The organism is Arthrobacter mobilis, from assembly GCF_012395835.1.
Taxonomy (GTDB): Bacteria; Actinomycetota; Actinomycetes; order Actinomycetales; family Micrococcaceae; genus Crystallibacter; species Crystallibacter mobilis.
On sequence record NZ_JAAZSQ010000017.1, the window covers coordinates 52,430 to 95,321 of the forward strand.

Consider the following 42,892-nt stretch of genomic DNA (forward strand, 5'->3'; position numbering starts at 1 on the left):
CAGATCGATGCCCGCAGATCGAGCAGGGGCTCCGTGGCGCGCCGCATGTGCGCCGCGCCCCCATGCCGGCCGCAGTTCCGGGGATCATTGCCTCAGGGTTAATGCCGAGGTCCAGCCCCGTATCAGGGTCTGGGAGGGTCCGACAACGGATCCGGAGGTCTGCGCCATGACCCGATAGCCCAAACGATATCGAACCGACCAGCCGCGCGGGAGCCTGTCGTAAGCAGAATCGAGATGGTCACAACCAGGCCCAGTAGGGTGCAAAGCCAGAACGCGGCCCGATGGCCCAGGCCTGTCAGGACGGTCCCTACCGAAAGACCGGCGAGGGCGCCGAAGACGACGATACCTCACCTCAGTCGCTGGCTCGGACACGTCCTCGAGAATCGGGATCCCCAGTGGAATCGCTGCGATGGCAACGCCTTGCGGGCCAAGGATCCCGCCCCAGCCAGTCCCGGACCAGGCACCATCATTGGAGATAGAGGTACGCCCTGCGAGGTCATTCCTAACGTGGATGCGGCTGACGGAAGGCGGTACGCAGTGAGCTTGGATCAGCAGGACATCGACGTATTCATCGATCTGGAGATGGGAAATCGGACCGTTCTGCCGTCGCCCTTGATCAGACCGGAAAGTTACTCTAGGACTGATCCCTGCCCGACGACGAAGCGAAGCTCTGCAGGATCCTGACCGATCTAGGGTGTCCACGGCAGGTCCTGCTCGTCGGACCGAGGCCTTGGCCGCATTCTTCTCGGGGTCACCGGCCTCGACATTTTTGCCCACGGCATGCGCCTCGACGGTTGGGGGGCTGCGTCAGGTAGGCACTGCGAACCATCTCTGCGGCAACGCAGGTCTGAGTCATTCCGAGGAGCCCGGCGCGATCGTTGACCAGTACGGCAGGGCGCTCAGGTTGCACCTCGATGTCGCCTTGATTCTGCCGTCGGTACCCCTGGGGGCCCGCCGCAATTGCAGTGCTACTTGGTGAACTCATGGCTGGCTTCACCCAACGCGGCTCCTGGCTCCGGGCGCCGTCAGCGGGAGACCGGTTTCCTGCAGCGGCTGCGCCGAATCCGCCAGGACCTCGGGGGCGATCTGAGCACGCTGCTTGATTAGAGCGCTTCCCTTCGCGAAATCCACGGGATTGTTGACGGAGTCGATGGCCACGAGCCGGCCCGCCGAGAGGTAAAGGACGGAGAAGACTCCGCTGCCAGGATCGCCGCGGACGACCATCTGGTCGTGCCCGGCAATAAGGCCTGCTGTCTTGAGCTTGATGTGGTACTGGTCGGACCAGAACTTCGGTACCTCGCCGCTAGCGGCAGGCCTACCCAGTAGATCCGAGGCTACAACCTTCGCCTGTTCGTTTGCGTTCTGCACCGATTCCAAACGCATCCTCCGGTCCGGGGCGTAAGGATTGAGCTGGCTGGTGCAGTCTCCGATCGCGGAGACCGCGGGCAGGCTGGTCCGGCACAGCTCGTCCACCTCGATGCCATTGCTGCAGCTCGCCCCCGCCGCGGCTAGGATGTCAATGTTGGGGACAAGACCGATCCCGACGACCACGACGTCGGCGGGCACCTCGCCATCGCCGAGGACAACCGACGCCACGCGTCCGTCCCGCTCGGTGAACTCCTTCACGGTTGCACCCAACCGGATGTCGACCCCGGCCTCCCGGTGCACCCGATGGAAGTACTCGGAGATCTCCGCGGAGGTAACGCGCTCCAGCACCCGGCCGGCTGCCTCGATGACCGTCACGTCAAGCCCGAGGCCGCGGAACGCGGCGGCCGTCTCAAGCCCTATGTAGCCGCCGCCGACGAACACCGCCCGGGAGGCTCTCGGCAGCTCCTGCTTGAGCGCCAAGACGTCGTCCAGCGTGCGGACTTGGTGCACCCCCGGCAGCGTGGCTCCAGGGAGCGGCAGAGAGCGGGCCCGGCCACCGGCCGCCCACACCAGGCGACCGTACGTGAGCTCCCTGCCCGAGGCGGTGACGACCGTCTGTTCGTCCGGCCGCACCTCCAAAACCTCGACCCCAAGTTGAAGGTCCACCGGTGAAGCTGCCCAGTACTCGGCCGTCCGCAGGGGGAGGGACTCCAGAGGCTCGGCGTCGAGAAGAAATCCCTTGGACAGCGGAGGCCGCTTGTACGGCAGGATTGTCTCGTTACTGAGCAGTGCGACGGACCCCTGGTACCCGCCCTTGGACAGGTATGCGGCTAGGTTAACCCCTGCGTGGCCGGCCCCGACGATTACGACGTCGTGGTGCTCGTTCATGTATCCATCCTTAGCTGCGCTGCCTGGAAATTCGTGTTGAGTGCGATTGCCTCTACTCGCTCGGAACGGTCACGGACAGGCCGTCCAGCTCGGGGCCCACCCGGATCTGACAGCCGAGCCTGCTGGTCGGCTTGACTCCGTCAATAAGCACTTCAAGCATCTCGGCCTCGTCGGTCGTGCGCGGTGGAGGTACGCAACCAGCAGTATCGGCGACATACACATGGCAAGTGCCACAAGCCATTTCACCTCCACATTCGCCCTCGATGCCCGGGATGTCATGGTTGACCGCCACGGTCATGAGACTTTGTCCAACGTCACCCTCGACGTCGTGCTCGATGCCGTGGGGATCAACGAAAGTAATCGTCGGCATTGCTTATTCCCCTCTAAGTTGTTTTTCGCATTGCGGATCTTGAGTGTGCTGTAGCGGGTGGAACACCAAGATCATCGGGCTAGCATTGACCCGTCAGGCGCCTGGTGTGGATTTCAGGAAGGCCAGCGCAGCTCGAGCGAGGTGAGTCCGGCAACGTGACCGACAGCGATCTGCAGCTGATCAGTCGACTGCAGCGAAAAGTCGGGGATTCTCTTCATCCACTCTTCCAGAAACACCTTCAGCTCGCGTCGCGCAAGATGCTGTCCGGGGCACACATGATTCCCCTTGCCGAACGCGATGTGTTTTGACGACTCACGTTCGAAGTCCACGGTGAACGGGTCTGAGGTGATTGACGCATCGGTGCCGTACAACACCGTCGAGCCGAGGATCATATCGCCCGCACGAAGCTGAGCGCCGCTCATCTCTGTGTCCTGGATGACTCTGCGCCCGTTCGCAACGATACTGTGGCGACGCATCAATTCCTCGACTGCCGGCTTCACAAGCTCGGGATTCTCGATGAGCTGCTTGCGATGCCCTGGATTGCGAGCAAGGAAGAGCGCAAAGAACCCCAACATATTGACCACGGTGTCGAGCCCCCCGAGGAGCACATTCATGGCCAGCATAAGCGCTTCGGTTTCGGTGATCTCGCGACCATTCACATCGGCGGTGACGATCGCCGACAGCAGATCGTCACCGGGATCTTGCCGGCGCTGCTCCATCCAGCCCAGCAGGTAGCCTTCAAGTGCTTTCTGCGAGTTCAGTCGCTGCTCAGGGTCGCTGGACCGAGTGATCTGTTCCCCGAAGCCCCTCAACATCTCTCGATCATCTTGAGGCAGACCCATGAGATCGAGGAAGACGGCCACAGGCAGAATGGCCGCGAATTCGCTGACGAACTCGCATTCACCGCGCGCGAGGAACCCCTCAATCAGCGAGATCGTGAGCGCACGCGCCCTGTCCTCTACCGGTTGGAGGTTCTTCGATGCAAGGAACGGAATAATGATCTTGCGAAAGTCCAGCTGCTCGGGAGGGTCCATCTCAATGGGGATCAGCTGTGCCGTGCGATTGACATTCGCCGGGATGTAGATGTCGATTGCCGAGAACCTGGTGTAATCAGATAGCACTGTAGCCACGTCTTCTCCACCGAGAGGGACCCAGTGTCCGCCGTTTCGCGGGGTCCAGAAGATCCCGCCAGGAGCCTTTTCGCGAAGCCGCTCCCATTCAAGTTGTAGGTCATCAAATTTGGTACCGAAGTTGAACCAGTCGAAATCGATGACGAGTTCGGTAGGGACATGCGCCGGTCGGGAGAGATCTTTCGTTGCAGTCATCAGTCCTGCCTTCCTGCTGATTATTGGGGGACGTGGCTTGCCGCTACCTCAGACCCTGCGGCCGGACGCGCAAGCGGGGGTCGTCATCGCTTTCTTCTTGCAGATGTACTGGGGAAGAATTGTGGGACGCGGTGGTTAGAATTCTGTGACGCCAGCGTCGGGTGCCAACTCGTGCGCGGTCATGTACTTGGACTCGTCCGAAGCCAGGAACAGGACCGTGTCGGAGATGTCTTCGGACTCCGTATGGTCCACGGGCAGGAGATTGGTGAACATGCCGCCCAGCCGCGGGTCGTTCTCGATCGCAGGGTTGAGGGCGGCCAGCAGCCCCTCGCTCATCATCGCAGTGTTGACCCCCGTGGGATGGACACTGTTGACCCGGATGTGGTGCTTGGCGAGCTCCGCGGCGAAGGCCTTCGCCATCCCGCGGACGGCGAACTTGCTGGTGGTGTATGGCACCATGAACGGTTGGACTTTCAGCCCCGCAGCGGAGCTGATAATGATGACCGAACCGCCTCCGGCCTCCACCAAATATGGCGCACCCACCATAACGGTGTTCCACGCGCCCCGGACGTTGATTTCGATCGTCTCGTCGAACACCTGCGGGGTGACCGCGTTCCAAGCCGCCGGAATGCAGACGCCGGCATTGGCCACGATGATGTCGAGGTGTCCCAGCTCGGCCACAGCCCGGTCGACCGTCCAGCGCAGGGCGTCGAGATCGCGGACGTCGACTTCGGTGGCGATTATCCTGCGATCAAGCGCCTCAACTAGCGCCACCGTCTCCTTCAAGTCCTCGGAGGTGGCGGGGGAGTAAGGTACATCGGGTATCTCCGAGCAGATATCGACGGCGATGATATCGGCCCCCTCTTTCGCCAAGCGGACCGCATGCGAACGGCCCTGCCCCCGTGCCGCTCCGGTGATGAAAGCTACTTTTCCTGCAACTCGACCTGTCATTGCATGCCTTCACTCTCTGCTCTCGACAGCTGTGTCGTAAGGATTTCAAACATATCCATGTTTATAGTGATGAAGGTCACCGTAGCGAAGACGGTAAGAGGGGTCAAGGCCGAGGCCTCAAGCTGGCCCCAGCGAACTCTGCATCTGCGCCCCTTGGCGGACGAGGATGGTACTCGGACCTGGCCCGCCGGTCCTGTCGATGGACTAGTTCACTGCCAAGCTTCCGGAGGGGATGTGCTCATCCCTGCCGGAAACTGCATTTGGCCCGGCGAGTCGACGCTCGCCACGTCGAGGCACCGGGAGCCTTACGGCATGGAAGCCGGTCGGTTCGGGATGGTGCTGTAAGCCAAGCTTGCTCACCCGGGACGCTAACTGAATAATGATTATAACTAAAGGAAGGAAAAGTGATGTCTGTTACCGCTATTGCAACCCTCACCTTCAAGCCGGAGTGTCTGGAAGAGGCACAGGAAGCCGTGGGGCGCACCCTCAAATTCACGCGGACCTTTGACGGATGCCTCGGAGTAGATGTCCTAATTGACCGCGTCGACGAGACGCGCTGGCTGCTGGTTGAGTCTTGGGAATCGGCTGAGCACAATGCGGCTTATCTGTCCTACCGGTCCTCACAGGGCGTCAAGTCCGAACTCGCACCCTTCCTCGCAGGTCCGCCGTCTGTAGCGAAGTACGACCTGTCGCACGTTTGAGCGTGATCACTGGTTAATCTCTTAGTACGACAGTCGCCGGAGGCGTGCCTAAGCTCACGATCCAGTCGACGATCATGGCTGGATCCATCGGCCTGAACAGCCATGTCTACTAGGACTTCGGGTCCCTGCGCCTTAACTTGGTCGAACTCATGACGACCTTTGTTTAAGGGCGTCGTGAGCGACGCTTCTTTGGGGAGAACGGCACCTCCCGCTCCTGAACTCGTCCCGACCGGCAGATGTCGTGACGTTTCGCCCCAAAGCTGCCGGGCCCCAGTGCTGCCGTCAGCCGGCGTCCAAGCCCAGATAGCGATAGGCGATTGCGCGGCGCGACGATCTTGTCAATGTCGGCAAGCTTCAGCGCTTGGGCGCGTTTGACCTTCGGATTTTCGCCGGTAACTTCTCGCTGGCCCCGCGCCCGTGGGCTGCGGCTGCGGCCGACACTTCCGCGGTGAACCGCCGTCTCATGCCCGGTTGGCGCAGGGAGCAACCCGGACGCCGGGGCGGAACGGCTTGAACCGGCCGTCGAACTTGATCAAGGCCCTCCCCGGAGGGCCCCTTCGGGCCGTTGTCGAAGCCGTCCACGCCGGGTCTGTCACTCCCCTAGGCCCGGGCCGTTCCGGCGGGACAGCCCGGTGCTTGCCCGCCTGCCGGGCGGAGTCCTCCCCTTCCGCTCCGCCGGGCTCCGGTGAGCCGGCGGCGGGGGCCCGGGTGTTACCGGTGCCGGCCGGGTCCGGCGTGGTGGTTCCGGTCGGGCCGGACCCGTCTGGCCCGAGGGGGCTCCGGGCCTGGAGCGTGGCGACGTGGGCGGCGGCCACCGGGTCCCAGGGTGCCCAGGCGGCGGCGGTGTCGCGGGCCTGCCGGATCATGGCCGGGGTGGCGGTGTCCCACCAGTCTTCCCTCGTCAGGGGTGCCAGTTCGGCGCGGCCGGCGGCCCGGGCGGTCTCGAAGCGCTCCCGCAGTTCACGCACTCGGAGCTCTTCCATCCGCCGTGTTTCGCGCAGGGCCCGCTCACCGGTCCGGGCCAGCTGTTCGCCCAATCCGGCGGCGGCCAGAAGCCCGGCGCGCAGGCTGACCTCCACCATCTCGTCGATGCCGTCGGATTCATTCACCCGCTGCCTCCTATGGGTTAGCGTTCGATGCCGGGCCGGCACTGCGGCGGGCCTGGCCTGGTGGGCGGCCCGGGGAGAGCCGGGGAATCGGACCGGATCAGGCGGGCCGGCGGCACGGATCCGACCCGGGCATTTCCTGCCGCCCGGCCCGCAGGGCCCCGGTCTCGTTCCCGCCCGGTGCTTCCTGTCCGGCACCCGGTGCCGCGAAGGCCGGGACGGCGGCGCGGACCGCTTCGGTGGCCCCGGCAATGGCTTTCTAAGGTTCCAGAGGCGGTGCAGGTCGCCGGCGGCGGCATGCAAGTCGTGGAGGGCCTTGGCCGTGTTGGCCAGTTGGCGGAACATCAGCATCCAGCCGGACCGGTCGGTGACCGGCGGCCAGCAGGGCCCCGACGCCGCAGGCCGACGGCACGTCCGCACGCCGTGGTGCAGGGCTGCGCAGCTGGGCGGCCCCAGCCAGTTCCCGAGCGACCGCGGCCAGCGGCCCGGGCACGGGTTCCAGGCGGCGGGACCAGGTGGCGAAGGCCGCGGCAGTGTCGCCGGCGGCCTGGGCCCACGTGGCCCGGTCACCGGCAGGCACCGCATCCAGTGCCTGGCGCAGTGCCGCGGCCTCGTGCGCATACTCTGTCCACATCCGCGCGGCCACAGCGTGGTTTCCCGGCCCGGGGCGGTGGGGCGCCGGTTGCGGGCGGCCGCGGTCCATTCGGCCACCGCCGCGGCCGCGGCCTGCGGGGTGTCGGCCCAGTGTGCCCTTAGCCGGGGCAGGGCCAGGTCCCGGGCCAGGGTGTTGCCGCCTAACCACACCGGCCGCCCTCCAGCCGCGGACGTTCGGCCATCGAGTAGCCGGTGACCACGTCGGTGCGCCCGGCCGCGAACCTGGCGCGCAGCAGCAGGTGATCGGCGCGGGCACGACGGATGAATTCGGCCTCGTCCGCGGCCGCCGCGACACAGGCCCGCACCGTATTGGCCAGGGTGTGGCGTTCAATGTCGGGCCGGCCCTGCCGGGCGACCCTGGCCTGCTCGACAGGGGTGTAGCCACGCCCGGCATACGCCGGGTCAAGTCCGGTCAGCCCGTACGTCTGCTCGAGGGCCCGGCAAATTTGTTGGGAGCGATACTTGGACATCCACGCGTTCCACTTGGTGCCGTCCTCGCGGACATGGAGGCGACCAAGTGGATGTGGTCGTTGCCGTTCCGGCTCCTCCCGTGCCGTACCGCGGCCCACCGGCACGGGGCGTTGCCATGATCCCCGGTGAATCCCATCGCTGGGACGAACTCTTCAGCAATCTCTGCCCACTGCTGGTCAGTCAGCTGCCCGTCATCGGCCGGCAGGCTCAGCGAGCCATAGAACACGTGCCCGCCGGCCGCCGCCGTGCCATGGAACTTCCGCGGCCGGTCCAGATGGGCCGCGACCGCCAGGGCTGCATCCCGCTCCAGCTCATCATCGTCGTGCCAGGCCACCACCGCCGGGTCTCCGGCCACCAGATGCGGATCCTCGTGTTCGTTCGCCCGCCCCGGCCCGGCCAAGTACACCCACAGCCCAGCCATCCTGTCCCCCTGGGTGATGTTCGGAATCACCGCTGCCCCGGCCTCGCCAGTCCGGCCAGCCTGCTCCGCCCGGAACGCCGGGATGAAAGACCTTGGTTCGGCAGCCTCGGAGGCATCCGGCAGTGGGTCGAGTCCGTCTTCGACACCCTCAAGGGACAGCTCGGAATGGACCAGCACGCGGCACGGACCCTGGCGGGGTTTACGCCCGGACCGGCTCCTGACTGCCTGCCTCGGCCGCCGCTGTCTGGCACAACTGGCGCATCGGAACAACCCGTAAGCGGGCCCTGGGCGCTTGGGACCATCAGGAATAGATCATCTGGCCGGCGGCCAGGAGGGCGGCTCTGACCTATCCCGCCGCGTCTTCGGTGAAGCAGGGGGTGAATGACGCCGGCTTGTTTCTGCGCACATGCACTCCTTCCGGCCTAGACGGAATCCAGGCTCCGGGGCCACGGATAGAGGCTGCCCAGCTTGTCCGAGTGTTCGTGGCTTCCGCCGGCGTGGGCTATCGCGGCGAGGACGAGGTCCAGGTTCTCCCGGTCCATCCCGGGGATGGTGTCGCTGAGCACGACGGGCACGTTGTCAGCCAGCGAGGCGGCCAGCATCAGGAATCTGCGTTCGCCGCCGGAGCTGCCGCCGATGCATTCCGGGATCACTTCGAAGTCGATCCATGGCTTCCCGTCGGAGCCATCCTTCCGGATCCAGGGCCGGCCGACCGCAGCGTACCGTCCGCCGAACGCGCGGATCAGCAGCTCAGTGGCCGCCTCAATGGTGTGCATGCCCTTAGCCCAGGCCCGGAGGTCATCTTCGTGTGCCATTGTCTTCCCTTGTCTTAGAGGATCCTGCGCCGGTCCCGGCAAGCGTACCTGTCGGAACCGACAGCCTTTCAGGCCTTAGTCCCTGAGGGGACTTTCCAGAGCGCGGTCTCGGGTATCTCTGCTTCCAGGTTGACGCGGTTCGTGCCGACTCTCGGGTTGATCGTGGTGGAGTTATAGCGCAGCGACACCCCCATTTCTTCGGCGTCGGGCGCGATGACGCAGGTTCCCTTGCTGAGCGGTTCGGCGACATTTTCGGCCACCTGCCGCCGCAGGAGGCCCGGAAGAAAAGGGCTTCGCCGTCCTGCCATTCGTTGCCAGGCGTGGCGTTGGACGCTTCCTTGATCTTGGCCTCGGCACGCGTTTCGGGCATTCGCGCAGGTCCACAGTAAGTGGGCATGTGGTGGGTCAATGACCGTCGACTGCTGCCCTTGAACAAATTGTTAGTCATGCCCGGCCAGTTACCAGGTCTTGCTGCCACCTGCTGCCTCCCCCGAGCGGACAGGTGTCAGCGCCTATGCCGATCGGGCCCAAGGGCCGGCGCGCCTGCGGCGGGCGCCCGGCGGCGGCCGGGTGCTGGCGCGATACAGGGCCGGGAGGTAATTTCAGAGCCTACTGGGGAGGGGAACGGATGGTCTCGCTGCACGATCGGAGCGAGGCGGAGCGTACCGCCGAGAGGCTCAAGTCGCCAACCAGGGAGTCCGGGTTGCTACTGGGTCGAGCCGTCGCGGTACCGCACTCTACGGGAGGTCCATGCACCTCCAAGAGCGAAGCAGACTTCGATAAACGCGGGTACCGCCGCGCGCAGATCAGGTCGACACGGTGCGAGGGATACAGCGCAATCAGGACCAAGGCTGACTTCACTATCCACGTCGCGTTCACGTTCGAGCTGTATCGCGAGGCTGAGACGGAGCACCTCGACCCCGGGGGCCTCTCTCCCCTGCTGGGCGGACCCCTGTGACACGGCCGTGACGGACATCCTAAGCGCAGACCGCGTGCAGCTTTAGACCTCCGCAGCAGGACCCGGCCGGTGTGCTCGACCAGCGCGGCCCCGACTGGCCCGTCGTGGCAACTCCCGACAGGACGTATGTCTCGGGGAGAGGGCCCGAAAGAACCACATTGGCCATCATCGCGCGTCGTATGGCGTGGGTCGGAAGCGCCATCCTTGAGAAGTTCAGGCGCCGAACCTCGGCAGGCAGGGGATGCGCTCTGCTATCCAAAGCGATGTCAGCCGCAGAAAAAGCGCCGCGATTGCTCGGGTATGCTGGCTCTGCCTGCATCAGTGGAGAGCGACCTCCCGCAGGTGGTGAAGACCGAACGGACACGGTAAGCCAAGAGTGCCGGGCTGCTGCCGCAGCAGTCCTGAGGGTGGAAACCCCTGCGGGGGTACACGAAGAAGAAAAGAGATTAAGGAAGAGCTGACCCGGCGCCCCGAGCATTCACAGGAATGAGCGGCATGGAACGCAGATACGCGGAGTCTGCAACAAACCACCGGATCACGAAAGGGCTCTTTATATGAATACTGTCACCACCCGCAACGCCCAGACCGCAGCTGACAGCCGATACGAACGGCTGAAGGGCCTCACCCCCGAGGTCATGAGACGTGCGTCGACGTGGACCTTCGTCAGAGCAATGCACGCGTTCCTCGATCAGATCGAGGACGGGTTCCTGGACGGAAGCCATCCGGATGTGCTCGCTGCCAATGACGCCTTCTGGGATACCTGGAACGGTCTCCCTGACGAGGTGCAGGTGAATGTTCTCTGCGAACTCGGTCTTCGGGAGGCTTTCGGGGACGATACCCATTGCACCGGTCCCGAAGAGACGACCGTCGACGACGTGGACAGGGAGGCCTTTGAGGCTTGGCGACGCGTGCCGTGCGCCGATGAGCAGGCGTATTTCGACGCACGGCGTCGAAAAGTGCGGGTAAAAAATGCGGGTTCTTACCGAAGCTCCCGTGCAGGCAGCAGGCATGCTGATCACTCCCTGCTTCCCAATGCTGGCAAGGCAAAATGCACGCTCGGCACCGGACGCAACAGTATTAAAGGGGCTGGTCACAGCAGCTATCAGGAAACCTGTGCTGTCGCTGGTGCCGATAAGCCGGCCCGGGACGGGTGGGCTTTCTCGCTGAAGCCGGCCTCCTCGTTCTTCGATCACGACGACGCAGACGCCGAGCCCGGTGACGCCATTGGGCCGGGGCTGTGCGAGGAGTCCAAACAGCGCATCGTGAAGCAGTTCTCCTCCGAGGCCATCAAGGCAATGGAAAATCGGTACCGGGGCCTCGACCTGAGCCCGATCATCGAAGCCCAGTGCCTGCTCACCCTCCTGTACAGCGATGCCCTGGCCGACACCCTGACCAACGACATGATCGCCCGCCACCTTCAGACGCTGGCGGAAATGCACAAGGCCGCCTGGCACGAGCCCCTCAGGGCCGTGTGGAAGAAGGAATTTGCCCCCGCCCAACACGGGAAGATAAAGGGCCGGGTGGGACCCCGCAACAGCATCGATTACGGCGTCGCCCACCTTCACCTCTGGATCGCCCAACCACCTGCCGGGCGGTCGGCGTATGGACGCCGCTCCCCCTACCACAGCGAATTCAGCGGCTGGCCCTATCACACGTGGCTCGCAAAAGTCTGGCGGAGGATCACCGGGCAGGACAACGCTCGGGAAAAGCTGACCCGGCTTCCCTCAGCAGAGGAGGTCAGGAAGCACTGGTGCGCTGACCCGGCGGACGCCGTCAACAAAATGGTCCGCTACTTCAAGAAAACCGGAAAGGGAACCATCCGGAAGCGCTTCCAAAACCGCGTCCCGGACAACTGGCTGGCCCGCGGAGAGCACGGCACGAAGTTTTACGGATATTTGGGTTTATCACGCCCGAATGCCCTCCAGAACGACGCACGAGCAGCCGCATGAACGACCTGTCCGGGAAAATTCTTCACGGCACCCGGTCTGCATCCACGGCGGCAGCGGTCACAGGAACTGGAGGGTTGGGAATGACGGAGCAGATCGACGAATGCTTCGCAGGCGCCGCGGCGCGCCGCGCAGTCCGGATGGAGCGCCGGGTACTGGAGGACGTGCGCCTTGCGCTGCCGGGTGACTGGGCGGCGGGGCGGATCACCGAGGCCGAGTACCCGATCCCTCCAGAGGTACTCGCCGGCATTGCCCGCCGTTACGGCGTCGGCGCTCAGAAGTACGCCGAACACAACTGGCTGCAAGGGGTACGAGTGGAGCAAGGCCTAGGCGGCACTCCAGCGCCATGCACATGCGTTCTGGGCGGGCGAGGACATCGACGCGGAGACCGGCAGCCCGTAGCGGGTCCCGTACTGGACCGGATCGAGGTCATGCAGGAGGCCCAGCTCAAAGGTGCAGCAGTGGCATTGACAGGAGGTGCACGGTGAACGAGGTTGAGGAACCGTGGGGAGTCGATCCGGACCGTTTCCGGCGGGTACAGCTGAAGCTGCTGGGCCAGGCCGCCGTGGAGGAGTTCGTTCGCAAGCGGCGTTCCCTGGCTAACTGGAAGAAGTACGAGAGGGCATCGCGCATCGATCTGGGAATGGCACGGCACAAATACCACTACGAGGAGGAGGCAGCATTCCCCGGGTGGCAGGAGCGCGTTGAGTACGCCTCGTTGCGGATCGAGGAAGTTCAGCAGCAGCTGGAAAGGCGCAGCGAGAACGTTCGGGAAACGCGCGAGGAGCTTCGTCGGCTGGCTGCACCCGTACTGGAACGGATGCGCATTGAAGACGAGGGGTCATCCGCGCATGCCCTGCGGGGAGGTGCGCTCTGATGGCGTTCTGGAACAGGAAGCGCTCACGGGGCCCTGTGATCAAGGTACGCGAGCTGTACCCGAAGAGTGACAATCAGATTTACCTGGCGATGTCGGTCGAGACCAATAAGCACGACGAACATCTGCGCGAGACTATCGGCACCGAGGCGCCGCAGGTCGTCGTGGACTGGGCGGTGTCGGCGCTCTGTAAGCGCGGGTACCGCCGCGAACAAATTAAGGGGCAGCGGTGCGAGGGGTTCACCGCGAGCAGGATCGGAGGCATAAATACGCCGCTGAGATACAGAGTGCTGGCCGTTTTCACGGTCGACTTGTACTCCGATGCAGAGATGGAATACCGCGATGGAGGCGGTCCGCCAGCACTCTCAGGAGGTGCTCTCTGATGTCAACTACCATGACACAGGACGAGCTGGTAGACCCCATCCTCGAAATGGTGGACAGCACGATCATTCCGGCGTCGCCCTCGGACCATGCATGCCCCTCATGCGACCCTGCGCGCGATTCAGGACACTGTCAAGAGGAACATCTCCCTAATGATGTCCGACGGAGACTGGGAGCAGCACTTCAAGCGGATTCCCCGCCGTCACCGCTGTTGGTGACACCCGCCGAGGTCTCGATGACATCAAGCTGAGCGCCAAGGCACGCAAGGAGATCGAAAGCCTGATCGACCGGGCCCAGAAGCCGGAGCGGGGCACCCCGAACGACCGGATCAACTCCCGACGGGCGGCGTGACGCACCCGCCACTTTATACGCGACAGGGAAGGCTACAGCTTTCTCCTCACCCTCCCGTTACGATCCCTGCATAACCATCACAACGGCAAAGCCTGGATTCATAGTGATAAACGATGAAGCTGCGCCCGGTTGCGATCCTGGGGACTGGCCTTGGATGAGGCTGTTACCTGGCTGTAGGCAGGACAAATATGGCTCTTCCCAGTTAAGCGTGGTTGGGCTGGTTCCGACGCCAGGGGCGGTGGCCGCCGGCTGAGAGCAGCAGGCGCGGCCGGTAGCTGGTGAAGTTCCGGAAGCCGCGGACGATCCGGCGGGTGTTGGCCACCCCGGTGGCCCCGTCCGGCGTAGCCGGTACGGGGATGAAGGCCCGGAGCCTTCTTTAATTGGTAGCGACCAAGCAACGAAGTTCATAAGAGACCCGGACATGTCCCATGCTACTCTCTGCCCGGGCGGTCGCTAGTGTGCGCTGGCCGACGTACTGTTCAGCGCCGACGGCGTGCACGTGATCTCCGCCGCCGATGCCGGTGGCCACCTGCTGGTCAACGTCGAAACCGACCGGACCATCGCAGGATGCCTGGCCTGCGGTGTCCTGGCGGTCGGGCACGGGCGCCGCCGGGTCCGCCTGCGTCACGCCCCGTCGTTCGGCCGGCCGGTACCTCTGGTCTGGGCCAAGGGGGTGTGGAGATGCCCCGATGCCGGCTAAGGCTGGCCACACCTCCGCAATGAAGTAGCGGGCTCGGATCTGCTGGATACGTTGACCGGTACTCCGGATGGTCCCCGGCCCCATTCCAGCGACGACGAATTCGGCCCATCGCTGAGGGAGCATAAGACGGGTTGGTGCGTTGCCAGAGTCGCCCTTCGATGCACCTATTGACGACCCCGGCGCTTCGGGGAGTGTTCAGGTCATTCTTCCACTCTGTGCCAAACCATCAGAGTCCGACACAGAGCGAGCATTGAAGGCTTGGCCCGGCAAAGGGCGCCGACGTGATGTTGAAGTTGTACTTAAACCGGTTGGTGAAGACCTCTGCTCGAGACACGGCCCGGAGCTTGGGCACTGGAGGGAATTCAGACAGCTTCAGAAAAGCAAGGATGGTCCTGCGGCTGCGCGGGGTCATATGAAAACCGTCCTAAAATCGGAGGTATCCTGTAGATATGAGGATGCGCAGATCGGAATTCTGGATGATTTCCTAACCGTAAGGGAAAACGCATTCCTCCAAGGCATGACATTAATAGAGCGGAACTATTGTCAACCGTGACAATTTGACAAGTCGGTTCACCGGGAAAGGCAAGATGCATGGCTCAAAGCAATGCAAGTGTGAATGTTCGCGGAACGGTCCTCCGCAGTGGAACCGACCTGAAGACTATCGTTAAGTCTGGCTCAGTTATTAGGAGCCAGGAGGGAAGCAAGTACCTTGTCTCGATCTGGCGAAACCCAGGGTGTGACGATTCGATTACGCTGCGCCCACTGGTGGGGAGGAAATCCGGAGAACCGGGATTGGAACCCGCGCAAATGGCTATGTGGGTGTGCAATCTCTTTCCCGCTACGTTGCTTTACATGCCCAATGATGATGTCCCACGGACCAATGAGCCTCAGTACTATCTTTCGGACGGGACACCGCAGTTTGACGAGCTCGCGAGAAAGGATGAGGTATACAAGAACAGCTTTAATCCGCTTCCGAGCAGGGATTTGAAAAAGGGGACGGTAGTCGAACTGTCAATCGGCCGTTATGCCGTGCTCCCGGATGGTTTTTCCCAGGACAAGCATGCCCTGCCCTATGCGTTGAAGATGCGCCTTATAGGCAAGAATCGCCGGATTGCGAAGACACAGGGCCTTAAGTGTTGCTGGTGGTATGGAGGAGTAGTCCGCGTCGTTTGGGAACCCAACGAGGATATCCGCGAAGAAGAGATACCGGTGTTGTTCACACGTGACGGATTGCCCGTCAGGGCGGCAGTTGAAAATGAATTTTTGAAGCAGGATCATGGTGCACCAGCACTGGTCGGAGGTGCGCTGTAAACGTTTTCCTGCCTCAATGGAAGCGATATTGGCTGTCCCTCCAACATAGCGAGGAATGTCAGGTCAATTGAGATGCCCCATATAGATCCTGTCTGACTGGAAGCGGAACTTCCATGTGTCGACGTGCACGTACTTTTCGCAGCGGGCCTAATGAGGAATTTTTGCGACGTGGACGGTCCCAAGCAGCCGGTTGGCGCTGGCTGCGGAATGGGACTGCAGACCGGGGTAATCCGGCTCTTCGTGGTTCATGGTGAAACGGTTTGGTGTCCTTGACCGCAAGGGGTCCGCAGCCCTGCTGTGATGGATGTTCTCTACGCATTCGTCACTGACAGGAACTACGAGCCTTGACCGAGCTTACTGCGGTGCGCCCTGACGCGGGCACCGTGATTTTTAACCTGCCCGACTACCGGGGCCTGGACGCAGAGATCCTGGCCTTCGGCCAGCGGCGGATCCATGTCGAGTCCACCGCCGAGGCAGGCTGTCCGTCCTGCGGGGTGATCGGCGCCAGGCGGCACTCGCGCCGCCGGCAGCGGATCCGCGACATCCTGGTGGCCGGTCCGGTGGAGGTCCTCTGGTCTAAGTACAGGTATTTCTGCGACGAAGCCCTGTGCGCCCGGAAGACGTTCGTAGAATCGACCCCGCAGGTTCCGCGCCGGGCCCGGTCCACCCGCCGGCTCCGGGACGCGCTGGTCTCGGCCGTGATCAATTCCGGCCGGGCAGCTGCCGAGGCCGCCGCGGCCCACGGGGTCTCCTGGTGGCTGGTCCAGGATGCGCTCAACCAGGCGGCCACGCAGCTGCCGGATGTGGACAGGCTCCGGCCCCGGATGCTCGGTATCGACGAACACCGCTTCCGCTCGGTGCGCTTCTTCAAGGACCCGGAAACCAACCAGTGGAAGCGCTACGAGCCGTGGATGGCCACCATCGTGGATCTGGACACCGGGCAGGTCCTGGGCATCGTCGACGGCCGCGACAGCAAGGGCGTCGGTGCCTGGCTTTTCGCCCGACCCCTGACGTGGCGGCTCGGGGTCCAGGTCGTGGCAATCGACCCGTCGGCGGCCTTCCGCAAGGCCCTGCGTATGTGGCTGCCGCGCACCGCCGTGTCCGTGGACGCCTTCCACCTCGTGAAGCTGGCCAACGATGCCCTCACCGGGGTGCGGCAGCGCCTGAGCCAGGAAGTGCGGGGCCGGCGGCGCGGGCCGCGGACCCGGCCTGGGCCAATCGGCGCCTGCTGCTGCGCGCCGGCGACAGCCTCTCGGCGGCCGGGCTGGAGCGCCTCGCCGATGTCTTCCGCAAGGATGACCCCACCGGGAAGCTGCAGGCAGCCTGGGAGGTGAAGGAACAGCTGCGGCTGCTGCTGCGCACCGGATCCCTGACGGATGCCGCCGCGGCAAGGGAGCGCCTCCGTACGTTCGTCGAACGGGCCTCGATGCCCGAGACCAACAGGCTCTGGCGCACTGTGAACAAATGGTGGAAGGAGATCGAGGTCCTCATCGTCACCGGAGCCACCACCGCCAAGGTCGAGGCGAACAACACCGCCATCAAGCACATCAAAAGAACAGGCCGTGGCTTCGTCAACGGCTGGAACTACCGCGCCCGGGTTATGCTCAGGAGCGCAGCCCGAACAACGGTCTGCTGAACATGCATCGCGGCAGGGAATTCACCACGAAACGCGAAGAGCCGGTAACCGTTTTTCCGTTGCCAAGAAAACTTCAGAGTGCAAATTCTCAAGCGACAGGTCCTTCCCTTATTTTGGGCGTCTGGTAATTCATCGAGGGGCGGGTCTTTAAACCGGCCAAGACCGGAAACTGCCTGATAGCGCAGCTGAGCTTCCGGAAGCAGCACTTCGCATAATACGAAGACGCAGACTACGACCTGAAGCAGGCGAGTACCCGGCACGGCCTTGGCGGAGGCAAAGGTCCATGCACTGCTTCTTCTCCACCCGGACATACGCCCCTCCGATCCGGCGTCGGGCTGTGAAGAACGCGATCCCTCACGCAGCTGCGGGGGCTTGCGGTGGACCGGATCATGTTGAAAACAGTCCGGCGCACCAGTCACTGCCAGGCGCGGAGGCATGGTCGTCTATCTGGCCGAGTTCACCACCAACGTCAGGACGAGCGCGTGAACGACCCGGAAGAGGCCGCAGTAATCAACGGTGAGGCGGAAGAACAGTTCGATGGGAGCAGGCTGGTTCAGGATGGCAGCGTGGGTGGCCACTCGACCACAGGGTATGTCTGCGCCTGCGCGGGGTCGTGGGTTTCGATCACCTGGGGAGTGACTTTGATCCAGGGCTGGCCAGTCGAGTATTCGTCGAGCACCACCTATGGTGCGAGCTCATGATCGAACGAGCTCACCCGGCTGCTGTTCCTGGCCACCCAGTTGTCCGCTCGATCCGGGGAGATGAGTAATGGGGACGTGCCCATCTACATTCTGGCCGGGCTGGACCAGGTGTTGGACTATGCAGGACTTGCCAGGAGACCGGCAGGGCTCGGAAGCAGGGCTGAATGGGCGGGACCGAACACTCTGGTCCTGCCCGTACCGGCGGCCGTACCCTCGAAGTGTGGACACCTGCAGCGGGAGGACGCCATGGTTCAAGACAGACAGACCACTGTCGTTTACCGGCTCTACGACAGCGAGCACAAGCTGATTTACATCGGCATGTCTGGAGATCCCTACGCAAGGTTTGACGCCCATAGGCGTGAGTACCCCCTCATGTGGCGGATGGTCGAAGAGTTCGAGTGGGACGAGTATGAGACGCGGCAGGAGGCGGCCTACGCCGAGAAGGTGGCCATCCTTCTGGAAATGCCCCCGTACAATCGCAGGAAACCCAAAATCCTCCGATACACCTCCGGCGGCCCGAAATACCGGGTTTACACAGAGGAGGAGAGGCGGTTTGCCGTCACGTCCGAGAACAGCCCTCTCTACCGAACGCTGCGCCGCCTGGCCGACGAAAAGTTCGATGAAATGCCCAACAAGAGTCGTGCCCGTCAAAAGGAAACCGGGGAATCGGGCGCCGCATGGATTCGGTTCTTTGCCACCGAGGCGGCGAAGATCAGCTCCCTCTCCGTGAACGACTTCAAGAATCTGGTCTACCGGGGCGACGCCATGTGATCTGGCGCGGGTGGACTACTGCTAGTTCCCCGCTATGTGCTCTTCCATTCAGTGCGGGGCTTGGATGATGCGCGGCGATACGTAAATAGATCTCGCGCGACGATCTTCGACTGATCATGCCACGGTGCGGGCCTTCCTGTAGTGGAAGTCGGAAGGGCCATTCCCGTGTCCAGGCCCTGCAAACGCTGGGGTTCGGACAGGTAAAGGCTCGCAGATCGCGCCGGTGCCCGTGCTTTGGTCCTACTGTCGGAACTGAGGCCTGTCTCCAACTTGCTGGCAGTCGCCGCCTCAGCGTTCGGAGTGCCGCCCGCAGGACCGTCAGTGGTAACGCAGTGCTTGGCGCCACGATCCTCGGGTTCACCGCGAAACTGGTGACGATACCTGCCCTTGGCCAGCATCTTCCGCCGCGAATTGCACACTGACTTGCGCGTCATGTTCCTGGTGTCCAAGGAAGGCTATGTCGACCTCGAGCACCAGACGGGCTGCCCGCGACTGCCTTGAAGCCCTGTTCAGATTGGTCTTGGAAGTCGGCCGGTTAGGACTTTTGGCGCCGGCCCGCCCTTTCGGCAAAGGCATCCAAGGCCTGCAGCATCTCGGGTGCGCGCACCCGTAAGGATCTTGATCCCATTCTTATGTTTGCCCCGACAGCCCAGCCGCCGGCATCGCCGTTGACGACCTCGCACTACAGCGACAGTTGCTCCCTGTGAGTATTCCAAGATGCCTAACCACATCAAATCAGTCGGAGCTGCATAACGCGATGCGCAAAGCCAAGATCCAAGCTGGGCCGCTTGCCAGTAGGCTGGCCTCTCCCCCCGACGCCGTGCATCAAATCAGAGAGATCACCGACACGGAAATCGGAAAGGACGCCAGAAACGCCCGATCCTTGAACGCAGACGGCCCCTGGCAGCCGCTAGTGGCCGTCTGCGTTCGGCATCCGTTTCAGGAACCGACGGGACGTCCCTTGGGTACGGCTCCGGGGTCCGCGTCGAACCGTTCGCCGTCGTTGTACTTCTCTTCCAGCTCGGCGCACATCTTGTCCACAGCAGCACAAACGAACTCCGACATCGTCAGATACTTCGTCAGGTGCCGAGTGGCGTTGTAGGTGGAGCGCATCCTGTTCCCCGAATCGATCGGCTGGTGGAAGCTCGTCTTCTTCGACTTCGGTGGCGCCGGCAGCTCCTGGAGAGTCGGCTGGAGCGGGATGGACGGTACCGGCGCCGGGGCGGCCGCAGGCGACACATTGCCCTGCAGCGGCACGGCCTGGACCTGCGGCTGCGGTGCCTGAGCATGCGGCTCAATCGGGCCTTGGACGGACGGCTGCTGGGCCGGGGCGGCCGCGGGAGAAGCGGCGTAGGCCTGGAGCGGCGCCGGGAGGGACTGCACGTATTCCTGGGCCGGTGGCTGTGGTGCCTCCTGTGGTGCACTCATGGTTGGCAGGGGCGCCGGAGCTGGGGCCGACTCCCCCACCTGCACGGGCTGTGTCTCGAGCACATGGACAGGAGCCGCATCGGCGGCCGGCGGCTCCGTCGCCGTTCGGGTGTCGGGGGCAGTCTCTGGCTGATGTTCCTCTGCAGCTGGCGGCTCGTACTCCTTGGCCCCGATCATCTCAGCGACCACGCCGGATCCGGCCGCCTTCTTCAGTCCGCCGCGTTTGAACTTGGCCAGCGGGTTGTCACTGCCGCCGCGGGCAACGGGCGGCGGTGTCGGGCTCACAGCTGGACTCCGTTCCAGATCGTGCGGGCAAGCTTCTCCAGGTCATCACGCAACGGGTTGGCCGCGGAGCCATAGCTGCGCAACGGTGCGGCGGCTGCCTGCGCCTTAGAGAACAACTCCCGGTCCGACAGCACAGGATCCAGCACCAGGTCTCCCCACTTTTCGTGGACCTGTTCGATCCAGTGGGTTTGGTCGCTGCGGCCCTTGCGGACCTTGTTGATGACCACCCCGACGGGGACCAGGTCCTCGTTCAGGTTCTCCTGGACTTCGCCGATGGTCGTGGCGATTTCGTTAAGGCCCTCCACGGAGGACACGCGGGGTTCGGTCACCAGCAGCGCATGTGTGGCAGCGGTCAGGGCGTTCACTGTCAGCAGACCCAGCGACGGAGGGCAGTCGATCAGGACGATGTCGAATTCATCGACCATGCCCCTCAGTGCGGTGCGCAGGCGCCGTTCCCGGGCAATCATTGAATCGCGTTCGCGGGTGGCCAGGTTCCGCTCGGCAGCAATCAGGTGCAGGGCCGGGTAGGACTCGTCGCGGGTCATCCGCGGCTGCCAGGCGTCGCCGGCAAGCATGACCGCGTCAGCGGCCACGCCGGGCATGATCTTCTGGTTTTGGTCCGGGTCACCTGCCAGGACGTCGTTCAGGGTGAACTCCGGCTGCTCGACTCCCAGGGCGGAGGTGACGTTGTACTGCGGATCCGCGTCGATCACCAGGACGCGCAGCTCGAGCACCTGGGAAAACATTTCGGCCAGCCCTGTCACGAGGGTGGTCTTGCCTACCCCGCCCTTTTGGTTGCAGATGGCGACGATTTTTGCCGGCATGGTTTCAGTACCTTCCATAGCCAATTCTGGTTTAAGGGTGCGGAAGGCCCGCCTCTGCCGAGAGAGCGTCGGGCCGGCACCGACTGCCCTTAACCCTAGTGGCGCTCCGCGCACGCTGCAGGCAGGCACGCCCGCGACACGCCCCTTTTCTTCCAATGGTGTAAATGGTTCCATTGCGGGCGTTGCCACCGTTGGAGGCGTTGCCAGCAGGTGTATACAGGCACCACGGGTGGCTTCGCCCCGTCCCGCGCTTTGCTTGGCATCCGATCGGGCACTAATAGTTCTGTTTACTCCATTGCTTCCAAACCGTGCTTTGCGCCCGTCGGAAGAAACGGAACCATTTCCGAGAGCCGGGACGCAGCCTGTGTGGAAGTAAAGCTGGTAATGGAACCGTTAGGGGCAATAACACCATTGCTGCCATAGGGTCCAAAGATTCATGCGCTGGCAACCGAGGCTGTAGTTCAATCACAGCTCAGGTCTGAGAACTTTAGGAGACATCACCAGCAATGGAGGCAATGCTTCCTTTGCCTCCTGCCTGGCCGACGTAGCGCCCGGATGCCTTCGCAGAACGGGCTTTGGAACCGGCAGCACCTTCGGGCACAGCACCTACATCGGAATCAATGGTTCCGTTTCTTCTACCTCGGGGCCGGACGGTCGCCAGCCCCCGCCCCTCGGCGGCACCGCCGCACCGTAGGAAGCAAAGGAGTAAATGCTTCCATTAAGCGCAGGCCCGCGGCAGCAGCCGAAGGCGCCACCCGGAGGCAATGGAACCATTGGTAGCAACAAAATCAATGGAGGCGAAAACTCCAATGCAGGCGTTAGTAGAGGCGGCGTCGAGGACCTTGCCTGGATACTGCTGTCCGGATCTATTGGTGGCAACGCCTCTCTTGGATTTATTGCTTCCATTTCCACCAATGAAGGCAATGCCGCCAAGGGCGGCACCGGAAGCCACGGATGCCGCGGATGGCGGAGGATCAAAAGCCAGCAATAGAACCATTTCCTCCGGCAGTGCCGCTCCTGCACGACCTCCTGGGCCAGTCTCTGATCCCTTATACAAAGGGCGGCGCACCCGCAGCCCCCATGCCGCCGTACCCCGGTCCTAGCACACAGTGGAATCAATGGAACCGTTTCTGCCATTGGAGCCAACGGATCCCCAGCATCTGCCACTTCAACTGTCGGTCTGATACGGGCGAGGGGGCATCGGATGCTTTGGTGGAAATGCTTCCAAAGGTTCTATTGCGGCCACGGCCACCGAGATGAGGCGCCCGATTCCATTGCCTCCATTAGTGCCATTAAGTTTAAAGGAACCATTTCTACCAATATCTCCCGTAGTCTCACGGAGCGGATGAAGCCATACCGAACGCAGGAGCATGACAGAGGTAGCCGCGGCTGTCACAACCGCAGGGTCCATCCTGCCGTCCGGGATCAGGCTGCCTACGTGCCGGTGGAAGCGGACAGGCCGGTGGGGAAGCAGCGGGCAGAAACCGTCGGGCGGGCTGGTGCGGACCTGCACCACTGTCTGCTGCCCCGGTATCGTCATCCTATTGCAGTGCTGCAGTCAGGTCTGGCTGGAAGGTCAGGACCCTTGGTGCCGGGATTCCGGTGATGTACCTGGCACGAGGAGGACGCCCAGCGGCCTGACAGTCGGAGCTGCCGGCCGCCTGCGCCCTGCGGATGCGGGTAATCTTGCGGACGCTTTCCACGGTCGCGGCCCGTTTTGACACGGTCCAGGGCCCTCCCGCCCATCCGGTCCTGCCGGGCCGCCACTCCGCGTGCTCTCCGGACCAGCCGCAGCCCTTGCCCCGGAGACCTGGCGGCGCGCCGGGACTTCCAGTTGACGATCTCCTTCGGCGGAGGGTGGGTGGGTAGGGGAGTGCCTGATTGATGCCGGCAGCAGTCCCGTCCCGTCATGGCGCCGTCGCCCTCCGGTCCGTGTGGCGTGGAACCGGATGTTGTTGCACCCATCCTGGGTTGCCTGGGCAGCAGCTGCACGGATCAGGCAACCCGGTCGGGCCTGCCATGCTGTCTGATCCGGCTCGAACCGTTCCAGTACTCGTGCAGGCGCCGCATCGACTCGCCAGGCCTGTAGGGTGCAGCCGACTGCCGAAGCGGACCTCCACAGAGGGGAGTGAGCCGGCCGGATCCGGACCAGGACCCGCGTGGAGCTGCTGTCGCTGCCGACCGCCCGGCTCGGCGACTTACTGCACGGCGCCTGCGTAGCGGGTGGGATAGAGGTTCGCCTCGGGGTCCGCGGAAGACGAGACCGGCCGTCCAGCCGACACGGGCAAGGCAGAGTGAAGCAGCCGCGGCAGGGCGTGCTCCCGTCGATGATAGCTCCCAGCATGTCCGGCCGATCCTGTGGCTGGCCTAAATGAAGCGGAACTCCCTCATAGGCTTCCCGCGGTTGGGGTCGGCGGCATCCTTGCTGCTGCCGGCGCGAAGCAGGCGGCAACGGCCCGGAAACGGTAGCGGCGCGCTGCCGGACGCACGCGTTTAAGCGGTCCCGCGCCGCTGCGCGCGGTGGCAATCGAAAGTATCGCGTCTGTTGTGGCTCTGGATTTGATGTCGCTGGGGGCGGACGATGGAGGTGCTTGCTGCGGTGACGCCGTTCCGTCCCTGGTGCTGTTCTTCAGCCCGTGTTTAAGCGTGGCGCGGAGGGTCCGCAGGAGCCGTGGATTGTTGCCTGTGAGCACGAGTACTAGAGTCCTGATGTTTCCGCCTTCTGCGCAGCAAGCACCTATCGGGCAATCAGGAGCGAGCAAGCGGGAGGCTGTCATGGACCTGGTCCATGAGCGGGCTGCGGGGATCGATATCTCCAAGAAGGACGCCAAGGCCGCGGTCCGGGTCCCGGGCAAACGGGCCGGGACGTTCACGACCCGGGTCACGACGTGGGGCGCGACCACGAACGAGATCCTGTCGCTGCGGGACATGCTCGTGGCCGGGAAGGTCACTACCGTGGTGATGGAGGCGACCAGCGATTACTGGAAGCCGTTCTACTACCTGTTCGAGGACGTGCTGCCGGTGATGCTGGTCAATGCCAGGGCTGCACGGAACATTCCGGGCCGCAAGACCGACGTCTCGGACGCGGCCTGGCTCGCGCAGCTGGGCGCCCACGGGCTGCTGCGGGCCTGTTTCGTCCCACCGGCACCCGTCCGGGAGCTGCGGGATTTGACCCGGGCCCGCACGGTTGCCGTCCAGGACCGCACCTAAGGAGGTCCAGCGGCCGGGAAGTTCCTCGAGTCCACCGGCATCAAGCTCTCCGCCTCGGTCTCGGACCTGATGGGCGCTTCCTCCTTAGGCGATGCTCAACGCGCTGATCGACGGGGAGCGGGACCCGGCCAGACTCGCGGAACTGGCCAGGGGAACCATGCGCCGGCGCATCCCGGAACCCGCCGAGGCGCTCACCGGCAGGTTCAGCGAACACCACGCCTTCATCGCCCGGATGCACCTGGAACGGATCGATTCGATCACCGGCTGGGTCGACCGCCTCACCGAACAGATCGAGGAGGCGATGGAACCCTTTCGCACCGCGCGGGACTTCCTGATCACCATCCGGGCGTCTCCACGACGGTAGCGGACGTGATCGTCACCGAGACCGGCGCGGACATGTCCCGGTTCGAAACCCCTGGCCGGCTCGCCTCCTGGGCCGGTGTCAGCCCGGGGTCCAACGAATCCGCCGGCCGGGTGAAGTCCTCCCATACCCGCCCGGGCAACAGCCACCTCAGGGGCGCCCTGGGCACCGCGGCCATGTCCATCGCCCGCCACCCCGGGGACAGCTACCCCGGCGCCCGATACAAACGGCTCCTCGCCCGCCGGGGCAAACCCAGGTCCCATCGTCGCCACCGAACACACCATCCTCGAAGCCGTCTGGCGCATGCTTGCCGAGGGCGTTTGCTATGCAGACCCCGGCGCCGGCTTCACCCGCACAGACCCCGACAAGGCTCGGAACAATGCCGTCCAGCGTCTCCGCGACCTTGGATACAACGTCATCCTGACCCCGGTCGCCTCAGCCTGACCTACTACCCCACTTTCGTACTAGGGCATGACGAAATCGACGCGCCGGGCATCTCCCCTTGATGCACCCACACTCATGTGTAGAGTTAGGGGACAGCAAAGGGACCCTCCATGGGGGGTCGGCTATGGAGCAGCACCCGGCCGGGAGCTGCTTGGAGGCTCTTCACCTGGTAGCCGGGAAGCAGTAGGTGTGGAGCTGGAAACTTCATCGGAAGGCCCGCCTCATGCGGGCCTTCCCGTGTTTAGGAGGCCTTTGGGCCGATAGGCGGCTCCTCCTGCGTCCGGTCCTGGTTTTCGCTCCGCAGCTTCTCAATCAGGGTCGCGGCCACGTACTCGCTGACGGTCAGGCCGCCGACCGCCGCGGCGGCGACTAGCAGGTCGTGATCCGATACTGGCACACGGGTTCCGACCAAGCGGCGTTCGCCTTTGCTCCGTTGGCCGCCTCCGCGGTTTCCTGTTGCAGTCATAGGGTCTGCTGTCCTTCTAATCCCGTGCGGGTGCCTGGGCTTGCCCGGGATCGGGTGCGGCAGGCGCTCCGACTCCACTGCGGTTTAGCGGAGCGGTCAGCTGGTTACAGCCGGGTGGCTTGGGTTCAGCCTCCACCGGTTGCCGCCAGCGAAGGCTGTAACTTTTTCCAACTGATCCCGAACCTACCACCGGCTCCACCCGGGTCGCGGGAAGCTGTAACAGGCATTTTCGCCCGTAGTCGTGCGGTAATCCGGCAGCAGGCAAGGGCGGGCGTTCGTCGACGTACATACGGCTTTGCGGCGAACCGATGGTTCCGATGACAGAAATGGAACCAATTCCGCCGCACCGCTGTTCGGCCTCCGGAGCAATGGCATCGAGCCCGAAAACAGACAGGGTGGCAATAGAATCAATGGAACCATTTCCTCCCGCGGCCGCACTGGATGGCCCGCTCGCAACGTGTACCGGCAGCACGGAATGCCCATGCCGGAGGAACGCCGTTGAAAATCATTATGTTTACGGCGTGTCGCGGTGCGGACTCCTCATCCAGCCAGACCGAATGACATGTCGGACAGTGTCCACTCGTCGGGGGGCCCCTCGAAGACCTCCCATGGATAGTCATCGTCGGGGGAGGGGAGGATCGGGCTGACCACGACGTGCCGGGCCAGCCATTCGTGCCAGGCGGCCCGCTCGGCCCGGTACCGGGCGAGCTGGTCTGCGACAGCTTCCAGGACACCGAGGAGTTCGGCCACGGCCGGCAGGCTGGTTGTGGCTACCACCGACCAGTTGTCGTCACGCTCGACCAGGTTCCAGGCCGCCATCGTCTCCAGGGCCTGGGTCACCGCTGGCCGGGACAGGCCGGTGATCCGCACCAGCTCGCTAGCCGACAACGGGGCGGGAGAGTGCTCGAGCGCCTCGTACACAAACGCCGCCGGCAAACCCAGCTCACGAAACACGGGCCGCATGGCGTGGAGTTTGCCCCGCCGCCATGCGGCCGCTTCGCTTTGCTCCCGCAGCTGTTCGGGGATCTGCAGTTGGTAGAGGTCTCCCCTGGTTCCGCGCCCGGCCTCGACCAGCACCAGCAGGGGATCGACTTCGGCCCGCAGTGCCCGCAGATGCGAGCTTACCGTGGTGTGGTCCAGCCCCGTGGCCACCGCCAGGGAGCGGACGCCGAATTCCACAAACCGGCTCGACGACTTGTGGGCTGCCTCCCCCAGCGACCTAAGCACCATCTTCCTCGCGAGGCCGGCCCTAGTGTCACCGTACCGCCTTTCGGCCAGGTTAAGAGCGTTGCGCCAGGTCCGGATAAACCGGTGCTCGTTCCCGTCCGGATCGCAGTTTTGAGAAGCCTGCCTGCCCCGCGCCTGTGAAGGTGGCTGGCTTGTGGGGTATTTGTTTACAGCTTCCTTTCCCGGCGTTTTCCCCGCGTGTTGTCGGAGATGAAGGACTGCCTTGTTCCAGTCCCGGCGCAGCGCGGCCATGCGGTGCCGCGCCGGATATCGGGCGTAGAAGGAGGCGAGTCCCGGCCAGAGCCCCTGCTTCATCCGGCGGTCCACCTCCAGCAGCGACAGCCCGGCCGCGGCTGCGCCGGTGATCACGCCCTGGCGGGCTTCGGAGTCGGAGGCATACCGTCCGGCCTCGTACATTCCGGAAACCGCGAGGCGCTGCATGGCCCGGGACATCCTTCCGTTGCTGCCCGCCTCCGCCGGATCCGGAGTGGCAAGTAGCTCGGGGCGGTATTCCTGCTCGAGCCGGAAGGCGCGGACGGCGGCGATCTCGTCGGCCAGGTCGGCGGTCATGGCGGTCCATACCGTGTGGCTGTTGGGTCGGCGGGCGACGTCGTAGGCCAGAGACAGGCTCATGGCCAACTGCTGGTGACCGCCGCGCTTGTGCGGGCTGCCCGGGGTGCGGATGCAACCGTGGAGCAGGTTCTGGTGCGGGGTTTTGTCCAGGCTCCGGTGCCGGTTGCCCAGGGCCTCGACGAGATCGCGCGCTTCGGTGAAGGTGACGCGGCGCTCCAGCGGAACGTAGACGTGGCGGCCACCGCTGGGCGACTGGTCCTCAATCCAGCGGGCGCCGCAACGGTGCAGCCAGGACTGGACCGCGCGCACGTCGGCTTCCACCCAGTCGTGCCCGGCCAGGGATGAGTCGAAATCCAGGCAGATGGTGGCGCAGGTGCCGTCCTTGCCAAAGATGCGCACGGCGGCGGGAACCGACGGCAGGGCAGCGGTCAGGTCGCGTTCGTGCTTCTGCGGGTAGGACCGTCCGCCGTCGCGGGAAAGCCGGACGCGGGGCTGGCCGGCAAGCAACGGAGCCAGAGCCGCCCACATGGCTGCGGGGTTTTCCGGGTTCGACTCGCCGTTGACCTGCGTGTCTGGCTGTAAATGGGCAGGCTGTTGTACGATGAGTGCATTCCTTTCAAGGAACACGAAAGAGGGCTATCCCTCCGAAGGGTTTCGAAGAGAGGGGGTCCAATCGCTGAGAAGCGACTGGTAAAGGGCTTCTACCTGGAGAGCCGGCAAGCAATGTCAGGTGGAAGTATCATGCTTCGAAGGCCCGCCTCAGTGCGGGCCTTCTGCGTTGTCAGGCGATGCGGCCGATAGGCAGCTCCTCCTGACCGTTGAGGCGTTCGTGGTGACCGGGTGCCCAGTGCCGGTAGCCAATGTCCAGGAGCTCTTCGACGAGCTTGTTCATCGTGATGCCCTCAGCCTTTGCTGCCTCTTCCAGGACTTCGGCCCGTGACGTTGCCGTCCGGAACCCAATGAATTTGCGGTCGCCCATAGCTGGCCGGCCGCGCCGGCGCTGTTCTGTAGCAGCCATATCACTCACTGTCCTTCGAATTTTGCGGAGCTGAAGTGCAGCACCGCGGTGGTCATACCTGGGTCGAACGGATCCCGGACCGGCCGGATGGCCGACGGGTGCCGGATGCGGAATCCGCTCCCGGTCATAAGTGGAATCTAGCACCGCGACCCCCGCCACACCGAATATTAGAAACTGTTAATTTAAATCGTGTCGCGGTCATACCAGTGCCCCCTGTCGGGACGCCCCGGCTAATGGGCAGTCCTCCAGCGATTCGTCGACGACCTCCAACCAGGGAGCCGTCCCCTGCCCACTCTAGGATGATGTCGCTGCTGGCGACTCGAACCGGCGGTATCCGTCAGTTTGCGGAGGCCGACGAACCTGCCGTCGTCTTTGGGCGGGGGTGACCGCCTTCGCGGTTACGGTTGGCCGGGTTGGTGCTGGTCTCACCATTTTCCAGTGGCGAGGTAACATCAATGTCCTCGCTGACGATGGTGCCGGCGGCATCCTTGAACCTGGTCTTGGTCTCAATACCACCGCTGCAGCCGCCCGCATCCCTTAGGCACACCGACCAAGTCCCGACGTCGGGCAGGGTTCTAGAGCTTCACCTCGGTCTGCTCTTAGCATTCCGGCCACGTCCTGCGTCACAGCGCACCCCCTGCCAGCGCAGACGGGCCGTCGCCATCGAAGTACTCTAACTCTGCCTCGCTGTACAGGGCGAACGTGAAAGAGGCCACCACAGTGAAGCGCGAGGCGCTCCTGCTTGCGCTGTAGCCCACGCATGACTGTGACTTGACGCAGGCGCGGCGGTACCCGGCCTTTTCGAGCGCCGCCAGCGCCCAGTCCGCCACGAGCTGTGGCGCTTCGGTGCCAAAAGCCTCACGCAGCACCCCGTCGTGTTCATTCGTCTCGATCGACAGCACCATATAGATCCCGTCCATACCCTTGTCGTAAAGTTCGCGCACTTTTCGTTTGATCACAGCGCACCTCCTGCCAGTGCAGACGCCGAGACTTCGGCCTCGATGGCGATCCGTTCCAAGACGGGTGCAGCCAGCATCGACAAACGCTCGCGCTCGGCGCTGAGTCCGTCCCTGATCGATGCCAGCCTGTCCTCAATAAACCTCATTCGTCGCACCAGGATGTCGGCTTCCTTCTGCCACCCCGATAGCTGCGTTTCCAGGAGCCACTCGTAATGGCCGCGTATCGCGAGCAGTTCATTAGCCTCGCGTCTCTCCTTCCTTCGCCAGACTTTTATGCGACGCTGCTGCTCGGCGAAATGCAGCACGGCCGCTGGTCCCCCTAACTCATGTTGGACCCGCCTGAAGCGTTCCGGGTCGCTAGCCCACAGTCCTTCGATGTCTGCGCTCACAGTGCCCTCCTCTTCTTGTCTTCGATCTCCTGCCAACGGGCTTTCACGTCCGCGGCCCGGTAGGTGGTCACCGTAACGGTGGACTTGACCGACGGCTCTCGGTAAGGACGATCGGGCGCTTCGCCGCTGTTACGACGCCAGGCAGTGCCCGGTACTAGTCGTCCCATCCCGGTGTCAGGGAGAATCTGTTCACATGCCGGTCCTTGACCAGCCAGAGGGCCAGCATCCGGATGGACATCCCGCATGGTGCGGATCCATGACCGCAGACCGGCACGTTCTTGACGGTTGTTGAGATGGCGGCGCACAGCTTGTCCGTCTTGTACCAAGATTGTCGGGTGGGCGGTTGCTGGGAAGACCGGCGCCGGTGGTGAAATGGGACGCGTCAACACGTCTCGCTTGGAGAGAGCGGTGTCCGGCTCTTTCGGCAGCCACAGTGCGGCTTTGAGGAAAGCAAGGAACTGGCCGACCTGCTGCCGGAGGAGTGCAGCATTGACAGTGATGAAGACGGGGGACTGGAACGACACGTTAGACCTACTTACGACGCGAATGAACAAATGATTGCTCGGGAGTGCTCACCGCTGTTTGCCAGCGTCGCCTTGGTCTAGGCCATCTCGGTTTCCCTGCTTGTATTCTAGCGACGGAACGCACTTGCTTTTCAGCCTGTGCCTCCACAGTCGGCTTGGGTCTTCAGGGAGCACACCCTCGGTAGGCGCCTCGGTCCACCGGTGCCGCAGCCGGTTCGCCGTGTGTAGCCTTGAGACGAGGCGGAGATGGATTGTCAAAGTCTCCGCTTCCCTCAAGGACGGATGCCGGGTTATCGACCGATCGTCGGCATCAGAGTGTCTTGGGCGGCACCGTCATGGGTAATAGGGCCCAGCGTCAACCCGGACTCTTTGATCAGCGACTCGAGTTCCACGGCGGTAGACTCCGCCACGGTGAGATCACGCAGCCAGCCCATGACCTTCCACTCGCTCCGCCATAGCCCCTGAGATCGGCTTTCGGGCCTGTGTTGCGCCAGCGCGCCCCGCCGCCGGGTGCCCGCCGCAGGCGCCGCACAACAGTCCGATCCCCATCAGCGCTGACACCTGTCCGCTCGCAAGGAGGAGGACGGCAGGTGGAAGCAAGACCCAGTAACTGCCCACGCACGCCTACCAAATTTATACAAGGGCGGCAGTGACGGCCTCTGACCCACCATATAGCCGCTTATAGCGGGCCTGCTTAAATGTCTGAAACCCGCAGAGGGTCGTGACTTCAGATCAGTAGGTTTGCGGCCCCTCTCAGGTCGCTTCCTGTGCAGCTCAGTCTGGCTCGGGCTCAGACGGCCTTGGTTTTGCCCCGGGGGTTCCTGAACGCGCACCAGAACTTGGCCGGCAACTGTCAAACATGCTTTCTATGCCGATCCGGAACTCACTTGACGGTTCGTTCCACAAATGCGAGTCCCCGTTCCCATCATGAAGCCGTGAACGTTGAGCAGCACGAATCGAGGAGCTGGTGTTCGGTCTCTACGGCCGCGACGACCTGTGCGGCTTCAAATTCCATGAGGCCTGGCACCCGGAGGACGACGTCTACGTCGGCATCGTGACCGAATACCCGGCCCTGCCCTGGGTCGTGTCAGCCGGATGGACGCCCTGTGCGGGCTGGACCGCCTAATGGACCGGGAACTCGACAAACAGCAGGTTACGACCGGCCGATCCTTCCGCCCGGCACACCCGTGGCGAGGGAGAGCAGGCGGGCGGCTCCGCACACATGCCCGTCCGCCGGTGCAGCACGCGTGAGTGTGAGCGCTGCGTCGGGCGGGGAGGGGAGCGGCGAACTGATCCGCATCCAGCACAACCGGAGGCCGCCCGCTGCTGGCAACCTGTCCTCCTACGACAAGCCGGATTGGTGCCTGACCGAGAGGACCCGCCCTTGAACCGGTGATTGTGATGGTGAACGTCTGTCCAGCACGCCGATATAGTCGACGGCTTCCCGCCCTCGTTCCCGTGGACCGGTAAGAGATCCGCTTCTGAAAGGACCCGATGGACTGCTGCCGATTCCTCACTGCGCCACTGGCTCAGGTTGGAGGCAACTTATCTGCGGCCGGGAGCCCCGCCAGTTATCCGCCGGGACGACCTTGACTGACAGAATTCATGACCAAAGTGAAGGGGCGCTGCCTGTGCGTGGATTTCGTGGCGCTAACAAGCCGATGCTCTGGCCAGTATCGAATGTCTCTGGTGGGTCGGGGAACACCTGCGCCGGTAACCGCCATAGGTCGTAGCATCATGATGGTTCCAGCAAGCCAACCTCATATGAACATGAACGCTCTGATGGCTTCCAGTGGTCTCTTTCAACGACCTCCTCAAGAACAACGGTCCCTTTAAGAAACGCACCTACCACGGCCGTGCACGAGGTCTGACAGGTTCTGGCCTTAAGCACATGTACTGCCCGGGGACAGGACCTATTGAGCGGTCATAGTGTGCTGCAGGGTGTATGTGTCTGGCCGACCGGAACTGCGTAGTTCCCGCCCGTCCCGCCGATTGCACCTCATGCGTCGTCCTGCAGGCGGTCTCCCCCGCGCCGGGGAGGCACCCCGGCTGTTCCCCAATTCGGGTGGGCCTCAAGCAGGACCGCAGGCTCCCGCCGATGTTGGCCCAATGGATGCTGAGGATGTCACCGGCCCTGTTATCCGTCGCATCCTTCTCGCTTCAATATCCCGGACCGGTACCGCCGGTAAGGGAAGTTACCGGCGGTAGACTCGGCCGGGGCCTTCCTTGAGGAAAAATGCCCGGAACCGCCTGTTGGAGACGAAACGGAGACCTGTGACCGAGATCCTGATCCCCGCCGCGATCACCGAAGCGTCTCCCGGCCCGATGACCGATGCTCTCACTGCCGAGGATGCCGGGCGGGTGAAGCGCACCCTGGAGGGTTCCGTCTCCGCGTCAACGCGGAAGGCCTACGCCTCGGACTGGCGCTCCTTCACCGCCTGGTGCCAGGCGAAGGGGTACACACCCCTGCCGGCGGCCCCGGAGACCGTCATCGCCTACCTGTCCGAGGCCGCCGCCGCGGTCCGCCCCGACGGCACCCACGCCTACGCTGCGGCGACGCTGACCCGGCGGGCGGCGGCGGTCAACGCCCGCCACACGGGCGCCGGGCAGCTGCCTCCCGGGGCGGACGGGCAGGTGGCCCGGGCCCTGCGGGCGATCCGCCGCGAACGCAGCACGGTCCAGCGGCGGGTGGATCCGCTGCTGACCGATGATGTGAAGCTCCTCCTGCGCGCCATTACCGAGAGCACCTGGCCGGGGGCGGTGGCCGCTACCCGGGATGCGGCCGTGCTGCTGGCCGGCTTCGCCGGCGCGTTCCGCCGCTCCGAGCTGTCCGCCCTGAACATCGCCGATGTGATTCCGTCCCGGCACGACGGGGTGTATCTGCGGGTGCGCCGGTCCAAGACCGACCAGGAAGGGACCGGCCTGGTCAAGGCCCTGCCCTTCGGCCACGACCCGCTGACCTGCGCCCCGTGCGCGCTCTACCGGTGGCTGGACCTGCTGGCGGCCGTGGACGGGGAGGGCGGGAGGCCGGCCCTGATGCGCGCCGTCCGCCAGGCCGGCCCTGCGGATACCCATGTGTGCCGCCGGGAGCGGGCCCGCCTTCACGCCGAGCTGCCGCTGTTCAGGTCCCTGGCCGGGGGAGGGGCAATCAAACCGGCCCGCATGTCCGGGCACGCGGTCAACGAGATGCTCAAGCGCCGCGCGGCCGCCGCCGGGCTGGACCCGTCCCGGTACGGCGGGCACTCCCTGCGCGCCGGCTTCGTCACCCAGGCCTTCCGTGCCGGGGCCGACTCCCGCGCCATCCGCCGCCAGACCGGCCACAGGAGCGATGCCATCCTGGCCGTCTACGACCGCGAGTACGCGCCCCTGGTCGGCAACGCCGTCACCGGCCTCGGCCTCTGACGGTGGGCATGTCCGTGTCCCCGTTGTGGGTGCTGTTCCAGGACTGGTGCACCGCCGCCGGGCTGCCGGCCCTGCCCACGAATGCGGAGGTGATCGCCGAATTCTTCCGGGAGGTCCCGGCCGCCCCGGCGACCCGGGTCAAGCGCCTGCAGGTCATCCGCCGCATCCACCGGGACGCCGGGGCTAGCCTGGCGCTGCCGGCGTCCGTCCCGGGGCTGTGGCGGGAAGGCGAGGGCTGGCTGGATCTGGCCGGGACCCTGGCCCGCTGTCCGGTGCGGGGCTGGACGGCGGGGCTGGCCGGCCGCCGCGACGGGTACCTGGCGGTGCTGGCCGGGGCCTGCCGCTTCACCCGGGAGCAGGCCCGCACCGTGGCCGCGGCCGACATCAATCAGGACCGGGAAGCCAACTGGAGTATCCGCGGCATCCCCCTGGCCCGCACCCCGGAGCCGGAGGCCTGCCCGGCCTGCGCCGTCGCCCGCTGGCTGGACGTCCTGATCCTGTGGGAGGACCGGGGCAGGGCCTCGGTGCGCTCCTGGCTGGCCGGCTGCCGCCCGGACGGGGAACACGCCTGCCTGGAACCGTCCGGACACCTCGGCCTGGATCCAGGGACAGTGCTGCTGCCGGCCATCGACCAACACGGGTGGCTGGCCGACTGGGAACCGGTCACCGCCCGCACCGTCTCGGCCATCCTGGCCTACCGGCAGGACGCCTCCCGGCCACCGGCCCCCGAAGCCCCCGACCGGCCGGAACGCGAGGGGCAGGTGCGCGAGGACTACCAGCGGGCCTCGCTGGAGGAGCTGGCCGGAATCCTGGATGAGCTGGATGCGAAGGCCGCCGAGGCGCTGCGGGACTCTGAGGCGGTCATCGAGGAGACCCTGGCCATGCTGGAGCGGATAGGCGGCCGGTGACCGGCCCGGCGGGCATGGTTCTGCCGCGGGTGGTCCCCGGCAGGGCACGGAGCCGCCCCGGCCGACGGAGGTTTCCTGCCGGCCTGACGCTGACGTGTTCCCCGGCAGCAGGGCCGCCCGGTGCCGGGGAACGCCGGGTGTCGGAGCCGGAGGAACGGGTCCGGCCGCCGGTAGCGAAGTGCCGGGGTACGTCGGCGGCGCGGATGCGGATGCCGGGGGAGACCATCACCGTGCCCGGATACCTCCTCCGCGGCCGCCTCCTGAGCAGGGTGGTGGCGATCGGCAGGACGGCGCCCGCGAGGATGATGACTGCTGCAATCCCCTGGGACATCGGCTGCTCCTTGCATCAGGTCGTCTGCCAAAGTACATCCGTATGGGGAGGGGTCGGTCCGGCAGACACACGGCCGGGCGGAGCCGGCTCCGCTGCGGCTGCCCGGGCATCCCCGGGGCTGTCGACGCCCCGGACCTGGCACGGGGAGGAAGCCCAAGGCCATTCGCGGCCGCCGCTTCCGGCAGGACAGCGGCGGTGCCGGCTTCCGGCCCGGGCGCTCAGGTGCCATCGGTCACCTTGGCCACGCGCCAGCCCTCGGTGCGGGGGTCCCGGCACAGCTCCAGGGTCCGCAGCGGGGACGCCGCGGCGGCGCGCACCGGCAGACGCCAGAACTCGGTCTCGACCAGGCTGGCCCGGCCCCGTCCTCCGGGCAGGCCGGCCTTCCACCAGGGCCAGCGGCCAAACCAGTGCCGGACCTCGCCGGCCACCGGCCAGACCCGGTCCCGCCAGCGCACCGCCAGCGGCTCGCCCCGGGCACCGAAGCGGATCTCGGCCAGCGGATTCCCTGCGCGCGGCAGTGCTGCTGCTCCCGGTGCCTTCGAATCACGATGCTTCCGCGCCGCCTGGAGCACCTTGTTCAACTTAGAGGTTCCGCCGATAGGTCAGGGCCGGCGGGTGGGACGGGTGTCCCGGCGGTGGGTGGTCCAGGCCTCGCGGATCAGCCTCCGGGGCACGATGACGGCGTTGGCCAGCTCGATCATGGCGTTGATCACGGCGGTGCGCCGTTCGGTGCAGACGACGAGCTTTTTGAAGCCGCGGTTGTGCCAGGAGTTCGTGCGTTCGACAACCCAGCGTTTACCGGCCTGGATCGGCGCGGGCTTGCCCTTGACCGCGACCTGTACCTGGCAGCCAAGCTCGGCGAGCATTTCCCGGGTGGCGTTGGAGTCATAGCCGGCGTCCAGGTGCACCATGATCTGTCCGGGCAGACGGAACCCGAACCGGCAGAGCTTCTCCAGGGTTGGGCGCAGCAGCGGGGAATCATGCCGGTTCGCCGCCGCGGCCACGGTGCCGAGCGGGATGTCCCTGCCATCGACCAGGACGGAGCGCTTGGTGCCTTGCTTTCCGCGGTCCACCGGGGAGCGTCCAGCAGCCTCGCCGCCGCAGGGGACCTTGACGATGCACCCGTCCACAACCAGGTCCTCGAGCTGGAGGCCCACGATCCGGTCGTAGGCCTCCAGGCAGATCTGCTCCAGTTCCTCGAAGACTCCCGGGGCGATTCACTCCACTCGTCCCGGCGTCTGCGGAGCGTGGTGGCCGAGCAGCCGGCCTCGGCGATCTTCTCGTAGGCGGCGCCAAGCGCCAGAACCTGGACGAGCTTATCGAACACGATCCAGTCCAGGACCCTTGGCCGGTGGCACCCAGCAGGTGGTGGTCCGGAGCGGGCGGGATCAAGGCCTCGAATTGGGCCCGGAGGGACTGCATGACAGATGATGGGAGGGCAGGCACGAAATTCCTGAGCTAAACGCGTTTCTAGACAATCCGTGTTTAACAGGGTTTGTGCCTGCCCTGTCAGTTAATGACGTGCTCCTGCCGATTAATGACGTACCCGCCCACCACCTATCGGTGGAACCTCTAACCCCGATTTCTGAGATGGCGTGCAATCTCAGCTTCGATCTCGCGGCTGGACGATTCGCCATACTGCATTGCGAGCGACGCGGCAGCTTTGGAAACGTCGGCCTGTGCCACGTTCGCAGCCATGCCAGCGGCGAAGATCAGACCTTTGACTACTTCAACAATCTTAACTTCTGGCACTCCAGCCATGACGGCCCCCAAGGTAGATAGACAGTTCGTCAGAAAATCTACTCGAACTGTCAGGGCGTGTCTATCAAAGGTTGGTCTGAGATGGTGGCTTGAGGTGCTGCTTCTCTATAAGACTGTCAGTCAGGAACGGCGGTTCTTCGATTGAGAACCCTCAGTATACGGTGGGAACGTCGAAGACGGCAGTCGGAGTGCGTGCAGGAGTTCGGATATTGCCGTTCAATACAGGACGCTGAGTACAGGTTCTCAGACCCGTTGGTTGACTTCGGGCATGATCGATTGCCCAATCGCCTCATGACGGGCGAGGGTACTTCCATTCGGATACTCCGGTTGTCAACTATCTCTGCTGAGAATTGGCCGGCTAACCTTTGCTCAATGGGATCCAAGGAAACCGTCAAGCCAAGCTGCGTTTTTAACCACTAATCCTGACAATCAAAGTTATAAAGCATTCGAAGGTGCCCAGAGCAAACATACTAGAATTACTATCGAATGGATGCGGATCTGCCCGAGGACGTCTAAGCTGGGTGGTCCGACCACCATGTCAGGGGGAACAAAGTGGCCAGTCAGTTCAGATACGAAGTAGACATCGTCCTCGTCATCGACGCAACAGGCAGCATGCATCACCTCCTGGATGAGGTGAAGGCGAACGCCTTGCGCTTCCACGATGACCTTCAGGCCGAGATGTTCGCGAAGGACAAAGAAATCGACAAGCTCCGGGTGCGCGTCATTGCCTTCCGGGATTTCTGGTACGACGAAGAGCCGCTGGTCGAATCTGACTTCTTCGTAATGCCTGATGAAGCAGAAGCGTACTCACGCTTCGTTCAGGGAATCGTCGCCAGTGGCGGCGGCGACGAACCCGAGTCCGGGCTCGAGGCCCTGGCCGCAGCCATCAATTCTCCTTGGGCTACCGGCGGTTCGAAGAGGCGGCAGGTCATCGTCCTGTGGACCGATGCAAGTGCTCACGCCCTGGAGAGGGCCCAGACAGGTTCTCCCCCGGCATACCCCGCCGGGCTGCCCAAGGACTTCGACGAACTGACTGACTTGTGGATGGGCCAAGGGCCGATGTCAGCGCCTGCCCGGCGGCTACTGATGTACGCGCCCGACGCGACCCCTTGGAGTAGCATCGGCTCCTACTGGGATCAAAACGTCCACTACATGTCCCGTGCTGGAGAGGGCCTTCAGGAAGTTGACTACAAGGCTGTACTGGACGCTATCTCGCAGTCGGTATGACCGCGAACGGTGCAGGAGCGGGATGGTTACCCCAGGAGCCGACGTCAGAGACACCGGCACATTCCTTTAGATATTCGGACGGCCAACCCTTGATCGGTCCAGATCCAGATCCCTCGGTCCGGCTGGTTCCGGATCGAGTTCCCACGGATGCGCCCGACATGACCGAGCGGATGTCGCCCGGTTGCCTGGAAGTGGCAGAATCGCGTACGGGGACCAAAACGGGTGGCCCGGGAACCGTCCCGTTTATCGGGACTATCGACTTGCCCAAGATCATCGATAACGGCGAGGACGCGCCTGCTATCGCCCTCGGCACTGCCGACCGGGAGCACGGCGTGCTGGCGGTGTGCGACGGCATGGGCGGCGCTGGCTCCAGGCGCGTGCTTGTCGACGGCCTCGAGCGCAGCGAGGCTTGGCACGCCGCACGTCTGGCAGGTATGTCAATCGAGCGTTGGGTCAGATCGGACGGGTTCTCTTTCACCGACCCTGACATGGAGTCACTCGAGGCTGGGATTGATGAATCCCTGCAAAGAGCAGCCCGACAGCTTCCGCAGCGCAACCCTGCTCTGAAGAGCAAGATGATCCGCACCCTCCCGACCACCTTGACGCTCGCGCTGTGGAACACCAAGATTGACGGCTCGGTAAGTGTTACCGCGGCATGGCTGGGGGACAGCCGCCTGTACGGGATGTCGCCGCAGACCGGGCTCTTTCAAATAACCGTCGACGACGCAGCAGGAAAACCCGACGCGCTCGAAAGCCTGCGGACCGACCCTCCTCTAACAAAATGCGTCAGCGCGGACGGACCGACGCGCTTGCACCGGGGCCGGATTATCTTGCCCGAACCGTCAGTTCTATTCGCCGCCTCCGATGGATTCTTCGGATACGCCAAAAGTCCCCTGCATTTGGAAGCGGAACTGCTGAAAGCCCTGTGGAGCCACTCCGATTGGGATGGATTTTTGGCCGCGCTTAAGAGATTCGCCAGACAAACAGCTGCTGACGATGTGTCCGTTGCCTTGGCACTTCTCGGAACGGACAGCTGGACGGAATTCCGGGCGGGGTTCCAGGATCTTGTAGAGGCGCGTTGCTCTCAACTACAGCAGCTCGACCTTCAAGACGCACACGCCGCGCGGCTCAGAGAACTAGGACGTGAGGCCACTGAACTAGCCCGTGAGGCCACGGAACTGGCCGAAGCCTCCCTCGAGCAGGCCTGGCGGCGGAGAACCAAGAGCTATTACCGCCATGCCTTGTCGGAAGGCCCAGCCAATGGATGAGTTGTTGAAGGGTTACCGCCCGACGGAACCGTTCCGCGTGGCCGGCGGCGGCCAGTGCGAGTGGACCATTGCTGAAAAGGGGGGCCGTCCCTACTTCATCAAGAAATTTCTCCATCCCAAGTTTCCAGTAGAAGGTTCGCCAGGTTCGTCACAAACGAAGGAGCGTCAACGCCACCAGTGCGAAATCTTCGAATCCCACCAGCGCTCAGTCATGAAGGCGCTCCATCCGCTGGTGGGATCCGGGGGGAACCTTGTCGTACCGACCGATTTCTTCAGAGTCGGGACGACCTATTACAAGGCAGCGGACTGGGTAACAGCTAACGTTGCACCAGAAGCGGTCGCAGAGATCCCTCTGCAGGCCAGGATCATCGTGTTACTCACCCTAAGCGCCAGCCTCAGGATCCTGCATGGAGAGAACTTGGTCCACGGGGACATCAAGCCGGCCAATATCCTCCTCACACAAACCGGCGAACGATACATCAGCAAGCTAATCGACTTTGACGATTGCTTTCGGCCTGGTTCTGTGCCGGATCCGGAGTCCTTGGTCGGCGACTTCAAATACTACTCGCCAGAATTAGGGGAATATATCTCCAGTGACGACGGTGGCGAGAAACTTGCGGTGGCACTGACGACCAAATCCGACATCTACGCGCTAGGCCTTGTATTTCACCAGTTCATCACCGGTAAGACGGTCGCCCTGCCCGGGCTATACAAAACATCCTGGCAGGCCTCGCTGGATGGCCAACGACTCGAACTGGCAATGGACGTATCGCCGCGCTTGGAAGACCTGATCAAGAACATGCTCGAGCGCGAGCCCAGCAAGCGACCTTCCGCAGGAGAGGTATTCGACAGATTGAAAGACGTACAGCGCGACCTGCGGAGCGGGTCGTCGCCGTCCCCCAGCTTCACGCGAACTTCACGACCCGAAGCGGCTCGGCCAATAGTGGCGCCGCACCGCGACGATCCGGGTGACGTAGTTCCGAAAACGTCCCCGGGCTCAAGCCGCTTGAAGATCAACATGTCCCGCAGCAGTACCCCGTTGTCTTCATCGGAAGAGAGCGCCGACGGGAGAATCGTCGAGCCCACGGCCGGCATGATTCCCAGACCGCGGCTGACGATGAAGGGACTGCATCGGATGCCAGTGGACGAGGAAGGGCCCGGCGGGTCTTAGCATTGTGGATTTGCCCTTATTGCCATCACAGCAATTCACCGGATAGGCCGGCTTGCGAGGTTTGCGACCGGCTGTCTGCCTCTGTCTGTGCCCTGCTGCCACCGGGCTTGATCGGCACTTCATGTACCGGGACTGTCGAGAATATCGTCGGTGGCGGCTACATCGTGAATGTCGGCGATGGAATCCGGGCCTTCCTTCCTCACAGCAAGGCCGGCTTGGAGCGAGGCACACCCTCATTCGTACCAGGCCGGGAGATAGATGTCGTCGTGACGGAGGTGCAGCCTCGTCGACGAAGCGTCGTCCTCTCGCGGCTCCCTATTATAAAGACACGGCGAGAGGCAGCAATGTCAGCACTGGCTCCAGGCGACATCGTCGTCGGCCGGGTCGAAGGCATAGCGAAATTCGGAGTCTTCGTTTCCATTGCCGGCACACGCGGTCTGATTCACAGATCGGAACTGTCCTGGGATCAAAATCCGGTGCTGGATGTTGTACACGTGGGCGAAGAGTTGGAACTCGAGGTACTCCGGCTCGACCTCGACCGCGGACGGATCTCGCTTTCACGGCGTAAACGCCTGCTCCCTCCACTGCAATACGCGAAAAGGAACTGGCCCGTCGGAACGACGATGAGGGGCGAAGTAACGGCCATCAAATCGTACGGCGCATTCGTGCGCCTGCCCGTGCCCGCAGAACTCGGGCGCCTCGCCGGGCTGGTTCACATCTCGGACATGCCATATGGATACGCCGTGGAACCGGCCGAGTTTGTTTCTCTTGGAGAGCGTGTGGATGTCAGCGTTCTTTCCTACGACGTTGACCGTGTCAAACTATCAATGAGGCGCTAGCCACCTCCCTGAACAGCAAAGTCCGAGAGGACTGACGCGGCCTTGACGGCCTGCGAAACCGCACAGTTGGCAGCACTGCCGGCAAAGTGCGCACCCGGCCGTCAACGCATCTCCAACTAACGAGCCATGGTCGCACAGACAATCTCGCCTGGATATGAGCCAACGCAACGCGACTTAGAGGTTCCGCCGATAGGTGGGGTCATGGGCGTCGCTTTGGCCGGGTGTCCCAGCGGTGGGTGGTCCAGGTTTCGCGGATGAGCCGGCGGATCACGATGATGCTGCTGGCCAGAGCAATGAACGCCTTGATCACCGGGATGCGCCGGTCGGTACAGAGCGCCAGTTTTTTGAAGCCGCGGTTGTGCCAGGAGTTGGTGCGTTCGACCACCCAGCGCTTGCCGACCTGGATCGGGGTGGGGATGCCCTTGGTGGCGACCTCGCCCTCGCATCCGAGTTCGGCGAACAGGTCCCGGGTCCTGACCGAGTCGTAGCCGGCGTCCAGGTGCACGGTGATCCGCTCAGGCAGGGCGAAGCCGAATCTGGACAGTCCCTCGAGGATGGGGCGCAGCAGGGGCGAGTCGTGCCGGTTGGCCGCGGCGACCTCGGCGTGGAGCGGGATGCCCTTGCCCTCGACCAGCACAGAACGTTTGGCTCCCTGTTTCCCGCGGTCCACCGGGGATTTTCCGGAGGCTTCGCCGCCGCAGGTGACCTTTGACGATGCATCCGTCCACGGCCAGGTCCGCCAGGTCCAGGCCCGCGACCCGGTCGTAGGATTCCAGGCTGATCTGTTCGAGGTCCTCGAAAATGCCCGCGGCGATCCATTCGTCGCGGCGCCGCCGGATGTTGGTCGCCGAGCACTTCGAGTCGGCAATCTTCTCGTAGGAGGCCCCGAGCACGAGGACCTGGAGCAGTTTCTCGAACACGGTCCGGTCCGGGACCCGCGGCCGGTGGCACTCCAGCGGGTGGGCATCCGCCACCGGCGGGATTAGGGCCTCGAACTGGCTCCAGAGGGGTTTCATGACGGAGATGGAACGGCAGGCACAAGCACTCCTGGCAAAACGCGAATCTGAACAATCCGTGTTTAACAGGGCTTGTGCCTGCTTCGTTAATCCGGCCTGGGCCTACCTATCGGCGGAACCTCTTAGCAACCAGGTCCGTTTGCCAATTCCTGGCGAGGGCCTGCGGCTGTTGGGCGACGGTCCCGCTCATGTGTGCCGGGCCGCCAGCGGGCCCGCCGGCGACCTGCAGGTTCCGGAACAAGGTCTGGAACCCGGGAATAGCCGGCCTTGGACACGGCACCTGCACGCTGTGAACAGATAGTTAGGCAACGGGCAGACCGGGACCGGGTAACTTATTCCACTCCCCGGGCAGGGCAGGGAGCTTACGCTCCCAAGCCTGTCGGGACTCGCGGAACGCGCAGGATCTGTCAAATGACTGATGCCGGTTCCGGTCGTTGAGTTCCTGGCCGGTTTAAGCCGGTTTTAATCAGCCTTCGCAGTCGCGGCAGAACTTCTGGCCGTCCTTCTCCCGGGCCACCTGGGACTTGTGGCGGACCAGGAAGCAGGAGGCGCAGGTGAACTC

34 protein-coding genes and 5 pseudogenes are annotated in these 42,892 nt (G+C 64.0%); 18 read left to right on the plus strand and 21 right to left on the minus strand.

Annotation, left to right across the window (positions count from 1 at the left end):
* Positions 1 to 993: 993 nt before the first annotated feature.
* From HGG74_RS15470 to HGG74_RS15485, 4 genes are all read right to left on the minus strand, one after another.
* Positions 994 to 2,256, minus strand: coding sequence for an NAD(P)/FAD-dependent oxidoreductase (locus tag HGG74_RS15470; protein WP_168487766.1), 1,263 nt, complete (start codon positions 2,254 to 2,256; stop codon positions 994 to 996).
* Between the two features lie 52 nt (positions 2,257 to 2,308).
* Positions 2,309 to 2,626 carry a 2Fe-2S iron-sulfur cluster-binding protein gene (locus HGG74_RS15475; protein ID WP_168487768.1) on the minus strand — a complete coding sequence of 106 codons (318 nt, stop codon included), beginning with the start codon at positions 2,624 to 2,626 and terminating at the stop codon, positions 2,309 to 2,311.
* A 113-nt stretch (positions 2,627 to 2,739) separates the two neighbouring features.
* Positions 2,740 to 3,951, minus strand: a complete 1,212-nt coding sequence (locus tag HGG74_RS15480; protein WP_168487770.1) for a cytochrome P450 — start codon at positions 3,949 to 3,951, stop codon at positions 2,740 to 2,742.
* Between the two features lie 135 nt (positions 3,952 to 4,086).
* Entirely contained in the window at positions 4,087 to 4,902 is an 816-nt protein-coding gene (locus tag HGG74_RS15485) for a mycofactocin-coupled SDR family oxidoreductase (protein ID WP_168487772.1), read from the minus strand.
* A 407-nt stretch (positions 4,903 to 5,309) separates the two neighbouring features.
* Between HGG74_RS15485 and HGG74_RS15490 the strand changes: the two genes are divergently transcribed.
* The gene (locus tag HGG74_RS15490; RefSeq protein WP_168487773.1) at positions 5,310 to 5,603 is read left to right on the plus strand and encodes a putative quinol monooxygenase; all 294 of its coding nucleotides are present in this window, start codon (positions 5,310 to 5,312) and stop codon (positions 5,601 to 5,603) included.
* A gap of 461 nt (positions 5,604 to 6,064) precedes the next feature.
* On the opposite strand, the gene HGG74_RS15495 is transcribed toward HGG74_RS15490, so the two are convergent.
* The gene (locus tag HGG74_RS15495) at positions 6,065 to 6,712 is read right to left on the minus strand and encodes a hypothetical protein (protein ID WP_168487775.1); all 648 of its coding nucleotides are present in this window, start codon (positions 6,710 to 6,712) and stop codon (positions 6,065 to 6,067) included.
* A 791-nt stretch (positions 6,713 to 7,503) separates the two neighbouring features.
* Entirely contained in the window at positions 7,504 to 7,833 is a 330-nt protein-coding gene (locus HGG74_RS21635) for a hypothetical protein (RefSeq protein WP_246262937.1), read from the minus strand.
* A gap of 476 nt (positions 7,834 to 8,309) precedes the next feature.
* Between HGG74_RS21635 and HGG74_RS21640 the strand changes: the two are divergent.
* A pseudogene (locus tag HGG74_RS21640) lies at positions 8,310 to 8,566 on the plus strand (IS982 family transposase); the annotation flags it as partial.
* Positions 8,567 to 8,677: 111 nt separating this feature from the next.
* On the opposite strand, the gene HGG74_RS15505 reads toward HGG74_RS21640, so the two are convergent.
* Positions 8,678 to 9,070 carry a hypothetical protein gene (locus HGG74_RS15505; RefSeq protein ID WP_168487776.1) on the minus strand — a complete coding sequence of 131 codons (393 nt, stop codon included), beginning with the start codon at positions 9,068 to 9,070 and terminating at the stop codon, positions 8,678 to 8,680.
* 68 nt (positions 9,071 to 9,138) lie between these two features.
* Complete coding sequence (locus HGG74_RS15510; RefSeq protein WP_168487778.1) at positions 9,139 to 9,330, minus strand: hypothetical protein; 192 nt, start codon at positions 9,328 to 9,330, stop codon at positions 9,139 to 9,141.
* Between the two features lie 1,252 nt (positions 9,331 to 10,582).
* Here HGG74_RS15510 and HGG74_RS15515 point away from each other — a divergent pair.
* From HGG74_RS15515 to HGG74_RS15545, 7 genes and pseudogenes are all read left to right on the plus strand, one after another.
* On the plus strand, positions 10,583 to 11,977 hold the full coding sequence (locus HGG74_RS15515; protein ID WP_168487780.1) for a hypothetical protein: 1,395 nt from the start codon (positions 10,583 to 10,585) through the stop codon (positions 11,975 to 11,977).
* Between the two features lie 80 nt (positions 11,978 to 12,057).
* Positions 12,058 to 12,462, plus strand: coding sequence for a hypothetical protein (locus HGG74_RS15520; protein WP_168487782.1), 405 nt, complete (start codon positions 12,058 to 12,060; stop codon positions 12,460 to 12,462).
* Entirely contained in the window at positions 12,459 to 12,851 is a 393-nt protein-coding gene (locus HGG74_RS15525) for a hypothetical protein (RefSeq protein ID WP_168487784.1), read from the plus strand. Before HGG74_RS15520 ends, HGG74_RS15525 begins: the two co-directional genes overlap by 4 nt.
* On the plus strand, positions 12,851 to 13,231 hold the full coding sequence (locus tag HGG74_RS15530) for a hypothetical protein (protein ID WP_168487801.1): 381 nt from the start codon (positions 12,851 to 12,853) through the stop codon (positions 13,229 to 13,231). Before HGG74_RS15525 ends, HGG74_RS15530 begins: the two co-directional genes overlap by 1 nt.
* 842 nt (positions 13,232 to 14,073) lie before the next feature.
* On the plus strand, positions 14,074 to 14,280 hold the full coding sequence (locus HGG74_RS22155; protein ID WP_168487803.1) for a transposase family protein: 207 nt from the start codon (positions 14,074 to 14,076) through the stop codon (positions 14,278 to 14,280).
* Between the two features lie 852 nt (positions 14,281 to 15,132).
* Positions 15,133 to 15,591: a hypothetical protein gene (locus tag HGG74_RS15540; RefSeq protein ID WP_168487805.1), complete on the plus strand. Its 459-nt coding sequence runs from the start codon at positions 15,133 to 15,135 to the stop codon at positions 15,589 to 15,591.
* 344 nt (positions 15,592 to 15,935) lie between these two features.
* Positions 15,936 to 17,227 (plus strand): annotated as a pseudogene (locus tag HGG74_RS15545) (ISL3 family transposase).
* Between the two features lie 443 nt (positions 17,228 to 17,670).
* Here HGG74_RS15545 and HGG74_RS21980 read toward each other — a convergent pair.
* Complete coding sequence (locus tag HGG74_RS21980; RefSeq protein WP_281356148.1) at positions 17,671 to 17,805, minus strand: hypothetical protein; 135 nt, start codon at positions 17,803 to 17,805, stop codon at positions 17,671 to 17,673.
* Positions 17,806 to 18,003: 198 nt separating this feature from the next.
* Between HGG74_RS21980 and HGG74_RS15555 the strand changes: the two genes are divergently transcribed.
* The gene (locus tag HGG74_RS15555; RefSeq protein ID WP_168487808.1) at positions 18,004 to 18,699 is read left to right on the plus strand and encodes a GIY-YIG nuclease family protein; all 696 of its coding nucleotides are present in this window, start codon (positions 18,004 to 18,006) and stop codon (positions 18,697 to 18,699) included.
* Between the two features lie 939 nt (positions 18,700 to 19,638).
* On the opposite strand, the gene HGG74_RS22160 is transcribed toward HGG74_RS15555, so the two are convergent.
* Both HGG74_RS22160 and HGG74_RS15565 read right to left on the minus strand, forming a co-directional pair.
* Positions 19,639 to 20,412 (minus strand): ParB family protein, encoded by a 774-nt coding sequence (locus tag HGG74_RS22160; RefSeq protein ID WP_168487810.1) that lies wholly within the window; start codon positions 20,410 to 20,412, stop codon positions 19,639 to 19,641.
* On the minus strand, positions 20,409 to 21,236 hold the full coding sequence (locus HGG74_RS15565) for a ParA family protein (protein WP_168487812.1): 828 nt from the start codon (positions 21,234 to 21,236) through the stop codon (positions 20,409 to 20,411). The genes HGG74_RS22160 and HGG74_RS15565 overlap by 4 nt, the downstream gene beginning before the upstream one ends.
* A 2,775-nt stretch (positions 21,237 to 24,011) precedes the next feature.
* On the opposite strand from HGG74_RS15565, the pseudogene HGG74_RS15570 reads away from it, so the two are divergent.
* Positions 24,012 to 25,251 (plus strand): annotated as a pseudogene (locus HGG74_RS15570) (IS110 family RNA-guided transposase).
* 241 nt (positions 25,252 to 25,492) lie between these two features.
* Here HGG74_RS15570 and HGG74_RS15575 read toward each other — a convergent pair.
* From HGG74_RS15575 to HGG74_RS15600, 6 genes are all read right to left on the minus strand, one after another.
* Positions 25,493 to 25,648 carry a hypothetical protein gene (locus tag HGG74_RS15575; RefSeq protein ID WP_168487814.1) on the minus strand — a complete coding sequence of 52 codons (156 nt, stop codon included), beginning with the start codon at positions 25,646 to 25,648 and terminating at the stop codon, positions 25,493 to 25,495.
* 609 nt (positions 25,649 to 26,257) lie between these two features.
* Positions 26,258 to 28,045, minus strand: a complete 1,788-nt coding sequence (locus HGG74_RS15580) for a MarR family transcriptional regulator (RefSeq protein ID WP_168487815.1) — start codon at positions 28,043 to 28,045, stop codon at positions 26,258 to 26,260.
* Between the two features lie 253 nt (positions 28,046 to 28,298).
* Positions 28,299 to 28,535 carry a hypothetical protein gene (locus tag HGG74_RS15585; protein WP_168487817.1) on the minus strand — a complete coding sequence of 79 codons (237 nt, stop codon included), beginning with the start codon at positions 28,533 to 28,535 and terminating at the stop codon, positions 28,299 to 28,301.
* A 623-nt stretch (positions 28,536 to 29,158) separates the two neighbouring features.
* Positions 29,159 to 29,494, minus strand: coding sequence for a hypothetical protein (locus tag HGG74_RS15590; RefSeq protein ID WP_168487819.1), 336 nt, complete (start codon positions 29,492 to 29,494; stop codon positions 29,159 to 29,161).
* Positions 29,491 to 29,883, minus strand: coding sequence for a hypothetical protein (locus HGG74_RS15595; RefSeq protein WP_168487820.1), 393 nt, complete (start codon positions 29,881 to 29,883; stop codon positions 29,491 to 29,493). Before HGG74_RS15595 ends, HGG74_RS15590 begins: the two co-directional genes overlap by 4 nt.
* Positions 29,880 to 30,407: a hypothetical protein gene (locus HGG74_RS15600; protein WP_168487822.1), complete on the minus strand. Its 528-nt coding sequence runs from the start codon at positions 30,405 to 30,407 to the stop codon at positions 29,880 to 29,882. Before HGG74_RS15600 ends, HGG74_RS15595 begins: the two co-directional genes overlap by 4 nt.
* 967 nt (positions 30,408 to 31,374) lie before the next feature.
* Here HGG74_RS15600 and HGG74_RS15605 point away from each other — a divergent pair.
* From HGG74_RS15605 to HGG74_RS15615, 3 genes are all read left to right on the plus strand, one after another.
* Positions 31,375 to 31,533: a hypothetical protein gene (locus HGG74_RS15605; protein WP_168487824.1), complete on the plus strand. Its 159-nt coding sequence runs from the start codon at positions 31,375 to 31,377 to the stop codon at positions 31,531 to 31,533.
* A 1,148-nt stretch (positions 31,534 to 32,681) separates the two neighbouring features.
* Complete coding sequence (locus HGG74_RS15610) at positions 32,682 to 33,809, plus strand: site-specific integrase (protein WP_205762022.1); 1,128 nt, start codon at positions 32,682 to 32,684, stop codon at positions 33,807 to 33,809.
* 8 nt (positions 33,810 to 33,817) lie between these two features.
* Positions 33,818 to 34,717 (plus strand): hypothetical protein, encoded by a 900-nt coding sequence (locus HGG74_RS15615; RefSeq protein ID WP_168487826.1) that lies wholly within the window; start codon positions 33,818 to 33,820, stop codon positions 34,715 to 34,717.
* Between the two features lie 549 nt (positions 34,718 to 35,266).
* Here the strand turns inward: HGG74_RS15615 and HGG74_RS15620 are convergent.
* Both HGG74_RS15620 and HGG74_RS15625 read right to left on the minus strand, forming a co-directional pair.
* The gene (locus tag HGG74_RS15620) at positions 35,267 to 35,629 is read right to left on the minus strand and encodes a hypothetical protein (RefSeq protein WP_246262938.1); all 363 of its coding nucleotides are present in this window, start codon (positions 35,627 to 35,629) and stop codon (positions 35,267 to 35,269) included.
* A gap of 21 nt (positions 35,630 to 35,650) precedes the next feature.
* Positions 35,651 to 36,494, minus strand: a pseudogene (locus tag HGG74_RS15625) (IS5 family transposase).
* 867 nt (positions 36,495 to 37,361) lie between these two features.
* Between HGG74_RS15625 and HGG74_RS15635 the strand changes: the two are divergent.
* From HGG74_RS15635 to HGG74_RS15650, 4 genes are all read left to right on the plus strand, one after another.
* Positions 37,362 to 38,036, plus strand: coding sequence for a vWA domain-containing protein (locus tag HGG74_RS15635; protein ID WP_168487830.1), 675 nt, complete (start codon positions 37,362 to 37,364; stop codon positions 38,034 to 38,036).
* Positions 38,037 to 38,194: 158 nt separating this feature from the next.
* Positions 38,195 to 39,304 carry a hypothetical protein gene (locus HGG74_RS15640; protein ID WP_168487832.1) on the plus strand — a complete coding sequence of 370 codons (1,110 nt, stop codon included), beginning with the start codon at positions 38,195 to 38,197 and terminating at the stop codon, positions 39,302 to 39,304.
* The gene (locus HGG74_RS15645; RefSeq protein ID WP_168487834.1) at positions 39,297 to 40,475 is read left to right on the plus strand and encodes a serine/threonine protein kinase; all 1,179 of its coding nucleotides are present in this window, start codon (positions 39,297 to 39,299) and stop codon (positions 40,473 to 40,475) included. The genes HGG74_RS15640 and HGG74_RS15645 overlap by 8 nt, the downstream gene beginning before the upstream one ends.
* 107 nt (positions 40,476 to 40,582) lie before the next feature.
* Entirely contained in the window at positions 40,583 to 41,314 is a 732-nt protein-coding gene (locus tag HGG74_RS15650; RefSeq protein ID WP_168487836.1) for a S1 RNA-binding domain-containing protein, read from the plus strand.
* Positions 41,315 to 41,513: 199 nt separating this feature from the next.
* Here HGG74_RS15650 and HGG74_RS15655 read toward each other — a convergent pair.
* Together HGG74_RS15655 and HGG74_RS15660 are read right to left on the minus strand one after the other, a co-directional pair.
* Positions 41,514 to 42,353: pseudogene (locus HGG74_RS15655) on the minus strand (IS5 family transposase).
* Positions 42,354 to 42,796: 443 nt separating this feature from the next.
* Positions 42,797 to 42,892 (minus strand): DUF4193 family protein (locus HGG74_RS15660; protein ID WP_168487838.1); only part of this gene is annotated, 96 nt, incomplete at its 5' end.

Excerpts from the sequence above, each read along its gene's own strand:
- HGG74_RS15470 (WP_168487766.1), bottom strand. The coding sequence starts at position 2,256 with ATGAACGAGCACCACGACGTCGTAATCGTCGGGGCCGGCCACGCAGGG.
- HGG74_RS15475 (WP_168487768.1), bottom strand. The coding sequence starts at position 2,626 with ATGCCGACGATTACTTTCGTTGATCCCCACGGCATCGAGCACGACGTC.
- HGG74_RS15480 (WP_168487770.1), bottom strand. The coding sequence starts at position 3,951 with ATGACTGCAACGAAAGATCTCTCCCGACCGGCGCATGTCCCTACCGAA.
- HGG74_RS15485 (WP_168487772.1), bottom strand. The coding sequence starts at position 4,902 with ATGACAGGTCGAGTTGCAGGAAAAGTAGCTTTCATCACCGGAGCGGCA.
- HGG74_RS15490 (WP_168487773.1), top strand. The coding sequence starts at position 5,310 with ATGTCTGTTACCGCTATTGCAACCCTCACCTTCAAGCCGGAGTGTCTG.
- HGG74_RS21635 (WP_246262937.1), bottom strand. The coding sequence starts at position 7,833 with ATGTCCAAGTATCGCTCCCAACAAATTTGCCGGGCCCTCGAGCAGACG.
- HGG74_RS15505 (WP_168487776.1), bottom strand. The coding sequence starts at position 9,070 with ATGGCACACGAAGATGACCTCCGGGCCTGGGCTAAGGGCATGCACACC.
- HGG74_RS15515 (WP_168487780.1), top strand. The coding sequence starts at position 10,583 with ATGAATACTGTCACCACCCGCAACGCCCAGACCGCAGCTGACAGCCGA.
- HGG74_RS15520 (WP_168487782.1), top strand. The coding sequence starts at position 12,058 with ATGACGGAGCAGATCGACGAATGCTTCGCAGGCGCCGCGGCGCGCCGC.
- HGG74_RS15530 (WP_168487801.1), top strand. The coding sequence starts at position 12,851 with ATGGCGTTCTGGAACAGGAAGCGCTCACGGGGCCCTGTGATCAAGGTA.
- HGG74_RS15540 (WP_168487805.1), top strand. The coding sequence starts at position 15,133 with ATGCCCAATGATGATGTCCCACGGACCAATGAGCCTCAGTACTATCTT.
- HGG74_RS15565 (WP_168487812.1), bottom strand. The coding sequence starts at position 21,236 with ATGCCGGCAAAAATCGTCGCCATCTGCAACCAAAAGGGCGGGGTAGGC.
- HGG74_RS15580 (WP_168487815.1), bottom strand. The coding sequence starts at position 28,045 with ATGTGGGCGGCTCTGGCTCCGTTGCTTGCCGGCCAGCCCCGCGTCCGG.
- HGG74_RS15585 (WP_168487817.1), bottom strand. The coding sequence starts at position 28,535 with ATGGCTGCTACAGAACAGCGCCGGCGCGGCCGGCCAGCTATGGGCGAC.
- HGG74_RS15615 (WP_168487826.1), top strand. The coding sequence starts at position 33,818 with ATGTCCGTGTCCCCGTTGTGGGTGCTGTTCCAGGACTGGTGCACCGCC.
- HGG74_RS15640 (WP_168487832.1), top strand. The coding sequence starts at position 38,195 with ATGACCGAGCGGATGTCGCCCGGTTGCCTGGAAGTGGCAGAATCGCGT.
- HGG74_RS15645 (WP_168487834.1), top strand. The coding sequence starts at position 39,297 with ATGGATGAGTTGTTGAAGGGTTACCGCCCGACGGAACCGTTCCGCGTG.